56 protein-coding genes and 1 tRNA gene (2 of these 57 only partly in view) are annotated in these 55162 nt (G+C 65.4%); 22 read left to right on the forward strand and 35 right to left on the reverse strand.

Annotated features, from left to right (window positions below):
- The 3 genes from ASE00_RS23890 to ASE00_RS16420 all read left to right on the forward strand — a co-directional run.
- Nucleotides 1-576: the 3' portion of a hypothetical protein gene (locus tag ASE00_RS23890; RefSeq protein WP_056382258.1), read on the forward strand. It extends 318 nt beyond the left edge of the window; only the last 576 of its 894 coding nucleotides appear in the window; its start codon lies off the left edge, out of view; it ends in the stop codon at nt 574-576.
- Nucleotides 577-657: 81 nt separating this feature from the next.
- Nucleotides 658-870 (forward strand): hypothetical protein, encoded by a 213-nt coding sequence (locus ASE00_RS16415; RefSeq protein WP_056382259.1) that lies wholly within the window; start codon nt 658-660, stop codon nt 868-870.
- Nucleotides 871-943: 73 nt separating this feature from the next.
- Entirely contained in the window at nt 944-2059 is a 1116-nt protein-coding gene (locus ASE00_RS16420) for a mechanosensitive ion channel family protein (RefSeq protein ID WP_056382261.1), read from the forward strand.
- On the opposite strand, the gene ASE00_RS16425 is transcribed toward ASE00_RS16420, so the two are convergent.
- The 4 genes from ASE00_RS16425 to ASE00_RS16440 form a co-directional block, all read right to left on the reverse strand.
- Entirely contained in the window at nt 2019-3407 is a 1389-nt protein-coding gene (locus ASE00_RS16425) for an alpha,alpha-trehalose-phosphate synthase (UDP-forming) (RefSeq protein WP_235538719.1), read from the reverse strand. The genes ASE00_RS16420 and ASE00_RS16425 overlap by 41 nt on opposite strands.
- Nucleotides 3404-5200 carry a glycoside hydrolase family 15 protein gene (locus tag ASE00_RS16430; protein WP_056382264.1) on the reverse strand — a complete coding sequence of 599 codons (1797 nt, stop codon included), beginning with the start codon at nt 5198-5200 and terminating at the stop codon, nt 3404-3406. Before ASE00_RS16430 ends, ASE00_RS16425 begins: the two co-directional genes overlap by 4 nt.
- Complete coding sequence (otsB, locus tag ASE00_RS16435; RefSeq protein ID WP_056382266.1) at nt 5197-5955, reverse strand: trehalose-phosphatase; 759 nt, start codon at nt 5953-5955, stop codon at nt 5197-5199. The genes ASE00_RS16430 and otsB overlap by 4 nt, the downstream gene beginning before the upstream one ends.
- A 310-nt stretch (nt 5956-6265) precedes the next feature.
- On the reverse strand, nt 6266-6613 hold the full coding sequence (locus ASE00_RS16440) for a UrcA family protein (protein WP_056382270.1): 348 nt from the start codon (nt 6611-6613) through the stop codon (nt 6266-6268).
- A 314-nt stretch (nt 6614-6927) separates the two neighbouring features.
- Here ASE00_RS16440 and ASE00_RS16445 point away from each other — a divergent pair, with 314 nt between their 5' ends.
- The 5 genes from ASE00_RS16445 to ASE00_RS16465 all read left to right on the forward strand — a co-directional run bounded on the left by ASE00_RS16445 (nt 6928) and on the right by ASE00_RS16465 (nt 12340).
- The gene (locus ASE00_RS16445; protein WP_056382636.1) at nt 6928-8043 is read left to right on the forward strand and encodes a DUF47 family protein; all 1116 of its coding nucleotides are present in this window, start codon (nt 6928-6930) and stop codon (nt 8041-8043) included.
- An 11-nt stretch (nt 8044-8054) separates the two neighbouring features.
- The gene (locus tag ASE00_RS16450; RefSeq protein ID WP_056382272.1) at nt 8055-9059 is read left to right on the forward strand and encodes an inorganic phosphate transporter; all 1005 of its coding nucleotides are present in this window, start codon (nt 8055-8057) and stop codon (nt 9057-9059) included.
- A 164-nt stretch (nt 9060-9223) separates the two neighbouring features.
- A complete protein-coding gene (locus ASE00_RS16455; protein WP_056382274.1) occupies nt 9224-10351 on the forward strand; it encodes an acyl-CoA dehydrogenase family protein in 1128 nt (375 codons plus the stop codon).
- Between the two features lie 27 nt (nt 10352-10378).
- A complete protein-coding gene (locus tag ASE00_RS16460) occupies nt 10379-11563 on the forward strand; it encodes an acetyl-CoA C-acyltransferase (RefSeq protein WP_056382276.1) in 1185 nt (394 codons plus the stop codon).
- Between the two features lie 15 nt (nt 11564-11578).
- Nucleotides 11579-12340 carry an SDR family NAD(P)-dependent oxidoreductase gene (locus ASE00_RS16465; protein WP_056382278.1) on the forward strand — a complete coding sequence of 254 codons (762 nt, stop codon included), beginning with the start codon at nt 11579-11581 and terminating at the stop codon, nt 12338-12340.
- 135 nt (nt 12341-12475) lie between these two features.
- On the opposite strand, the gene ASE00_RS16470 is transcribed toward ASE00_RS16465, so the two are convergent.
- A complete protein-coding gene (locus tag ASE00_RS16470; protein ID WP_056382280.1) occupies nt 12476-13120 on the reverse strand; it encodes a TetR/AcrR family transcriptional regulator in 645 nt (214 codons plus the stop codon).
- A gap of 4 nt (nt 13121-13124) precedes the next feature.
- Nucleotides 13125-14318 (reverse strand): cytochrome P450, encoded by a 1194-nt coding sequence (locus ASE00_RS16475; RefSeq protein ID WP_056382282.1) that lies wholly within the window; start codon nt 14316-14318, stop codon nt 13125-13127.
- Nucleotides 14319-14485: 167 nt separating this feature from the next.
- Here ASE00_RS16475 and ASE00_RS16480 point away from each other — a divergent pair, with 167 nt between their 5' ends.
- Complete coding sequence (locus tag ASE00_RS16480) at nt 14486-15457, forward strand: alpha/beta fold hydrolase (protein WP_056382284.1); 972 nt, start codon at nt 14486-14488, stop codon at nt 15455-15457.
- Here ASE00_RS16480 and ASE00_RS16485 read toward each other — a convergent pair.
- The 5 genes from ASE00_RS16485 to ASE00_RS16505 form a co-directional block, all read right to left on the reverse strand.
- Nucleotides 15454-16638 carry a cytochrome P450 gene (locus tag ASE00_RS16485; protein ID WP_082594760.1) on the reverse strand — a complete coding sequence of 395 codons (1185 nt, stop codon included), beginning with the start codon at nt 16636-16638 and terminating at the stop codon, nt 15454-15456. The two genes, ASE00_RS16480 and ASE00_RS16485, sit on opposite strands and share 4 nt — an antisense overlap.
- Nucleotides 16639-16733: 95 nt before the next feature.
- A complete protein-coding gene (locus tag ASE00_RS16490) occupies nt 16734-17366 on the reverse strand; it encodes a TetR/AcrR family transcriptional regulator (RefSeq protein WP_056382288.1) in 633 nt (210 codons plus the stop codon).
- Between the two features lie 66 nt (nt 17367-17432).
- Nucleotides 17433-18881: an MFS transporter gene (locus ASE00_RS16495; RefSeq protein WP_082594762.1), complete on the reverse strand. Its 1449-nt coding sequence runs from the start codon at nt 18879-18881 to the stop codon at nt 17433-17435.
- 20 nt (nt 18882-18901) lie between these two features.
- Complete coding sequence (locus ASE00_RS16500; RefSeq protein ID WP_056382291.1) at nt 18902-21235, reverse strand: TonB-dependent receptor; 2334 nt, start codon at nt 21233-21235, stop codon at nt 18902-18904.
- Nucleotides 21236-21376: 141 nt separating this feature from the next.
- Nucleotides 21377-22528, reverse strand: coding sequence for an epoxide hydrolase family protein (locus ASE00_RS16505; protein WP_056382293.1), 1152 nt, complete (start codon nt 22526-22528; stop codon nt 21377-21379).
- 225 nt (nt 22529-22753) lie between these two features.
- On the opposite strand from ASE00_RS16505, the gene ASE00_RS16510 reads away from it, so the two are divergent.
- Both ASE00_RS16510 and ASE00_RS16515 read left to right on the forward strand, forming a co-directional pair.
- Nucleotides 22754-23755, forward strand: a complete 1002-nt coding sequence (locus ASE00_RS16510) for an MBL fold metallo-hydrolase (protein ID WP_056382295.1) — start codon at nt 22754-22756, stop codon at nt 23753-23755.
- A 70-nt stretch (nt 23756-23825) separates the two neighbouring features.
- Entirely contained in the window at nt 23826-25004 is a 1179-nt protein-coding gene (locus tag ASE00_RS16515; protein WP_082594764.1) for a cytochrome P450, read from the forward strand.
- Between the two features lie 105 nt (nt 25005-25109).
- Here ASE00_RS16515 and ASE00_RS16520 read toward each other — a convergent pair whose 3' ends face one another.
- Entirely contained in the window at nt 25110-26003 is an 894-nt protein-coding gene (locus ASE00_RS16520) for an alpha/beta fold hydrolase (RefSeq protein WP_056382299.1), read from the reverse strand.
- Nucleotides 26004-26119: 116 nt separating this feature from the next.
- Between ASE00_RS16520 and ASE00_RS16525 the strand changes: the two genes are divergently transcribed.
- On the forward strand, nt 26120-26539 hold the full coding sequence (locus tag ASE00_RS16525) for a winged helix-turn-helix transcriptional regulator (RefSeq protein ID WP_082594811.1): 420 nt from the start codon (nt 26120-26122) through the stop codon (nt 26537-26539).
- A gap of 156 nt (nt 26540-26695) precedes the next feature.
- Here ASE00_RS16525 and ASE00_RS16530 read toward each other — a convergent pair whose 3' ends face one another.
- Nucleotides 26696-27598 (reverse strand): SDR family oxidoreductase, encoded by a 903-nt coding sequence (locus ASE00_RS16530; RefSeq protein ID WP_056382300.1) that lies wholly within the window; start codon nt 27596-27598, stop codon nt 26696-26698.
- 92 nt (nt 27599-27690) lie between these two features.
- Between ASE00_RS16530 and ASE00_RS16535 the strand changes: the two genes are divergently transcribed.
- Together ASE00_RS16535 and ASE00_RS16540 are read left to right on the forward strand one after the other, a co-directional pair.
- Nucleotides 27691-28536 carry a helix-turn-helix transcriptional regulator gene (locus ASE00_RS16535; RefSeq protein WP_056382302.1) on the forward strand — a complete coding sequence of 282 codons (846 nt, stop codon included), beginning with the start codon at nt 27691-27693 and terminating at the stop codon, nt 28534-28536.
- A gap of 72 nt (nt 28537-28608) precedes the next feature.
- Complete coding sequence (locus ASE00_RS16540; RefSeq protein ID WP_162256477.1) at nt 28609-28959, forward strand: hypothetical protein; 351 nt, start codon at nt 28609-28611, stop codon at nt 28957-28959.
- A 185-nt stretch (nt 28960-29144) separates the two neighbouring features.
- On the opposite strand, the gene ASE00_RS16545 is transcribed toward ASE00_RS16540, so the two are convergent.
- The 7 genes from ASE00_RS16545 to ASE00_RS16575 form a co-directional block, all read right to left on the reverse strand.
- On the reverse strand, nt 29145-29603 hold the full coding sequence (locus tag ASE00_RS16545) for a MarR family winged helix-turn-helix transcriptional regulator (RefSeq protein WP_056382306.1): 459 nt from the start codon (nt 29601-29603) through the stop codon (nt 29145-29147).
- Between the two features lie 77 nt (nt 29604-29680).
- Nucleotides 29681-30430: a 2-keto-4-pentenoate hydratase gene (locus tag ASE00_RS16550; protein WP_414819863.1), complete on the reverse strand. Its 750-nt coding sequence runs from the start codon at nt 30428-30430 to the stop codon at nt 29681-29683.
- 55 nt (nt 30431-30485) lie between these two features.
- On the reverse strand, nt 30486-31292 hold the full coding sequence (locus ASE00_RS16555; protein WP_056382309.1) for a 2-keto-4-pentenoate hydratase: 807 nt from the start codon (nt 31290-31292) through the stop codon (nt 30486-30488).
- A complete protein-coding gene (locus tag ASE00_RS16560; protein ID WP_200957951.1) occupies nt 31280-31960 on the reverse strand; it encodes a class II aldolase/adducin family protein in 681 nt (226 codons plus the stop codon). Before ASE00_RS16560 ends, ASE00_RS16555 begins: the two co-directional genes overlap by 13 nt.
- Nucleotides 31950-32849, reverse strand: a complete 900-nt coding sequence (locus ASE00_RS16565) for a VOC family protein (RefSeq protein ID WP_056382313.1) — start codon at nt 32847-32849, stop codon at nt 31950-31952. The genes ASE00_RS16560 and ASE00_RS16565 overlap by 11 nt, the downstream gene beginning before the upstream one ends.
- Nucleotides 32850-32851: 2 nt before the next feature.
- Nucleotides 32852-33379 (reverse strand): VOC family protein, encoded by a 528-nt coding sequence (locus ASE00_RS16570; RefSeq protein WP_056382315.1) that lies wholly within the window; start codon nt 33377-33379, stop codon nt 32852-32854.
- Nucleotides 33380-33396: 17 nt separating this feature from the next.
- Complete coding sequence (locus tag ASE00_RS16575) at nt 33397-34905, reverse strand: 2-hydroxymuconic semialdehyde dehydrogenase (protein WP_056382317.1); 1509 nt, start codon at nt 34903-34905, stop codon at nt 33397-33399.
- Nucleotides 34906-35165: 260 nt separating this feature from the next.
- Here ASE00_RS16575 and ASE00_RS16580 point away from each other — a divergent pair, with 260 nt between their 5' ends.
- A complete protein-coding gene (locus ASE00_RS16580; RefSeq protein ID WP_056382318.1) occupies nt 35166-35696 on the forward strand; it encodes a VOC family protein in 531 nt (176 codons plus the stop codon).
- A 69-nt stretch (nt 35697-35765) separates the two neighbouring features.
- On the opposite strand, the gene ASE00_RS16585 is transcribed toward ASE00_RS16580, so the two are convergent.
- On the reverse strand, nt 35766-36500 hold the full coding sequence (locus ASE00_RS16585; protein ID WP_056382320.1) for an SDR family NAD(P)-dependent oxidoreductase: 735 nt from the start codon (nt 36498-36500) through the stop codon (nt 35766-35768).
- 123 nt (nt 36501-36623) lie between these two features.
- On the opposite strand from ASE00_RS16585, the gene ASE00_RS16590 reads away from it, so the two are divergent.
- The gene (locus tag ASE00_RS16590; RefSeq protein WP_056382322.1) at nt 36624-37982 is read left to right on the forward strand and encodes an acyl-CoA dehydrogenase family protein; all 1359 of its coding nucleotides are present in this window, start codon (nt 36624-36626) and stop codon (nt 37980-37982) included.
- 420 nt (nt 37983-38402) lie between these two features.
- Nucleotides 38403-40277, forward strand: a complete 1875-nt coding sequence (gene asnB, locus ASE00_RS16600; RefSeq protein WP_162256478.1) for an asparagine synthase (glutamine-hydrolyzing) — start codon at nt 38403-38405, stop codon at nt 40275-40277.
- Nucleotides 40278-40317: 40 nt separating this feature from the next.
- On the opposite strand, the gene ASE00_RS16605 is transcribed toward asnB, so the two are convergent.
- Nucleotides 40318-40394: transfer RNA gene (locus ASE00_RS16605), tRNA-Met, on the reverse strand.
- A 125-nt stretch (nt 40395-40519) separates the two neighbouring features.
- On the opposite strand from ASE00_RS16605, the gene ASE00_RS16610 reads away from it, so the two are divergent.
- Together ASE00_RS16610 and ASE00_RS16615 are read left to right on the forward strand one after the other, a co-directional pair.
- The gene (locus ASE00_RS16610) at nt 40520-41746 is read left to right on the forward strand and encodes an NAD(P)/FAD-dependent oxidoreductase (protein WP_056382327.1); all 1227 of its coding nucleotides are present in this window, start codon (nt 40520-40522) and stop codon (nt 41744-41746) included.
- A 71-nt stretch (nt 41747-41817) separates the two neighbouring features.
- Nucleotides 41818-42225 (forward strand): DUF3775 domain-containing protein, encoded by a 408-nt coding sequence (locus ASE00_RS16615; protein WP_056382329.1) that lies wholly within the window; start codon nt 41818-41820, stop codon nt 42223-42225.
- On the opposite strand, the gene ASE00_RS16620 is transcribed toward ASE00_RS16615, so the two are convergent.
- The 4 genes from ASE00_RS16620 to ASE00_RS16635 form a co-directional block, all read right to left on the reverse strand.
- Nucleotides 42194-42733 carry a 2'-5' RNA ligase family protein gene (locus tag ASE00_RS16620; protein ID WP_056382332.1) on the reverse strand — a complete coding sequence of 180 codons (540 nt, stop codon included), beginning with the start codon at nt 42731-42733 and terminating at the stop codon, nt 42194-42196. The genes ASE00_RS16615 and ASE00_RS16620 overlap by 32 nt on opposite strands.
- A gap of 8 nt (nt 42734-42741) precedes the next feature.
- Nucleotides 42742-42975: a hypothetical protein gene (locus tag ASE00_RS16625; RefSeq protein ID WP_056382643.1), complete on the reverse strand. Its 234-nt coding sequence runs from the start codon at nt 42973-42975 to the stop codon at nt 42742-42744.
- Between the two features lie 201 nt (nt 42976-43176).
- Nucleotides 43177-45126 (reverse strand): potassium transporter Kup, encoded by a 1950-nt coding sequence (locus ASE00_RS16630; protein WP_082594770.1) that lies wholly within the window; start codon nt 45124-45126, stop codon nt 43177-43179.
- A gap of 170 nt (nt 45127-45296) precedes the next feature.
- Nucleotides 45297-45728: a helix-turn-helix domain-containing protein gene (locus ASE00_RS16635; protein ID WP_156405473.1), complete on the reverse strand. Its 432-nt coding sequence runs from the start codon at nt 45726-45728 to the stop codon at nt 45297-45299.
- Between the two features lie 68 nt (nt 45729-45796).
- Here ASE00_RS16635 and ASE00_RS16640 point away from each other — a divergent pair, with 68 nt between their 5' ends.
- Nucleotides 45797-47200 (forward strand): MFS transporter, encoded by a 1404-nt coding sequence (locus ASE00_RS16640; RefSeq protein WP_056382334.1) that lies wholly within the window; start codon nt 45797-45799, stop codon nt 47198-47200.
- On the opposite strand, the gene ASE00_RS16645 is transcribed toward ASE00_RS16640, so the two are convergent.
- Nucleotides 47169-47609: an Lrp/AsnC family transcriptional regulator gene (locus ASE00_RS16645; protein ID WP_200957952.1), complete on the reverse strand. Its 441-nt coding sequence runs from the start codon at nt 47607-47609 to the stop codon at nt 47169-47171. The two genes, ASE00_RS16640 and ASE00_RS16645, sit on opposite strands and share 32 nt — an antisense overlap.
- A 136-nt stretch (nt 47610-47745) precedes the next feature.
- Here ASE00_RS16645 and ald point away from each other — a divergent pair, with 136 nt between their 5' ends.
- A complete protein-coding gene (ald, locus tag ASE00_RS16650; protein ID WP_056382650.1) occupies nt 47746-48843 on the forward strand; it encodes an alanine dehydrogenase in 1098 nt (365 codons plus the stop codon).
- Between the two features lie 154 nt (nt 48844-48997).
- Here the strand turns inward: ald and ASE00_RS16655 are convergent, their stop codons facing one another.
- Genes ASE00_RS16655 through ccmC form a run of 7 tightly spaced genes read right to left on the reverse strand, consistent with a single transcriptional unit; the run spans nt 48998 to nt 53797 of the window.
- Complete coding sequence (locus ASE00_RS16655; protein WP_235538720.1) at nt 48998-49627, reverse strand: tetratricopeptide repeat protein; 630 nt, start codon at nt 49625-49627, stop codon at nt 48998-49000.
- Nucleotides 49627-50037, reverse strand: a complete 411-nt coding sequence (locus tag ASE00_RS16660; RefSeq protein ID WP_056382336.1) for a cytochrome c-type biogenesis protein CcmH — start codon at nt 50035-50037, stop codon at nt 49627-49629. The genes ASE00_RS16655 and ASE00_RS16660 overlap by 1 nt, the downstream gene beginning before the upstream one ends.
- Nucleotides 50034-50561 carry a DsbE family thiol:disulfide interchange protein gene (locus ASE00_RS16665; RefSeq protein ID WP_056382338.1) on the reverse strand — a complete coding sequence of 176 codons (528 nt, stop codon included), beginning with the start codon at nt 50559-50561 and terminating at the stop codon, nt 50034-50036. Before ASE00_RS16665 ends, ASE00_RS16660 begins: the two co-directional genes overlap by 4 nt.
- Complete coding sequence (locus ASE00_RS16670; protein WP_056382340.1) at nt 50558-52480, reverse strand: heme lyase CcmF/NrfE family subunit; 1923 nt, start codon at nt 52478-52480, stop codon at nt 50558-50560. The genes ASE00_RS16665 and ASE00_RS16670 overlap by 4 nt, the downstream gene beginning before the upstream one ends.
- Nucleotides 52477-52938 carry a cytochrome c maturation protein CcmE gene (gene ccmE / locus ASE00_RS16675; RefSeq protein WP_056382342.1) on the reverse strand — a complete coding sequence of 154 codons (462 nt, stop codon included), beginning with the start codon at nt 52936-52938 and terminating at the stop codon, nt 52477-52479. The genes ASE00_RS16670 and ccmE overlap by 4 nt, the downstream gene beginning before the upstream one ends.
- A gap of 14 nt (nt 52939-52952) precedes the next feature.
- The gene (locus ASE00_RS23585) at nt 52953-53084 is read right to left on the reverse strand and encodes a heme exporter protein CcmD (protein WP_156405474.1); all 132 of its coding nucleotides are present in this window, start codon (nt 53082-53084) and stop codon (nt 52953-52955) included.
- Nucleotides 53081-53797, reverse strand: a complete 717-nt coding sequence (ccmC, locus tag ASE00_RS16680; protein WP_056382344.1) for a heme ABC transporter permease CcmC — start codon at nt 53795-53797, stop codon at nt 53081-53083. The genes ASE00_RS23585 and ccmC overlap by 4 nt, the downstream gene beginning before the upstream one ends.
- A gap of 123 nt (nt 53798-53920) precedes the next feature.
- Here ccmC and ASE00_RS16685 point away from each other — a divergent pair, with 123 nt between their 5' ends.
- The gene (locus ASE00_RS16685; RefSeq protein WP_056382346.1) at nt 53921-54841 is read left to right on the forward strand and encodes a DMT family transporter; all 921 of its coding nucleotides are present in this window, start codon (nt 53921-53923) and stop codon (nt 54839-54841) included.
- A 148-nt stretch (nt 54842-54989) separates the two neighbouring features.
- Here ASE00_RS16685 and ASE00_RS16690 read toward each other — a convergent pair whose 3' ends face one another.
- Nucleotides 54990-55162, reverse strand: partial view of a Glu/Leu/Phe/Val family dehydrogenase gene (locus tag ASE00_RS16690; protein WP_056382348.1) — the end only. The gene runs 877 nt beyond the window's last position; only the last 173 of its 1050 coding nucleotides appear in the window; its start codon lies beyond the right edge, outside the window — the gene reads right to left on this strand; it ends in the stop codon at nt 54990-54992.

The raw sequence follows: 55162 nt of genomic DNA on the forward strand, positions 1-55162 counted from the left end.
ATGCAGAGCCGGGTCGAAGAGCTCAGAACCAAAATCGCAACCGCGGACGCGGCCGAGAGCGGCATCCGGCAATCCACGCCGGGCAAGGATATCGGCCTGCTCGCATGGGTCGGGGCGGTGGAAAGACTGGCCCAGGATCGCGGCAAGATCGAAGGCGCCGCTGCCGAACTTCGCCTGATCGAACGCGATCTGCAATCCTATCACGCCGCGCGCGCCGAGGAACATGCCCGCGCCGTGCAGGTCCGCAGCGCGATCCTGATCGGCATCGTCGCCGCGCTCGCCTATCAGCAGGAGACGACGCACGATATAGGCGTGGGCGCCTTCTCGCCAAACGTTCATCTTTGCCCTGATGGAAGCTATGTGGGCGGATCGGGCTGCGTGATGACCCCCGAGGGAAATTATGTCGGCGGCACGCCGATGCTGACGCCCAATGGCGATTTCGTCGGAGGCACCCCGCAAATGGCCCCCAACGGCCGCTATATCGGCGGTTCGGGCAAACCGGTCAGGTGCCCCGATGGCTCTTATGTCGCAGGCGCCTGCCATATGACGCCGAAAGGCAATTACGTCGGCGAATAGGCACGCGCAGGCGCGCGCCCTCTCTGGTAGGGAACATCGCCGCTATCTCCGCGTCCTGATCATCACAGGACGGAGGTTGCGATGGCCGTCTATCGGCTAAGGGACAGATACAAGCTCAAGCCCGATAAGCTGTTCGAGGCTGGGAATGACGAAGAAGCGCTGCGGAAGGGCCGACTGCTTGCGCGCGGTTCGGACTATGCCTTGCGCTGTGCGGATCGTTGCGTGGCGTTGTTCCACCGAAACGGCGCAGCCTTGGTGGTTGCAGCACGGCTGAGCAGTCTCCGTCCCGCCTGAACGGCCTGTCCGCCGTCGTCCCCGGTCTGCCGCCATCCTGGAACTCCCTCAAGATTACTGACGTTGCTTGGCGATGCATGATTTCCTGATCGATGTGCTGCGCCTCCGGCCGTCGCTGGCTGCCGCGATAGAGGTATCCGCGACACTGGCCGCCGCCCTCGGCCTGGCGCTGCTCGCCCATCGGATCATCGTAGCCATGCTGCGCCGGCTGACCAGCCGAACGCCCGGACGAGGCGACGACATGGTGCTCGCCCGCATGGCCAATCCAATGCGGTGGGTTCTCGCCGCGCTGGCGCTCAGCGTCACCCAGCGCGGCCTGCCCCTTGAACCTTGGGCGCAGGCACTGTGGCAGCAGGCGGCAGGATTCGTTCTCCCGGGTCTGATCGGCTGGCTCGCCATCGCGCTGATCCGCGCGCTCGACGATGTAACCACGATCCGCCACGACATCAGCGTCGCCGACAATCTGCGCGCCCGGCGGCGGCGCACCCGAGTCGCGATCCTGACGCGGATCGCGATCTTCACCGTTGTCTTTCTTACCGCTTGCATGATGCTGCTCAGCATTCCTGCGGTGCGCAACGTCGGTGTCACGCTGATCGCCTCGGCGGGGCTCGCCGGGCTAGCAGTAGGCGCCGCAGCACAGCCCGCGCTCAAGAATCTCATTGCTGGCATCCAGCTGGCTTTCACAGAGCCGATCCGGATCGACGATGTCGTGATCATCGACGGCGAATGGGGACGAATCGAGGAGATAAGGCTGACCTATGTCGTGATCCGCATCTGGGACGATCGCCGGCTGGTCGTGCCCGTCGCCAAATTCCTGGAGCAGAGCTTCCAGAACTGGACGCGGACGACGTCGGACCTGATGGGATCGGTGTTCCTCTATGTCGATCCCGCAGCCGACATCCCCCGCATCCGCGAGAAGGCGGGAGAGGTGATCGCCGCCAATCCGCGATGGGACCGGCGCTTCTGGAACCTTCAGCTGACCGACGTGAAGGAGGAGACGATCGAACTGCGCGTGCTGGTCACCGCGCACGACGCCGCGCTCGCCTTCGATCTGCGTTGCGACGTGCGCGAGGCGCTGATCGCCTTTGTCGCGAACGACATGCCCGAGGCGTTGCCCCGCCGACGACAGATGCCGGTAAACGGCGGCGTCACGCCACCGACTGGATCGCCCCTTCCAGCGCATCGGTGAAGCGCTTGCGCCACCAGAGCACATCTTCACGCTCGACATTGTCCATGCAGGCGCGCCAGCGCGCCTGGCGCTCTTCCAGCGGCATTTCGAGCGCCTGCTTGATCGCCTCGGCGATCTCCTCGGGGCTGTAGGGGTTGATCAGCAGCGCCTCGGTCAATTGCTCGGCCGCGCCGGCGAAGCGCGACAGGATCAGGACGCCGGGATCTTCCGGGTCCTGCGCCGCGACATATTCCTTGGCGACCAGGTTCATGCCGTCGCGCAGCGGCGTCACCAGCCCGATCTTGGCGGCGCGGTAGATCCCAGCCAGCCGATCGCGCGGGTAGCCGCGATTGACGTAGCGGATCGGCACCCACTCGACATCGGCATAGGCGCCGTTAATCCGCCCCGAAAGCGAATCCAGCGAGGCGCGAATCTCGCGATAGCTCTGGACGTCGCCGCGCGATGGCGGCGCGATCTGTAGCAAAAAGACCTCGCCATGCAGTGCCTCGTCGGTCTGCAACAGCCGTTCATAGCCGAGGAAGCGTTCCTCGAGCCCCTTCGAATAGTCGAGCCGGTCGACGCCGATGATCATGTCGCGGCCGGTGCTGCTCTGACGCGCTCGGTAGCAAGCATAGCGCGCGGCGGGGGACTCGGCCGCCTGCAGGAAGTTGGCGGTGTCGATTCCGATCGGGCAAGCCATCGCGATCACCGAGCGGTCGCCTACCGTCACCCGGCCGTCCTCATCGATGGTGCCGCCCATTTCCTGAAGCACATAGTCGTGAAAGCTGCCGAGCGAATCCTGGGTTTGGAAGCCGACGACATCATAGGCGAACAGCGTCTCGACCAGCTGGCGGTGGTTGGGCAGCGACAGCAGCAGCCGATAGGGCGGCCAGGGAATGTGCAGGAAGAAGCCCATCCGGTTCGCGATGCCGCGGTCGCGCAGATACTGGCCGAGCGGAAACATATGATAGTCGTGGACCCAAACGAGGTCATCGCCCTCGATCAGCGGCTCCAGCGTCTCGGCGAAGCGCTGGTTGACCCGCTCGTAGCCCTCGGCGAAGCCGCTCTCGAACTCGGCCAGATCCATCCGGTAATGGAAGAGCGGCCACAGCGTGCGGTTGGCGTAACCATTATAATATTCGTCGACGTCCTGCTCCTCCAGGTCGATCGTCGCGGTGGTGACGCCGTAATTGCGCTGCAGGTTGATATGGCCGGTGAACTGATCGGTGACTTCGCCCGACCAGCCGAACCAGATGCCGCTCGATTCGCGCAGCGCCGCCGACAGCGCGACCGCGAGGCCACCCTGGTTGCCGCCGCCCTCGCCGGTCGGCGGCTGGACGCGGTTCGAGACGATGACCAGCCGGCTCACCGCACCGAACTCCACGGCTTGCTGAGCAGCGACGCGCAGTTGATCATGCCGACCAGCGAATAGGTCTGCGGATAATTACCCCACAGCTCGCCGGTCGCGGGGTCGATGTCCTCGGACAGCAGCCCCGCGCGGGTGCGCCGCGACAGCATTTCCTCGAACAAGTCTCGCGCATCCTCTGTTCTACCCGTCAGCCACAACGCCTCGATCAGCCAGAAGGTGCAGACGTTGAAAGCGGTATGCGGCAGCCCGAAGTCATCCTCGGTCGCATAGCGCAGCATGTGCGATCCGCGCCGCAGCCCCTCCTCCACCGCGCGGAGCGTGCCCTGGAAGCGCTCGTCGCCGGGCTTCACGAAGCGCAGGTCGAGCAACTGGATCAGGCTGGCGTCGAGATCGTCGCCGCCGAAAGTCGCCGAAATGCGCTGCGTGTCCTCGCGCCAGGCGGCCTGCTCGATCCGCGCCCTTATCCGGTCGGCGCGGTCGCGCCAGAACAGTTCGCGCTCGGGCATTTCCAGCGCCGCCGCGGCATTGGCCAGCCGGTCGCACGCCGCCCAGCACATCGCTACCGAATAGGTGTGGACATGGCTCTTGGTGCGCAGCTCCCAAAGCCCGGCATCGGGCTTGTCGTGCACCGCCCAGGCATGCTCGCCCACCTTTTCGAGTGCGCGGAAATCCTCCGTCCCCGCCATGCGGTACAGCCGCCGGTCGAAAAAGGCCTGGGCGTTGGAAAGGATGATCTGACCATAAGCGTCGTGCTGAATCTGTTCATAGGCCTGGTTGCCGACACGCACCGGCCCCATGCCGCGATAGCCGTTGAGGCCGGGCGCGATCCGCTCCTCCAGCGTCTCCTCGCCGCCGACGCCGTAGAGCGGCTGGATGTGCCCGCCCTTGGCGTTGTCGACGATGTTGCGCAGATATTCGAGATAGCTTTCGAGCACGTCGAGCGCCCCGAGCCGGTTGAGCGCCTGCACCGTATAATAGGCATCGCGAATCCAGCAGTAGCGATAGTCCCAATTGCGTTCGGACCCGGCATGTTCGGGGATCGACGTGGTCAGCGCCGCGACGATCGCGCCGCTCTCCTCATGCTGGCATAGCTTCAGGCTGATCGCGGAACGGATCACCGCCTCCTGCCATTCGACCGGGGTCGCCAGCGCCCGTACCCATTTGCGCCATTCCTGCGCCGTATGCTCCAGCATCGTGTCGAGCGTATCGCCGATATCGCCGACGAAGCTCTCGTCAGGTCCGAGGAAGAAGTGCAGCGGCTTTTCGACCCGGAACAGCCGCTCGCTCTCGATCCAGCCGATCGGCGCGGAGGTGCTGAGCCGTAAAGTCGTATCGCTCAGCACATAGCGGATATGGTTGGAGCCATGCGTACGTACCGGATCGGCCGCGCCCCAGTCGAGCGCCGGACGCAGACGGACACGGATGCGCGGGCTTCCCGCCACCGGACGGACGATGCGGACAAAGGCGACCGGACGGTACATGCGGCTATGGCGGAAGTGGCGCGGGCAAAAGTCGGTCACTTCGATCGCATTGCCCGCGCTGTCGGTATGGCGGGTGACGAGGATCGGGGTGTTGCGCAGATAATGCTGCTCGGTCTCGGCGCGGTCCTCGATATCGATTTCCCAGAAGCCCCGCGCGCCTTCGGTCGAAGGCGGGTTGTCGTCGAGCAGCGAACAAAAGGCCGGATCGCCATCGACGCGCGGCACGCATGCCCAGACAAAGCGTCCGGCCCGGTCGACCAGCGCGGAGACCTGGCAATTGCCGATCGGCCAAAGGTCGAGCGTAGCGGTCATCCCGCCACATCCCATAGCCAGCGGCGCACCGCCCCGACGTCGGCGAGCGCGTGGAGCGCGGCGGTCTCGCGCCCGCCGCCGCCGACGATGACGCCGAAGCCGCCCATCTCCACCGCCAGCAGCAGCGCCGGTTCGTCGGTGAGGTCGTCACCGATCACCACCGGCAGGCTGCCCGCCATCGGCGCGTCGGCCATCAGCGCGGCGACCGCCTCGCCCTTGTCCCAGCCGGGCCCGCGTATCTCGACCATCATCTTGCCGGGCTGGACCTGCAATCCGTGACGCTCGGCGATCGCATGGGCGCGGCGCTTGACCGGTTCCTCCAGAATTGGCGCAACGCGATAATGCATCGCCACGCCGTGGCTTTTTTCCTCGATGATCATTTCGGGATGCCCTGCGCCATAGCTGCGCACCTCGGCGATCGCCGCGTCGAGCCCTGCCGGGCGCGGCGGCTCAATCAGATGGCCGTCACGGCGCACTTCGGCGCCATGGCTTCCCGCCATCGCAATATCGCGCGTGACCGGCCCGATCATATGGTCGAGCTGGTCGATCGAACGGCCGCTGACCAGCGCGAGCCGCCCTGGAAAACGCGCGCCGAGCGCGGTGAGCAGTTCGATCAGCTCGGCGTCGGCGCGCACCAGATCGGGATGATCGACGAGCGGCACCAAAGTCCCGTCGAAATCGATGAACAGGCTGTGCCGCGCCGGATCGATCGCGGGCGGTGGAGAAAGGACCGGTTGGTTGGGCCGGGACAGCATGTCATTCCTTCGCTGCAATAATGCCAAGCAGATCAAGCACTTCATGGCTCGACCGGGTTGTTGCCGGGGTGAACCGAAGGAAGGACGCCTGGGAGGCTCCCCGGTTCCGTTGCAGATGCGAAGGGATTTTCCGCAGTTTCGTCAGGATCGAAACGGCGCTGATCAAAAACGAAAGCACCCTCGGGCAAGGGAACCCGAGGATGCGTCCCACGCGGTGGAAATTGCCAGTCCGGCCGCGTGTATCTCGTCTGTGATATGGGTGCCTCCCGGGGCGGGTAAGGCTTGGGGGACCCCGGGAGGCTAGGCGGGCTTACTTCGCCGCGACCGAAACCCGGCTGTTCTCGGCAAGCTGGGTGCCGGCATTGGCCAGCGCCAGCTCGACCTGCGGCATCGCCCGGGCAACCGCGACCTTGGCGCAGGCTTTCGACTGCGTCGCCCCTGCGAGCGAGCGGTCCCCGGTTGCGTCGCAGACGCGCTTGGCGGCGCGCTCGACCCGGACGGTCAGCGCCTTGGCGCCATCGGCGCTGGCGAGGTTGAGGTCGTCATAATGGACTTGCGCCGTCTTGGTCGCTTCGGCGGCATAGGCCGGGAAGGAGACGGTGGCGGCGGTCGCGGCGGCTGCGGCGAGGGCGGCGAAGAGCTTGGTCGAGCGGGTCATGTCAAAATCTCCTGTTGTCGTCCGGGCTGGGGTGGCGACCTTCGCCCGGTAAAACTGTCTGGCGGCTGCCGGGCCGTTCGCTGCCGGGCCGCCGTTGAAAAACCTCTAGGGGAAGCGTCATTTTTCCGCATTCGAGGTTCGACCGACCGCGCCATTGCCTCCACAAAGGAGCAGGATGGCCGACGAACGCATTTCGGGAGTCGACGAACGACATTAGAGAGGGGGAACGACCCGCCGCCCGCGAATCAGCGACAGTTCGATTGCAACCAAACTGTCACATTTGTAGGGGGAGCCACGAACCGGGGATTCGCAACATTCGCCAGATAGCCGTCCTGCCCTACCGCACGACCGATGCGGGCCATGTCGAGGTCATGCTGATCACTTCGCGGGACACACGGCGCTGGGTGCTGCCGAAGGGCAACCGCATCAAGGGCCTGAAAAGCCATGAGGCGGCGAGCCACGAAGCCTATGAGGAAGCAGGCCTGGTCGGTATCGCCTGTCCCTATGCGATCGGCACCTATCAATATCGCAAGAACCGCAAGGACGGCACGTCCCGCCCCGCGATCGTCGACATCTTTCCCTTTTCAGTGACCAGCCAGCTCGACAGCTGGCCCGAGCAGGGCGAGCGCGAATTGCGCTGGTTCACGACCAACGAAGCCGCCGCCGCTGTCGACGAAGCTGAACTCAAGGACATCCTCTCCACCTTCCAGCCTCCGGTCTGGACTCCGGGCCTGGCCGAACGCCTCGTCACGGCCACCCGCCGCCACACAGCAGAAAGGTTCACCATCGTGCGCTGGTTCCAGGCATTGCTGCCCAAACAGGGCAGTTTCTTCGAGCAGTTCGAGGCGCATGCTGCGCTGAACGTGGCCGCCGCCGACGCGCTGGGCAAGCTGCTCCAAGGCGGGGCGGACATGCCCGTGCATTCGCAGGAGATCTTCGACCGCGAAAACGACGCCGACGACATCATCCGCGACGTCCTGACCGACGTCCGCAAGACGCTGATCACCCCGTTCGATCGCACCGCGATCACCAGCCTGATCGGATCGATGGACGACGCGATCGACCAGATGAACCAGACAGCGAAGGCGGTCATGCTCTACGAACTCAAGGAGTTCGAGCCGCAGATGCGCGATATGGCGGGAATCATCGTCGAAGCCGCGCGGATCACCGCCGACGCGATGCCGCTGCTGCGCGACCTCGGCCGCAATGCGGCGCGGCTGCACAGCCTGACCGAGAGAATCGTCAAGCTCGAAGGCCATGCTGACGAAATCCATGACGCAGGCCTGAAGGCGCTGTTCAAGGCAAAGGGCGACAAGGCGCCGATGGCGTTCATCATCGGCCGTGAGATCTACAGCCACCTCGAAAAGATCACCGACCGGTTCGAGGATGTCGCCAACGAGATCCAAGGTCTCGTCCTCGATCACGCCTGACGATCGCGACGATGGAACCCACCCTCGCCTTTCCGCTGCTCGTCGGCCTGATCGGGATCGCGCTCGCGTTCGATTTCCTGAACGGTCTCCACGACGCCGCCAACTCGATCGCCACCGTTGTGTCGACGCGCGTGCTCAAGCCGCACCATGCCGTGGCCATGGCAGCCTTTTTCAACTTCATCGCCTTCCTGTTCTTTGGGCTCCATGTCGCGGAAACGGTCGGCAAGGGGATCGTCCATGCCGACATCGTCAACGCGCAAGTGATCTTCGGCGCGTTGATGGGGGCGATTAGCTGGAACGTCATCACCTGGATGCTCGGCATCCCCTCCTCGTCCAGCCATGCGCTGATCGGTGGCCTGCTCGGAGCGGGCACCGCCAAGGCGGGGATGTCGGCTGTGGTCTGGTCCGGTGTGCTCAAGACCAGCTTCGCGATCGTCCTGTCACCGACCGTCGGCCTCCTTCTCGCGCTGCTGCTAGTACTGATCACCAGTTGGGCCTTCGTGCGCACCTCGCCCAATGTCGCCGACCGGCGCTTCCGCCGGATGCAGCTCATTTCCGCATCGCTCTACTCGCTTGGCCATGGCGGCAACGACGCCCAGAAGACGATGGGGATCATCGCGGTGCTGCTCTATTCGCAGGGGTTGCTCGGCGGCAGCTTCCACGTCCCCTTCTGGGTGGTGATTACCTGCCAGAGCGCCATGGGTCTCGGCACGCTGCTCGGCGGCTGGAAGATCGTCCACACCATGGGATCGAAGATTACCCGGTTGACTCCGGCGCAGGGCTTCTGCGCGGAGACCGGCGGCGCGATCACATTGTTCGCCGCGACCTGGCTGGGCGTTCCCGTATCGACCACCCACACCATCACCGGCGCGATCGTCGGCGTCGGCGCGTCGCGGCGGCTGTCGGCGGTCCGCTGGAACGTCGCGGGCAGCATCGTTATCGCCTGGGTGATCACCCTGCCCGCCGCAGCGGCGATCGGCGCGGGCTTCTATTTCCTGGCGGGGTTGTTCGGCTGAACCGCCCGCGCGGCAGCCCTTAGCGACATCACCGATAAAGAGGCGTAGGACCGGCGGGGCAATGTCCCGTCGCAGGAAGGCGCGCGCTCATATATCGGGCTCGGGCGATTGACATTGACCGGTAAGAATATCATATACTCATGAGTAAGCTAAACGAGGCTCCCATGATTCTTACGGATACCCAGGCCGCCATTCAGGAAGCGGTGCGCGCTTTCGCGCAGGAACAGATCCTGCCGCGCAGCCAGGCGTTCGAAGCCGCCAAAGCCTATCCCGACGGCCTGTTCGAGGAGCTGGCGGGGCTAGGGCTTATGGGCATGGTCGCTCCCGAAACGGCGGGCGGCGCGGGCGCCGACTATGTTTCCTATGCGCTGTCGCTGATCGAGATAGCGGCGGCCGACGGCGCGCTGTCGACGATCATCTCGATCCAGAACAGCCTGCTCGTCGGCGGGCTGCTCAAGGAAGGCAGCGAGGCCCAGAAGGTGCGCTTCCTGCCCGATCTGATCAGCGGCCGGATGATCGGCGCCTTCGCGCTGACCGAGACCGATGCCGGGTCGGACGCCGCCGCGCTGCGCACCCGCGCGACGCGCGTCGATGGCGGCTGGAAGCTCAACGGTGCCAAGCAGTTCATCACTTCGGGCAAGATCGCGGGTCTGGCGATGGTCTTCGCGGTGACCGATCCCGATGCCGGCAAGAAGGGCATTTCCGCCTTCCTCGTGCCGACCGACCGGCCCGGCTATTCGGTCGACAAGGTCGAGCACAAGATGGGCCAGGCCGCGTCGGACACCTGCGCGATCCGCTTCGACGACCTGTTCGTCGAGGACGACCTGCTGTTCGGCGAGGAAGGGCGCGGGCTCAACATCGCGCTCGCCAATCTGGCGCAGGGCCGCATCGGCATAGCCGCGCAGTGCGTCGGCATGGCGCAGGCCGCGCTGGAGATCGCGACCGCCTATGCCCGCGACCGCAAGAGCTTCGGCAAGCCGATCATCGAGCATCAGGCGGTGGGCTTCCGTCTTGCCGATCTCGCCACCCGGCTGGAGGCGGCGCGCCATCTCGTCCTCCACGCGGCGAGTTGCAAGGATGCCGGTCTGCCCTGTCTCAAGGAGGCATCGATGGCCAAGCTGTTCGCATCCGAGGCCGCCGAGGCGATCGTCTCCGGTGCCATCCAGACGCTCGGCGGTTACGGCTATCTCGAGGAATTCGGCCTCGCCAAGATCTATCGCGATGTCCGCGTCTGCCAGATTTACGAGGGCACCTCCGACATCCAGCGGATGGTGATCGCCCGCGCCCTCTGAACCCCTTTTCTGTCGAGGATTAAGACCATGAGCAACGACCCCGTCGTCATCGCCTCCTATGCCCGCACCCCGATGGGCGGTTTTCAGGGCGCACTGTCCGGCGCATCGGCCACCGCGCTCGGCGCGGCCGCGGTGAAGGCCGCCGTCGAGCGTGCGAAGGTCGACCCCGGCAAGGTGGAAAAGATCTTCATGGGTTGCGTGCTGCCCGGCGGTCTCGGCCAGGCTCCGGCACGCCAGGCAGCGCTCGGCGCAGGGCTGCCCAAGTCGGTCGAGGCAACCACCGTCAACAAGATGTGCGGATCGGGTATGCAGGCCGCGATCATGGCGCATGACGCGCTCGCCGCCGGTAGCGCCGACATCATCGTCGCGGGCGGCATGGAGAGCATGACCAACGCTCCCTATCTGCTCGCCAAGCATCGCGGCGGCGCGCGCATCGGCCATGACGTCATCAAGGACTCGATGTATCTCGACGGGCTGGAGGACGCCTATGATCCCGGCAAGCTGATGGGCGCCTTCGCCGAGGATTCGGCGCGTGACTATCAGTTCACCCGCGAGGCGCAGGACGATTATGCGATCCGCTCGCTCAGCCGCGCCAACGCAGCGATCGAGAGCGGCGCGTTCGAACGCGAAGTCGTCCCCGTCTCGCTGGAAACGCGCGGGGGCACCATCGTCGTCGACAAGGACGAGCAGCCCGGCAAGGCGCGCCCGGACAAGATTCCGACGCTCAAGCCCGCCTTCGCCAAGGACGGCACGATCACCGCCGCCAACGCCTCGTCGATCTCCGATGGCGCCGCCGCGCTGGTGATGACCCGCGAGAGCGTGGCAAAGGAGCTCGGCCTGCCGATCGTGGCCAAGGTGATTTCGCACGCCGCCCACGCCCATGAGCCCGGCCTGTTCACCACCGCGCCCGTCCCGGCGATGCAGAAGGCACTCGCCAAGGCAGGCTGGACGGTAGACGACGTCGACCTGTTCGAGGTCAACGAGGCCTTCGCGGTGGTCGCGATGATCGCGGCGAAGGAACTCAACATCCCCGCCGACAAGCTCAACGTCAACGGCGGGGCGACCGCGCTCGGCCATCCGATCGGTGCGAGCGGCGCGCGGGTGATCGCCACCCTGCTGGGCGCGCTGGAGAATCGCGGACTGAAGCGCGGCGTGGCGAGCCTGTGCATCGGGGGCGGCGAAGCGACCGCCTTCGCAGTCGAACTGGTCTGAGAAAGGGAAGTAGAGATGGATGTAAACGGCGTAGCAGCGGTCGTCACCGGTGGCGCATCGGGCCTGGGCGGCGAGACCGCACGCATGCTCGCGAGCAAGGGCGCGAAGGTCACGATCTTCGATCTCAATGCCGATGAAGGCGCGAAGACCGCCGCCGAGATCGGCGGCCATTTCGTCTCGGTCAACGTCGCCGACGACGCCAGCGTCGCGGCGGGCCTCGAAGAAGCCGAGGCGAAGCACGGCGTCGCCCGCATCCTGGTCAACTGCGCCGGCATTGCCCCGCCCGCGCGCGTCGTCGGCAAGGACGGCAGCCCGCACGGGCTCGACCTCTATCGCAAGGTAATCGAGATCAACCTGATCGGCACCTTCAACACCCTGTCGAAGTTTGCCGCCCGCCTGATCACCGCCGATCCAGTCGGCGAGGAGCGCGGCGTGATCGTCAACACCGCCTCGGTCGCCGCCTATGACGGCCAGGTCGGCCAGGCCGCCTATGCGTCGTCCAAGGCAGGCGTCGTCGGCCTGACGCTGTGCGCGGCGCGGGATCTCGCCCAGCACAAGATCCGGGTGATGACGATCGCCCCCGGCATCTTCATGACCCCGATGATGAAGGGCCTGCCCCAGGCCGCGCAGGATTCGCTGGGCCAGCAGGTCCCCCACCCCAGCCGCCTCGGCGATCCTGGCGAATATGCGATGCTGGTCGACAGCATCGTCCGCAACCCGATGCTGAACGGCGAGGTCATCCGCCTGGACGGCGCGATCCGGATGGCGCCGCGCTGAGATTTAGCCATACATCAATCCGCTCATCCTGAGTAGGGGCTGAGCTTGGCGAAGACCCGTATCGAAGAAAGTCCTTCGATACGAAATTTCGACAAGCTCAATGGCTACTCAGGATGAGCGGGCGGGTTAGAATATTCACAGCCCGAGAACCATGCGCACAGCCGCATCGATCTGCGCCGCGAACGCCGCATCATTCTCCGCCTCGTTCTTGCGCCCGGCCTTCTCCAGCAGAAAGCGCTGGTGACGGTCCCCCATCACCATATGCATGAACGCCTCGGCGCGCAGCCGGGCGTCGGTCGCACTCATGACGCCGGACAATATATTCTCGATCACCGCGATCGATCGCGCCGGGCCCACATCGTAGAAGTCGGCACCGAGCTGCGGGAAACGCTGCATCTCGCCCAGCAGCATGCGATAGAGATCGAGCACATGCTGCTCGCACACAGCGCGGACGAATACCCAGCCAAAGTCGGTCAGCGCGGCGCGCGCCTCCTCGACGTTCGCGGCGGGGGGATGATCATCGACCGCGTAGATCTGGGCGCAATGCTGGTTGATCGCCGCCAGGAACAGCGCCTCCTTGTCCGCGAATTTGCGGTAGATCGTCATCTTGGAGATGCCCGCGCAAGCGGCGATCCGGTCCATCGACGCCGCGGCGAAGCCTTCCGCCTGGAAAACCTTGAGCGCAGCATCGAGAATCTTGGCGCGCGTCGCAATCCCCCGGTCGCGCCGGGCGTCCCCGGTGCCCCCGGGTACGGTCATCTCCTCCTGACGATAGGCCATAGGCTCAGTCTAGCTTGGGGCGCGGGGTGAAGGCCACTTGCACTTCGGGGATGTAGCAATAATCGCCGCCGCCGAACTGATAGACCGGTTCGCCCGATATGACATGCATGTCGGGCATCGCGTCGAGCAGTTCCTCCAGCAGCACCTTCATCTCCATGCGGGCAAGCGGCGCGCCGGGGCAGACATGGATTCCGAAGCCGAAGCTGAGATGGCGGCTGTTCTCGCGATCCATGTCGAACTGATCGGGATGATCGAAGACTTCGGGGTCGCGATTGGCGGCGGCCCAGCCCATATAGAGGTCCTCGCCGGTCGCGATTTCGGTGACGCCCACTTCGACCGGCTTGGTGGCCCGGCGGAAGAAACCGTAGAAGGGCGGACGCAGCCGCAACACTTCCTCGATCGCGCGCGGGATCTGCGTCTTGTCCGCACGCAGCCGGTCGCGCAGCGCCGGGTTCGAGAAGACCTCGTAGATCATGCTTGCCATCGCCGAAGTGGTGCTGTGATGCCCCGCGCCCAGGAATGCCGCGAACAGCACGACATAATCATCGTCGTCGAGCGCGCGGCCCTCGACCTCCATATGGGCGAGTTCGGTCATATAGTCGTCGCGCGGCGCGCGCTTGCGATCGTGGATCTCGGTCACGGTGACCTCGCCGAATTCGGCCTGGCGCTGGCCGAACAGCTCGGGCTCGCCCTGCGCCGCGAACATCGCGATCGCCCGCTTGCGAATTTCGGGGACATTCGCCTCGTCGACGCCGACCATGTGGCAGATCGCCTCGGCCGGCACCGGCTCGGCGATCTCGCGGACGATGTCGCAGGTACCACGCTCGATGAAGCTGTTGATGTGCTTCCTGATGTCGGCGCGCAGGAAGGGCTCCATCGATTCCGGCGTCTTGCTGGTGATCGCATTGTTGAAAATCGCGCGCCAATGGGCGTGCTGTGGCGGGTCCATCTCCAGCGCGGGCACCGGCTTGCGTGGCAGCATCGGGCGCAGCACCTGCGGCGTGGACGAGAAGGTGCGATAATCGGACATCGCCTTCCGGACGTCCTTGTAGTTGAGCAGCATGTGGAAGCCGTCATGCTCGTCGCTCCATGGCAGGGTCGCATTGCCGCGCACCGCCTCGAACAGCTCCAGGCTCTCGGCCGGTGGCGTGGTATAGCTCGTCCACCCGCTGGTGGCGGTCTTGTCCTTGAGGCTCATGCCGCATCCTCCCAGAAAGACTCTAAAAGTGAGTCCAATATCGTCTTTGCCGCGCGGAGAGCTTGAGCTTTTCGAATCGCGACGGTAACTCTGTATACACTTAAAAAGATATGTGACTATAGAGTATCAATTGTTTCGCGCATTTTTTCCGCGTGAAAGGGTATGTGATGAGCGAAGCGAAAGAAGCGCCGACCGATCTTGACCAGTTCGGAATTTTGACCGGGTTCGGCTCGGTCAGCAATGCGCCGGGGCTGCCCGCCGGGTTCGGCGATGTCTTCCAGAGCTACGCCGTTCCCACCAACGGGATAAAGCTGCACGCGGTGATCGGTGGGTCGGGACCACCGTTGCTGCTGCTCGCCGGATGGCCGCAAAACTGGTTCGCCTGGCGCTATCTGATGCCGGTGCTGGCGGAGGACTTTACCGTCATCGCCGTCGATCCGCGGGGCGCTGGTCTCTCCGACAAGCCCGATGGCGGCTATGACAGCGACGGCCAGGCCGCCGACATGCTCGCGCTGATGGACAGCCTGGGCCATCAGCGCTTTGCCATGGTCGGCCACGATATCGGCATGTGGACCGGATACTCGATGGCTGCCGACCGGCCCGACCGTGTCGCCCGCATCGCGATGGGCGAGGCGCTGATCCCCGGTCTCTCGCCCTCGCCCCCGCTGATCCCCGATGGCCGCTGGCTCAGCGACTTGCTCTGGCATCACAATTTCAACCGCGCGATCGGCATCAACGAGGCGATGGTGCGCGGGCGCGAGCGGCTCTATTTCGGCCATCAGTTCGCGACCAAGGCTGGCAAGACCGATGGCGTCGCACCCTATGCGCAGGACCTTTACATCCGCCAGCTCGAAGACCCCCGCGCGCTGTGGGCCAGCTTCGAATATTATCGCGCGCTCGACGACTCGATCGCGCAGCACCGCCGCCGCAAGGACGCGGGCAAGCTCGTGCTTCCCGTCCTCACCTATGCCGGGGCGCTGTGCTGCGGCGAGATGATCGAGGGCGAGATAGGCCCCATCGCCGGCGATGAATACCGCGCTATCGTCATCCCCGACTGCGGCCATTACCCCGCCGAGGAAAAGCCCGACGACCTCCTCGCCGCGCTCCAGCCCTTCCTAGCGCCTTATGCCAAGGGCTAAGCCCTCGGCACAAACCGCAGTGGCATCTGATCGACCATCAGGCGCGGCCAGCCGGTCCGCCTGATCGGCCCCGCCACCGAGAAATTCTCGGTCCGCGCCAGCAACTCCTCGGTTACCACGCGCATATCCATGCGGGCGAGCGACGCGCCGACGCACTGGTGGATGCCGCGCCCGAAGGCGAAGTGGCTCTTGCTCGTCCGATCGATGTCGAACTTGCCCGGATCGGTCCAGCGCGCCGGATCGACATTGGCGGCACCCCAGTGGAGCAGCAGATAGTCGCCGCGCTTGATCGCCTGCCCTTCGACCTCGCTGTCCTCGACACAGCGGCGCGCCATCGCCTGCTGCGGGGTGTGGAGGCGCAGGCTTTCCTCGATCGCGTCGGGGATGCGCGACGGATCGGCGCGCAGCAGCGCCTGGAGCGGCTGGTCCTTGGCAAGCTGCAGGATGAAGCTGCTCAACGCGCCCGAAGTGGTGTGATGGCCGCCGAGCATCAGCGACATGAACAGGCCGATCACCGTGGCATCGTCGAGCGGCTTACCGTCGATCTCCGCCGTCGCGATCCCGCTCACCACATCGTCGCCCGGATTGGCGCGGCGATCAGCGACGAGCTTACCCATATAGGGCAGGAACGCGCCCAGCATCGCCATCGGGATCGGCTCTTCGTTCGATTTGAGCAGGCCGCTGGCATTCTGGCGGTCCATGTCGGTCGCCCATTCCCAGTGGAAATGCCAATCCTCGTCGGGCACCGCCATCAGCTTGCACAGCAGCCGGATCGGGAAGGGGAAGGCAATCGCGGCCGAGAAATCGGCATCGCCCTTGGCTATCATCGCATCGATCATCTCGATCGCGATCGGGCGGACACCTGCCTCCAGCTCACGAATGCGCGACGGCGCGAAATAGGGATTGAGCAGCCGGCGGATCGCGCCATGCTCGGGTGGATCGGCCTGCAGAGGCAGGACCCGCGCACCCGATATCGCGGTGTGGCTGCTGAACACGCTGGCATTGGTCGCCACCGCCTGGACGCCTTCATGGCTGAACACGCCCCAGAAACCGTCGCCCGAATCCTTCTCGATCCGCGCGACCGGCGAGCGGGTAAGAACCTCTTCATAGGCGGACAGCGTGGTGTCGGTGCGATCGGCCTCCAGATCCTTCCAGACCGTCCGATAATCCCATTCCATCATACACTCTCCACCAAAGCGGGCCGCGCGACTGCAGCCTGCGATATCAGTGAAAACTGTATCCAGAACATTATTCAAGTCAAGAAGTTATAAGACTATCACTTATGGGGTGCGAGGCCGTGAATGATCAGTTCGAACATCGCGTCGAAATGCTCGACGGGGTGATAGCCGGGCTCGAAATGATGGCGGTGGAGCAGGCCCGGGATCAGCCCCATGAACATCATCGTGGCGATGTCGACATCGACATCGGCACGGATCTCCCCCGCCTCGGCCGCCTCCACCACCAGCTCGTGGACGACCCGCCGTACCCCATGGAAGCGGGAGGCCAGCATCTCGGCGAACTGGCCATCGCTCTGCGGCCCTTCGCGATAGAACAGCAGGGCGGTCATCGCCGGAATCTCTTCGACCAGTTCGAGGTTGGCGCGCAGGGTGCGCTGCAACCGCTCCAGCGCGGTGCCCGGTTCCTTGCTTGCGGCGGCCAGCGCGGGAAAAACCCGCTCGCCGACCTCGTTCATCGCGGCGATCCAGATATCGGCCTTGGTCGGGAAATGCTTGAACAGAGCGGCCTGGCTCAGGCCCACACGCTTGGCGATCGAGACCGTCGTCACCCCCTCGACGCCCAGTTCGTGCAGCAGTTCGAGCAGCGCGGCCACCACCTGGGCGCGCCGTACCCCGCCCGCCTGGCGCGGACGACGCGTAGCCTTTTTGATCGGCGCGGTTTCGGCTGTCATCGTCCCCCAGCAGGTTGTCGCGGGCCCGGCCGCGCAGATGATCGATAGAGGCTTTCGATCATCGGCTCAATCGGTGCGGCGCAGAAGCGCCGCGCCCGCGTCGCGCGGCAGTCGCCACAGGTCGATCAGACCCAGCATCCCGACCAGCGCGGTCGCGACGAAGGCGAAGCGGAAATCCCCGATCATCGGCGGCTCACCGGCCCGCCCGCCCAGCCACACGCTCAGATTCAGCAGGCTCGCACCAAGCAGGACGCCGAGCCCCAGGCCCAGCTGGATCATCATGCTCGACAGGCTGTTCGCGTCGGCCTGCTGTTCGGGCGGCACATCGGCGAACTGGATCGCGGTCAGGCTGGTAAATTGCATCGAACGGAACGCACCCCCGGCGAACAGCACGACCGCGATCAGCCAATGAGGCGCCGCCGGGCTCAGCGTAGCGCAGGCGGCAATCGCCAGCGCGGCGAGCACACCGTTCAGCGTCATCACTCGCCAGAAGCCGAAGCGCTTGAGGACCGGCGTCGTAACCGTCTTCATCGCCAGGTTGCCCGCAAACATGAACAGCACCAACCCGCCCGCGGTGACCGGATCGGCATAGAAACCCACCTGGAACAGCAATGGCAGCAGCAGCGGCATCGCGCCGATCGCCATGCGCTGCAGCGTGCCGCCATAGACGATCACCGCGAAGGTCCGTACCTTGAGCGGACGCAGATCGATCAGCGGGTGGGGATGCCGCATGAAATGACGGATGCTGAGTGCGCCCAGCGCCAGCCCGCCTAGGGTTACGGCCAGCGCGATTCCGCCGTCCTGATGACCATTGCCTAGCGCATCGATGCCGAAGACGATCAGCATCAGCGCCGCGGTGCTAAGCAGGAAGCCCAGCATGTCGAGCGGCCTATGGCGCGGCTCGCCCAGCTTCGCGGGGACGATCGCCAGCGCCAGCGCGACCGCCGCGATGCCCAGCGGGATGTTGATGATGAAGATCCAGTGCCAGGACAGATATTCGACGATCAGGCCGCCCAGCGGCGGGCCCAATACCGGCGCGATCAGGCCGGGCCAGACGATCGTCCCCATCGCCCGGATCAGATCGCCCTTGCCCGCCATGCGCAGCACGATCAGCCGGCCGACCGGCACCATCGCCGCTCCCGCCATGCCCTGCAGCAGTCGCGATGCGGTGAACGCCCAGAGGCTCGTGCTCGACGCGCAGAGCAGCGAAGCGAAGGTGAACAGTCCGATCGCGCTGGCGAACACCGTCCGCGCGCCGAAGCGGTTGGCGAGCCAGCCGCCGATCGGGATGAAGGCGGCGAGCGCCAGCAGATAGGCAGTCATGCCCAGGTTGAGCGCGACCGGCCCGACCCCGAAGCTGTGCGCCATCTGTGGCAGCGCGGTGGCGATGATCGTGCCGTCGAGCATCTCCATGAAGAAGGTGCCGGCAACAAGAAAGGTGGCGGCCCGCGCGGTAGACCGCGCCGGAGCCGCCACAGTGGAGGAAGCATTGTCGGGTCCGGCGGCGTCAGGCATGCGCCGCCGGATATTGGCCGTTACCGAAGATCAAAGCCGAACCGGAGGCCGATCTGCCGCCCACGCGACCGGAAGCCGCTGAGCGCCGCGCCGAGCCCCGGGGCGGGCGTGCCATAGTCGAGCAGCTTCTTGTCGGTGAGGTTGCGGGCGAACAGCGCCGCGTTCCATCGGCCGTCCTCCGCCTTGACGCCAAAATGCGCGTCGAGCTGCGCATAGCCCTTCTGCTCCTGCAAGGGTTCGTTATTGGTCGACGCGTTGTAGTGCGACCGCGCGAACAATGCGAAGCCGCTGGTGACGATCAGATCGTCGGTGACCGGCCGCTCATAGTCGACGGTAACCGTCCCGGTCCACTTCGACGAAAATTGCGTCGGGGCGCCCGAAAGATCCTGCGAACAGCCCGCCTCGCCGCCATTGGCGATCTTCTGCGCGACGGTGCAGGGCTGGCCCGGATAATCGAGGTAGCGCGCCTTGAGATAGGCCGCCGACACGCCGATGCGCAGGCCTTCGACCGGCGCATAGTTCACCTCCGCCTCGACCCCCTTGGTGCGCGCCTTGCCGACATTGGTGACGACGAAGCTGGCGACCTGGAAGGACGACGCCTGGAGGTCGGTGAAGGTCGTGTAGAAGGCCGACACCGCATAATCGAAGCGGTTGTCCTCGGTCACGCCCTTGAAACCGATCTCGAAGGACTCGGCCTCTTCCGGCTTGAAGCGGGCGCCTGCCGGGGTCGGCCCCGGCGGGGTGCCGGTGTAGAAATAGTCGATGCCGCCGGCCTTCTCGCCCTTCACATATTTGGCATAGACCTGGTTGCGCGGGGCGAGCTTGTACTGCAGCACGACCTGCGGCTGGAAGGCGCTGTCGCGCGCCTTGATCCCGGTATAGCTGTGCGGGGGCACGCCGTTGCCGAAGATGAACAGCCCGTCGAAGGCGGGATTGGGCGACAGCGCACCGACCCCCGTCTTGAAGGTCTTGCCGGGCACGACATTGCCCGCGACCAGCGACTGATCGGCATTCTTGCGGACCGATGTATAGCGTCCGCCCATCTCAATGCTCAGTTCGTCGGTCAGGTGATAGGTGACGTCGCCGAACAGCGAGTAGCTGTTGGCCGTCTGGTCGAACAGCCCGTTGAGCGCGAAAGGCGGCAGCACGAGGCCCGGCGGCAGGGTCGGCGTCAGGTTGAAGTCGATCGCACTGGCGACCTTGAAGGTGTCGTGCTGATAATAGCCGCCCAGCGTCAGGTCGACCTTGCCGAAGCTGCCCGAATAGCGAAGCTCCTCGCTCAACTGCTTGTAGCGATAATGGAGATAGGCGTTGAGCACCGGCACCGGTGCCGGGGACGGCGTCGAATTGGCGAACTCCAGATCCCGATAGGCGGTGGTCGAACTCAGCGTACCGCCCGCCACGTCATAGGCGATGTCGCCCTGCCAGGTCATGCTGTTCACGGCGTTGAACGCCTTGGCGAAGAAGGGCGCACGGTTGTTGTCGGCGGTGATGCGTCCGTCGAGCTTTGTGTCGGGCAACGGCAGGAAGCTGAAGATCGACGGGCTCATCACCTCGCCGCCATTCCCATGGTCGCGCAGGTGATGATATTCGGCCTTCAACGTCACGCGAAGATCGTCGGCGGGCTTGAACAATACCGTCGCGCGGCCCGCGTAATTCTCGGTGGTGGGACCATATTTGCCGGTCAGCATGTTATACACCTCGCCCCGGCTGAGATCCTGATAGAGGCCCGCGAGGCGGACACTGACCTTGTCGTTGACCGGTGCCGTCACCCCGCCCTGCACGACCAGCTCGTTGTTGGCGAAGTCATAGGCGGCCGATCCGTTGGCCGTAAAGCTGTTGCCGGGCTTGCGGCTGGTGATGTTCAGCGCGCCCGCGGTCGAGCTGTTGCCGTAGAGCAGCACCTGCGGTCCTTTCAGCACCTCGACCCGCTCGACGTCGAACAGCGGCAGGCGGACGTCCTGGTCGCGGCCGTAGGAGACATTGTCGATGAACTTGCCGACCGCCTGGTCGAACGAGATGCTGTTGCCGGTGCCGAAGCCGCGGATCAGCGCGAAGGGCAGGTTTGCGCCGCTCGATACGGTCAGGTTCGGCACGCGGACGGCGAGATCGACGACCTGGGTGATCTTCGCCTCGGTCAGCTTCGCGCCGCCGATCGCGCTGATCGATACCGGCACGTCACGCAGATTCTCAGTGCGCTTGCGGGCGGTGACGACGATTTCCTCGAGGCCCGAAGACGCGCCCTCGTCGGCGGCAGCCGCCACATTGTCCTGCGCCTGCGCGATGCCGGGCGCGGTCAAGGCGATGAACGCGATACCGGCCACCAGTCCGGCTCGATGAATGGATTTGCGCATAGATGTCCTCCCCGTGGCTGTCTCGCCGGTTGGGCGACCGCGCCCGAGCGCGGCCGACACTCGATCTTGGTGATCGTAGTATCACTTATGTGTATACAGATTAAGTGATAGGTCAAGCACCAAGACGTGCGGACGCGACGTTCAGCGCAAAATTCGGAAAGTCTTCCGAACCTCGTCGATGAAGAACTCCGGCTGTTCGAGCGCGGCGAAATGGCCGCCGAGCGGCGGGCGCCCATAATGGATCAGGCGGCTGAACCGGCGCTCCATCCAACGCCGCGAATTGCGGATAATCTCGCCGGGAAAGCAGCTATAGCCGGTCGGTAGCGCGATCGGCGGCAGGTTGGCGGACGGCATGCCCATCTGCTGCAATTCCCAATAAATCCGCGCCGACGAGGCCGCCGCATTGGGCAGCCAGTAGAACATGATATCGTCGAGCAGCTCGTCGCGGCTGATCACCGCGAACAGGTCGCCGTCATGATCGACGGCCTCCTGGACCTGTGAATAGATCCACGCCGCCTGTCCCGCGGGCGAATCGGCCAGCGCATAGCCGATCATCTGCGGGCGCGTACCCTGCACCGCCGCATATGCGGACATGTCGCGGAAATAATGGGCAGTCCGCTCCAGGAAGCCGCGCTCCTCCTCGTCCGCCTCGGCTACTTCCTCGGGGGTCGGCTGAAAGAAGGACAGGTTGAGGTGGATACCGATGCAACCCGGCAATTCCATGCGGGCGATCGTCTCGACCACCGCGCTGCCCAGGTCGCCGCCCTGCGCGAACCAGCGATCATAGCCCAGCCGCGTCATCAGCGTCACCCAGGCGGCGGCGATGCGCGGGAAGCTCCATCCGGTCGCGGACGGCTTGTCCGAAAAGCCGAAGCCCGGCATCGACGGTATCACCAGATCGAACGCATCCTCGGCCTTGCCGCCATGCGCGACGGGGTCAGTCAGCGGCCCGATCAGCTTGCGAAATTCGAGGATCGATCCGGGCCAGCCATGGCAGAGCAGCAGCGGCATCGCATTGGGCTCGGCCGAGCGGATGTGCAGGAAATGGATGCCCAGCCCGTCGATCTCGGTCCGATACTGGCCAAGCCCGTTGAGCCAGCTCTCGCAGCGCCGCCAGTCATATCCGTTGCGCCAATAATCGCACAGCGCCACGAGCGCCTCGGGCGGCGGCCCCTGTCGCCAGCCATCGACCGTCGGCGCTTCGGGCATCCGCGTCGCGGCCAGCCGCTGCCGGAGATCCTCCAACTCCGCTTCGGGCACAGCGAGGCGAAAAGGCGTGATGGCGTCGGTCATGATCTCTCCCGGAGCGGCATCCCGCCGCATTGGCGATGGAGCTATTACTTATTGCGAGAAGGTGCACCCACTTTTTACCATTCACCGTCACTCGACCTGTTGGGCGAGGCGCGCACTCGGTCATCCTTCGGCCGTCGCCGAGGGGCTGGCGCCCCGCAAGTTATAGCCTTATTACTTTTCCCGACAAGTGCACGCACTTTGACGACATGAGAAGAGAGGATTTCGATGCGCAACATGATCTGGGCGGCATTGCTGATGCTGCTGGGCCTGACGCCCGCCATTGCCGCCGAGCCATCGGCTGCCCGCACCGAAGTCGTCCTGCTCGGCACGGCCGGCGGCCCGCTGGTGAACATCCATCGCGCTCAGCCGTCGAGCATGCTGATCGTCAACGGGACCGCCTATCTGATCGACGCGGGCGATGGCGTGACGCGACAGCTCGCGCTCGCCGGGCGATCGTCGGCCGATGTGAAGGCGGTGTTCCTCACCCATCTCCACGCCGATCACAGCGCGGGGGTCGCCAGCTTGATCGGCTTCCGCTGGTCCTTCGCGGCGAACGGTGCGAAGCTGCCGCCGCTCGCCATCTATGGCCCTCCGGGAACCCGCGAACTGCGCGACGGCGCGCTCGCCTTCCTCGAACCCTCGACCCGCATCTTCCGCGCACAGGCGCCGGTCGCTCCGCCTATGGCCGATATCGTCACCGCGCAGGACGTCGCGCCCGGCATCATCTACAAGGACGAGAACATCATCGTCACGGCGGTGGAGAACTCGCATTACGCCACGATGCATCTGCCTGCCGCCGGGCACGGCGCGGACCGTTCCTATTCACTCCGCTTCGAAACCCCTGACGGATCGGTGGTGTTCACCGGCGACACTGGGCCCGGCGAATCGCTCACCCGCCTGTCACGCGGCGCAGACCTGCTAGTCAGCGAGATCATCGACATCGACGGCATGCTGCGCTTCATCGAGCGCAGCACGAAGCTGCCCGAGCAGGCGCGCGCGCCGCTGATCGCGCATATGACCGAGGAGCATATGGCCGCCGACGCGCTCGCCCGGCTCGCCAGCGATGCGGGCGTGAAGCGCGTCCTGCTGACCCATTTCGCCGCTCCCGCCGCTTTCGCTCCGCCCCCCGGTGCGCTCTCCGCCGCCGTTCGTCGTGGCTATCGGGGGCCGGTCATCGAGGGCGCGGACCTGCTTCGCATCGCGCTCGATCCCAAGGCGACATTTTAGTGATAGCTTTATCACTTTCTCGCTGCTAAACAGTGTGTACAGTTATTCGCGTGATAATGGAGCGAGGGGTATGACTTTATTGTGGGAGCCCGAAAAGGCTCTGGCCGATGTGGCGACGGGCCAGGCCCCCGATCACAGCGCCGCCTATGCGGCGCTGCTGGCGAAGGGATCGGTCGCCCGATACAGCAAGGGAGAGGGCCAGGGCACCTGGGGCATCTTCAGCCATGCCGAGATCGAGAAGGCGGCGCTCGACACCAAAAGCCTGAGCAATGTGACGGTGCCGCCGGGCACGCCCCGCATCCTGCCGCTGATGGCCGATCCGCCCGAACATGGCGCCTACCGCCGGCTGGTGAATCCCTTCTTCGCACCCAGCAAGATCAGCGCCGCCGAAGAGGTCATGCGCCCGATCGCCGCGGAGATGATCGATGCGCTGATCGGTCAGGGCGATGCCGATTTCGCCAGCTACGCCTATCATTTCTCGACCCAGACGCTGTGCCGCTTCCTGCGGGTGACCGCCGACTGGCGCATCTACAACGACTGGTCGTCGGAGATGGAGCGGCTCACCGGATCAGGTACGGCCACCCCGGGTTCGTCGCTGCCGATGGATCATTTCCTGAAGGTCGTCCCCTATATCCAGGATCTGATCGACGATCGTCGCGCCAATCCGGGCGACGACGTCGTCAGCGGCTTCATCGCCGGCGAGATCGACGGGCAGAAGCTCGATGATCAGGCGGTCACCGGGCTGATCATCGCGCTGATCCTCGCGGGGCGCTCGACCACCGCGAGCGGCATCGGCAATTTCGTCCGCCGCCTCGCCACCGATCGCAAGCTGCAGGATTTTCTGCGCGCCAACCCCGATCGCATCAAGGACGCGGTCGAGGAAAGCCTGCGCATCGAATCGCCGCAGCAGGAGATGCCGCGCATGGCGGTGCAGGACATCGAGGTCGGCGGCGAGACGATCAAGGCGGGCGACAGCGTCTTCCTCAACTATGGATCGGCCAACCTCGATCCCACCCGCTGGGAAAATCCGGACGTCTTCGACATCGACCGCAAGTCGAAGCTGCACTTCGCCTTCGGACGCGGCATCCACCAGTGCTTCGGCGCGCCGCTCGGCCGCATGCAGATGCGGGTGACCGCAGAGGAACTGCTCCGCCGGACGACGGCGTTCGAACTCGCCGGTGATGTCGAGCGCCATGTCTGGCCGCGCCTGTCGGTCGAGAAAATGCCGCTGCGCTTCACCGCGGCGTAAACCGTACACGTCACCCCGGGCTCGACCCGGGGTCCCGCTTCTTCCTTTCCCGCGCTGGGAGAAGAAAAGCGGGATCCCGGGTCGAGCCCGGGATGACGGAGTAGGTCAGGCGAAGAAGCGCCCCATCCGCTCCGCCACCCAATCCGGATTATCCAGCGCGAAGGTGTGCCCGCTCCCCGGCACGATGTCGGTCGCGATATCGCCCGCCACCTGCTCGACACAGGCCAGCGTCTGCGCCTGTGGAATGCCGCGCTCGCCACTCAGCACCATCACCGGCATCGGCAGCTTCGCAGTGAAAGCCTCGCGGTTCGCCTTCCCGTCGGCGACCATCGTCCCATAATGCTGGAAGCCGCCGCGCATCCCGCCGGGCGCGGTATAATAGGGCAGGAAGTCGCGCTGCGCGGTCTCGCCCGCATCGGGCGAGGCCGACATCATCGACATGGTCGGCAGCAGATAGGCGGCCTCCTTGCCCTCGGTCAGGAAGGCGGCGAGATCGACCTGCGCCTGGAAGCCGAAGTGCCAATAGCCGCCAGTCGCCGGGTTCATCAGCTCCTCCAGCCCGAAGCCCGGGATCAGCGACTCCGCCAGGATCAGCCGCTCGACCTCATCGGGATGGCGCGACGCATAGGCATAGGCGACCATCGTCCCGATATCGGTGCCGACCAGCCGGATGCGATCGAACCCCTCGGCCTGGACGATATGGCGGATATCCTCGGCGACATCGGTCTTGGCATAGCCCCCATCGGCCCGGTCCGAATCCCCGCAGCCGCGCAGGTCGGGCGCGATTACGCTGTACCCCTGCGCTGCGAGCAGCGGCATCAGCCTGCGCCACAGCGCCCATGTATAGGGCCAGCCATGGACCAGCACGATCGCGGGCCCCTGCCCGCCCGCGACATAATGGATCCGCACGCCGTCACGCTCGGCAAAGCGATGGGTGAAGTCGTCGAGACCCTCGACCGGGCTCCCGGCTGCGGGGGCGGCGGGCTGCGCTGCGCTCATGACGAAAATTCCTTTAGGTACATTTTGTTCGTGACGATATGATAGGAAGTGAAAACCCGGGCAAGAACGCACAAAAATGTGCCGAAGGAACGCCCATGATCGTGAAGGAAAAAGCGATGGGTAAGATCGACCATCCCGCCATCCCGCCGGTCAGCGCCGCCGAAGCCGCAGCGCGCGAGGGATCGGGCGAATGCCGCTCGCTCGCCCAGATCATCGACCGGATCGGCGACAAATGGACGGTGATGGTGGTCGGCCACCTCTCGCGCGGCTCGCTGCGCTTCAACGAGTTGATGCGCGCCATCCCCGGCGTGTCGCACCGCATGCTGACCCTCACCCTGCGCGGCCTCCAGCGCGACGGCCTCGTCAGCCGCACCGCCTTCGCGACGGTGCCGCCGAGGGTCGATTACGCGCTCACCGAACTGGGCCTGTCGCTAACCGGCCCGCTAACGATGCTGGCGGGCTGGGCCAGCGACAACAAGCTGGCGGTGGAAGCGGCACGGGTGGCTTATGACGTTGCGCTGGCGGAGGATATTTAAAGAGGCCGAAATGCTCATATCCGCTCATCCTGAGTAGCCATTGAGCTTGCCGAAATGGCGTATCGAAGGACGTCCTTCGATACGGGGCTTCGACAAGCTCAACCCCTACTCAGGATGAGCGGAGAAAGAATCGCGAACTAAAGCGCTCCAGCCCGATCAGTGCCCGGTGATAGCCGAATAATCCATCGCAGCCAGGTCAGTCAGCAGATCAGGCCCCGTCGGATCCCACCCCAGCCGCGCGCGCGTCCAGCTATTCGACGCGGCCATATCGAGCCCCGCGAAGGGGGCCATCCAGCCGAAATAGCGCTCGACCTCGTCGGCCCCGACGGAGCGGACCGGCAATCCGGCGCCCTGTCCGATCGCTTCCGCAATGGCCCGCGCGGCGATCCCCTCCTCGGCCGATGCGTGGTAACGCGCCCCCGGCTCGCCCCGCTCCAGCGCCAGGACGTAGAGCTTCGCCACGTCGCTGATATGCGCCGCCGCCCAGCGCGCCTGCCCGTCGCCCACATAGGCCGCCGCCCCGGCCCGGCGCGCCTCCGCGATCAGCGGCGTGATCAGGCCCGCCCTTGTCGTGTCGTGTACCTGCGGCAAGCGGATGGTGCGCACGTCGATGCAGCGCGCGATCAGCGCCGCACCCGCGAGTTCGGTCGCGATCCGGGGATTGGCATGGCGCGGATTCAGCACGTCCTCCATGGCCGGGCCGCCGTTCAACGGCGTGCCGATGCCGATGCCCGAGGTGATCAGGATCAGTTTCTGCGTCCCCGCCAGCGCTTCGCCCATCGCGGCGATGTTGCGCTCATCCTTCTTCGTATTCTCGAAGAAGGTCGCGAAATCATGGTCGAACGCGCAGTGGATCACCGCATCGGCGGCCGCCGCACCGCTGGCCAGCGTCTCGGGCTGCTCCAGATCGCCGCGATGCGCCTTGACGCCGATCGCCTCCAGCTGCCGCGCGCCATCGTCGGAGCGGGTAAGCCCGAGCACCTGATGGCCCCGTTTGAGCAGTTCGGGAATGATGTGCGAGCCGATGAAGCCGGTCGCGCCGGTGAGGAATATGCGCATGGGAACTCTCCTTGTCGCGCACCATATCGCCGCACGCACTAACATGTTAAAGTAGTGATCCTATCATGGTATAATGGGTAACAGGATCGATCATGACCGGCGACGCCTCCAATCCCCTGGGCAGCTATCTGCGCGATCGCCGAACCCGGCTCGACCCGGCGGCGTTCGGGCTGGCCGGCGGCCGCCGGCGCACCCCGGGCCTGCGCCGCGAGGAGGTGGCGAGCCGGGCGAATATCAGCCCGACATGGTATACTTGGCTGGAGCAGGGCCGTGGCGGCGCGCCATCCGCCGACGTGCTCGATCGCATCGCCAAGGGGCTGATGCTGACCGATCCGGAGCGCGAGCATCTCTATATGTTGGGCCTCGGTCGCCCGTCCGAGGCGCGCTACCAGCAAGTGGACGGCATCACCCCCCGACTTCAGCATGTCCTCGACGGGATGCCGCTGAGCCCGGCGATCATCAAGACCGCGATGTGGGACGTCGTCGGCTGGAATCGCGCGGCCGCCGCCCTACTGACCGACTATGCGCTGCTGCCGCGCGAACAGCGCAACATCCTGCGGCTCATGTTCACCGGCGGGAAAGGCCGCAATCACAACGAGGATTGGGACAGCGTCGCGCGCTTCGTCGTCGGCGCCTTCCGCGCCGACATGGCCCGGGTCGGCGCACACGCCAGCACGGAAGCCGCCAGGCTGGTCGACGAGCTGAGCCGCCTGAGCCCCGAGTTCGAAACGCTGTGGAAGGCCAACGACGTCAGCGCCCATAGCGACGGCGTGAAGCGGATCCGCCACCCGAAGGCCGGGTTCGTGCAGCTCGAATTCTCCTCCTTCGCCGTGGATGGCAGGCCCGAACTGGGGATGATCGTCTACAACCCGGTTTCCCCGGCCGATGCGGACAAGGTGCGCGCCCTCGTGGAAGCGCAGGAGGCCGTCTGCCAGTAACGACCCAAATGCCGCCATTCGTAATTGCTTGCCCAATTGCTGCCGATGCGGCGACAGGCTATGATCGCGATCATGGCATATTGGCTGGATTGGCTGCGGTATCGCTTTTGGGCCAGCGGCCTTTCCGTCATCGTCGTGCTGCTGTTTATCGTGGCTTTGATAATGGTGTTTTTCTTCCAAAGAGACATCGAACGGAAAAGTCAGGAAGGCATACTGGTTTCCGCGACCATCACGAAAATAGGGTTCGGTGTATCTAAATATCGTCCCGGTGTGATGGCTGGCGTGACCGCCGAAGATGACACGGGGTTGGTCGCAAGCGAGTCCGTGGAGGCGGCGTTTGTGGCTGGCTGTAAGGTCGGCGACAAGATCAAAGCTAAGCGCGCTGGGAGCGAACTTATTTTAGAACCAATGCCCTGCCGATAGCGAGCGAGAGTTGTCTGTTCCAGATAACAGATGTCCGCTTTCCACCCATATCCGTCATGCCAGCGAAGGCTGGCATCCATGTCTATGGTCTCCTCAGATGCCATCTGTTTGGTGAGAGCCATGGACCCCAGCCTTCGCTGGGGTGACGATTATTGGGCTGATGACGCTTACCGCGCTTACGCCGATTAAAGCGCGTCCAGCCCGATCAACTGCCGCAGGCACCGCATGAAGACGACACGGTCTTCTTTCGACAGCGGTTCCAATATCTCGCGCTGGGCGGCCTTCAGCTTCTCGATCCGCTCGACGAGCAGCTCCGCGCCCGCCTGGGTGATGTCCATCGTCCAGGCGCGGCTGTCGCGCTTGTCGCGTTCGCGCAGCACCCAGCCGCGCGCGATCATCCGGCTCAGCATTTCCTTGAGCGTGCTCTTGTCGATGCCGGTCGCCTCGACCAGCTCGCGCTGCGACGCGCCGGGGCATTGCGACAGCGCCAGCAGCAACGCGATCTGCTGACGGGTCACGTCGTCGCCGACATGGCGGGTGAAGATATCGAACGAACGCTGATGGTTGCGCCGCAGCAGATGGCCGGGCGCGGCAAGCAGATCGAACTGCCCCAGTTTCTTCAGCGTCTCCGAATCCGCCACCACGCCATCAACTCCCGCCCCTGGCTCCGGCACCGGCTATGCCGCGTCCTGCGTCCCCATTTCAACCGGTCCCGCCATTTTCACTTCACGTTGAACTCGACCCGGCCCAGATTCTGGACCACCAGCCGGACATGCTGGCCGGGCGCGAGCGCCTCGGCGGCGGTAGCACCGCCTGCCATCACCACGCTGCCCGCCTGCAACGGCTCGCCCGCTTCCTCGGCCAGCCGCGCCGCCGCGACCAGCGAGCGGAGCGGATGCCCCAGGATCGCCGCGCTCGACCCGATCTGCCGCGCGACCCCGTCGATCTCCAGGATCATGCCGAGGTTGGAAATGTCCTGCGCCGGATCGTTCCACGCGCCGACGACAAAGCTCGACGAGGAGCTGTTGTCGGCAACCACGTCGGTCAGCGAGAATTTGAAATCCTTGTAGCGCGAGTCGATGATCTCCAGCGCGGGCGCGACCCCGCCGACCGCCGCCAGCGCCGCCGCGGGCGTGACGCTGCCGGTCAGCGGCGCCTTCAGGATGAAGGCGATCTCGGGCTCGACGCGCGGGTGAACATAGGTCTCGAAGGCGATGTCGCCGCCATCCTCGACCAGCATGCGATCGGTCAGCCGGCCCCAGATCATGCCCTCGACGCCCATCTGGACCATCTTCGCGCGGCTGGTGAAGCCCATCTTCAGCCCGATCCGCTTCTCGCCGCGCTGATAGCGGCGGCCGAGCACCGCCGCCTGGACCTGATAGGCCTCGTCGAGCGTGATCGGCACTTCGAGCTGCGGGGTCGCGGTCGCGGTGGTCACCGCGGTATCGAGCCGTTCAGCAATTCCCAAGATATCGGCCACCGGCCTTCTCCCTCTTCAATCTCATCGTCGGGCGCGAAGCGCCCGCTTATTTACCGAAGCCGACCCGCACGGTGCCGACCCCTTCGATGCGAACCTCGATCGCGTCACCGGGCGCGACCGCAACCATCGGGCCGAGCGCGCCTGAGAGGATGATGTCACCCTGCTTCAGCGGACGGCCGACCTCGGCCATCTTCGCGGCGAGCCAGCCGAGCGCGTGGAGCGGATTGCCGAGGCACGCCGCGCCCGCACCGAACGAGGTCGGATCGCCATTCTTCTCCAGCACCATCCCGCACAGCCGCAGGTCGATCGCGTCGAGCTTGACCGGGCGGGTGCCCAGCACGAACAGCCCGGAGGAGGCATTGTCGGCGACGGTGTCGACGATGCGGATGTTCCAGTCGGCCACGCGGCTGTCGACGATCTCGATCGCGGGCAGCGCATAGTCGATGCAGTTGATCAGCTCGGCGGTGGTCAGCGCCTTGGGGTCGGGGGTGCGCGCCAGAATGAAGGCGATCTCGGCCTCCACCTTGGGCTGGAGCAGCCGGCCCAGCGGCACGATGTCGCCGTCGTTGACCGCCATGTCAGCGAACAGCGTGCCGAAGTCGGGCTGGTCGACACCGAGCTGCTTCTGCACCGCCTTCGCGGTCAGGCCGATCTTCGCGCCGACGATCGTGCGGCCCGCGTCGAGCCAGTGGCGGGTGTTGGCCTCCTGGATCGCATAGGCGTCCTCGATCGTCGCCGTGGGCAGCGCCTCGCGGACCGGCGTGATCGGCGTCCCGCTATCATAGGAATCGCGGATCAGCTTGGCCTGGCGCGCGACATCGTCAGCGCCCAGCGAGGGGTTCACACTTGCCATTCGGGATCTCCGAAACAAAGATATTGCCACATGCGCTCATAAAGGCCTCCGGCCTTCACCGCGCGTTTTTCGACTTCCTCGGGCGTATATTCCCGCGCGGCGATACCGGCTGCGCGCGCCGGCAGCAACGCCAGTTCGATCCGCGCCGCGTCCTCCAGGAAGAAGGCCAGCCCGGCCGCTTCCTCCAACGTGTCGCCGGCGGTCACCACGCCATTGCCCGACAGCACGATCGCGCGCGCGTCCCCCATCATCTCGGCGACGCGCACCGCCTGCTCGTCGTCGCGGACCAGAGCGACGCCGGGCCACAGCGGCGGCTTCGGCGCGAAATAGGTGCCGAGACCGTGGAGCGCGCGCGGCGTCTCGCCCAGCGCCGACAGCGCCATGGCCGCGGGCGGCTGGACGCGGCATACCCCGCCGACGCCGGGCCGGGCGCGGTAGATTTCGCGGTGGATGCGGACCTCGGGCAGCGCGCCCGGAGGCAGGTCGCCGTCGAGCGGAACGATCACGCCCGGCTCGCTGGTAGATACCAGGCCAAGCGGCGACGCCGGGGTGACGAGGAAATGCGCCGCGTCGAGCCGGATGCTGACATGACCATAGGCATGGGCGAGGCCATGACGCGCCATCGCGCGCGCCGCGAGCCGCAATATCCGCGCTGGATCAGGCCGCACGGCGGATCGGTGCGCCTGAGGGCGGGGTCCGGAACTCGGGAATGTCAGGGACCGATCCCCACATGCAGAAGCTGCTTTCCGCCATCGGGAACTGGCGGGGGATATATGTCTTCTCGTCCTCGGCGGTGATCATCCGCACCCCCGACGAATATTCGTAGATGATCTCGTCCGGGCCCTGGAAATAGAGGAAGCGCGCGCCCGAGGTCGGGTGTCGCCCCGGCCCGAACACGATCCGGACATTATGCTTCTTCAGGTGATAATAGGACCGCATGATGTCGTCGATCGATTCCACCTGGAAGTTGACGTGCTGCACCCCAGGAAAGGCCGACGGGAATAGCGCGATCTTGTGATGCACCTCGTCGATGCGCAGAAGGGGCGCATCGCCGATCCAGTCGCTCACCTTCGCGCCGAGCATCGACGTCCAGAATAGCTCGTCCGCGCTCGCGTTCGACGTGCGCAGGCCCACATGGCTGAACGACGTGATCCCCGCGTCGCGCGTGCCGAAATAACGCTTGCCGCTATGATCGGGCCGCGCCACCAGGTCGATGACGTTGCCGGTGGGATCGCGCAATGTGATCAGCCCGCGCACACGGCGCTGCTCGCGCTCGTCGCTGGTGCCGTGGCGGACCGCGACCCCGGCCTTCTCGAACATCGCCGCGGCGGCGTCGAGCGACGCCATGTCGGGCATCTCGAAGCCCAGCACCTGCCCGGTCGAACGGCCCTTGGTGTAGCAGATATTGTGATCGCGATCGTCGCCCCGCAGATAGGCGGCGCCGGCGTCGCGATGCACGACTTCCAGCCCCAATATATCGGTGGCGAAGCGGACGCTCTCATCGAGATCATCCGATCCGATCCGCACATAACGAATGTCGTGAAGATGCGCGCCCATGCTCATTTGCCCTTGGTCAGGGTCGATTCCGGGCGCTGGAACTTTGTGCTGAGATGGCCCGCCCCCTTCTGGTCGCCCAGTTCGAAGCCCCAGGCATAGCCGCGCGGCGGATTTGCCAGTATCTCCCAGGCATTGTCGTCCTGGTCCCAGAAATAGAAGCAATAGGTGCCGTGCTGAACGACCGGCTTGCTGATCTTGTGCAGGCCCCACTTCTCCGCGTCGCGCTTGACAATCTCATAGGCCGCGTCGACATCGGCCTCGGTGCCGACGTCCAGGCCGTTATGGTTGAGGAAGGGCATTGTCTCGACATTCTTGCTCGGACTCTTCACCACGACGATGATCTGGTCGCCGCCCAGCCGCGCCCAGAAGGCGACCGGGGCCATCTGCACCGTCTCGAAGCCCAGGAATTCCTCAAAGAACTGCCGCGTCTTGGCGACATCTTTACATTCGAGGGTAGCGTGCGAGTAGAATTTGGTCTTGAGGGCCGGCTCGACCTTGGTTTTGCCAGCGCTGTCCGCAGTGGTCGCCATGTGGATCTCTCCCGTCCTTATAATTTGATGCAGATGTTGCTGGGTTCCGAATAGAAGTTGATCGAGTGCTCGCCGCCCTCGCGGCCGACGCCCGACATCTTCGCCCCGCCGAACGGCGTGCGCAGATCACGCAGGAACCAGCAGTTCACCCAGGAAATGCCCACCTCCATCGCCCGGCCAACGCGGTGCGCACGCGACAGGTTGGTGGTCCAGATCGATGAGGCCAGGCCATATTCGGTGTCGTTGGCCATGCGGATCGCCTCCTCTTCGCTGTCGAAGGGGATGATCGCGCAGGCCGGGCCGAAAATCTCCTCGCGGCAGACGCGGGCATCGTGGGGCAGCCCGGTCCAGATCGTCGGTTCGACGAAATAGCCGTTGGCGGCGTCGCCCTCCAGCTTGGGCACCCCGCCGCCGGTGACGACGGTCGCACCCTCCTCGACGGCAAGCTGGTAGTAGCCGAGCACCTTTCGGCGATGCTCGTCGGAAATCACCGGCCCCAGCGTGGTGCCATGGTCGTTGGGAAGCCCGGGCTTCAGCGCCTCGGCCTTCACCTTCATCCCCGCGACGAAACGGTCGAATACAGGCCGCTCAACATAGATGCGCTCGGGGGCGAGGCAGACCTGGCCGGTGTTGAGGAAGGCGGCGCGGGCAAGCCCGGTCACCGCCGCGTCGAGATCGGCGTCAGCGAAGACGATCGCCGGATTCTTGCCGCCCAGTTCGAAGGACAGCGCCTTTACCGTCGGCGCGGCGGCCTTCATGATCGCGGAACCGGTGCGCGTCTCGCCGGTGAAGGTGATCGCGCGGACGCCCGGGTGCTGGACGAGAAACTCGCCCGCCGAATCCGGGCCGAAGCCATGGATGACATTGAACGCGCCGTCGGGGATGCCGACCTCCTTCATCACCTCGCCCAGCAGGGTCGTGGTCGACGGGGTCTCCTCGGACGGCTTGACGATGACGGCGTTGCCGCACGCCATCGCGGGCGCGACCTTCCAGGTCATCAGCAGCAGCGGCAAGTTCCACGGGCTGATCACCCCAACCACGCCGAGCGGCTTGCGCACCGCATAGTTGAGCGCCTTGCCGCCATCGGGCGTGTCCATCTCGAACGTCTCGGTCGAGAGGTTGGCGATCGCATCGGCGAAGACGCGGAAGTTGGCCGCGCCACGCGGAATGTCGAGATGATGGGCCAGTTCGTGCGGCTTGCCGGTGTCGGCGATCTCGGCTTCCAAGAATTCGTCGAACCGCTCCTCGATCCGGTCGGCGACGCGGACCAGCAAAGCGCGGCGCTTGGCCAGCGTCATCTTGCCCCAATCGCCCTCGACTGCGGCGCGCGCCGCCTGGACGGCCTGGTCGACGATCACTTGGTCGGCCTCATAGGCGGTCGCGTGCACCTGCCCCGTCGCGGGATCATAGATGTCGAACGGCTTGCCGCCGTCGATGAAACGGCCGCCGATGAAGTTGCGAAGCGTGCGCCGCACCTGCTGAGGAGCGCGGTCGGCAACCGCCGTCGCACCAGCCTGCCCTGTCATGAATTCCGTCTCCAGTACTGAGTCTCTTATGATGTATACGTCCTAATAATGGTGGATGCAACCTTATGATATCACCTCGGCCGGTCCGCGCGTGGGACTGAACCTGAAACATTGCTGCTCCGACTCATCCTTCTGATCAGCATCGGCCTTTTTCTGACCCAGAGCAGCGCTGCGCCATGGTTGACACCACGCTACCACCCCCTAAACTGGATGCACTATTGCAAAATGGCAAGCAGAATGGATTGCGAGGGAGCAAGGACGTGAACGCAGCGACCGCACGGGGAATCGATCATATCGGTCTGACCGTCCTCGATATCGAAGCGGCCGAACGCTTCCTGATCGATGGCCTCGGGGCCGAGTTCATCTATGAGACGCTCAACCCCGGCCTCCCCCCGTTCGAAGGGCCCGAGGTCGCGAAGATGGTCGGCTCGCCGCCGGGAATCGTGATCGACGTCATTCGGATGTACAAGATGGGCACCGGCCCGGGGATCGAGCTGTTCCACTATAAGGTGGACGGCCAGCGCCCTGCTCCCCGCCTGTGCGACCTCGGCTGGCAGCATGTCGCGCTCTATGTCGACGATATGGAAGCCGCGCTCGAGCGCGCGGTGGCGGCGGGCGCCGAGAAGATGAACGACCCCTGGGATCTGATCCGCGCCGAAAGCGGCCCCGGCAACCGCTTCTGCTTCATCCGCACGCCTTTTGGTCCGGTGATCGAACTGATCAGCTTCCCTTCGCCGCAACCCTATGAGGAAGGCACCGAGCTGCGCCGCTGGAAACCGCCGGTCGCGTGAGGGTCGACCACCCCCTTCCGCCGACACCCCGGGCCTGTGTGGACGATATGATGCTGGCAGCCGAACTCGCTAGCTGATCTTATATGCTCCACCATCAACCACCACCGCCTGTCCGGTAATGAACGCCGCATCGTCGCTGGTCAGGAAAGCCACCGGCCCCGCTATGTCGTCGGCCTGCGCGACCCGCTTGATCGCCTGCGTCTGCGCCAGCATGTCGAACGACGCCGACATCGTGCTGGTCCCCGGCGTCACCGTCGGCGCGGGCAGCACGGCGTTCACGGTGATGCCGTCCTGACCGAGATCATTGGCCAATCCGCGCACGAAGCCGATCACCGCCATCTTGCTCGCCATATAATGGCTCATGCCGGGGATCGCATAGCCGATCGAGTTCGAGCTGATATTGACGAAACGGCCCCAGCGGTTGCGCCTCATCAGCGGCACGAAATGCTTGGCAGCATAGAAATGCGCGTCGATGTTCACCGCGAAGGTCTTGCGCCACAGTTCGTTGTCGAGCTCGTCGAACGGCCGCATAGGATAGATACCGGCATTGTTGACGACGATGTCGGCGCGGCCATGGCGTTCATCGACCAGCGCCGCGATCCGTGCCCACCCGGCGTCGTCGGAGATGTCGGCCTGGATGCACAGCGGATCGCCCCCGATCGCATCGCGCACCGCATCGGCGGGCCCCAGATCGACCAGCACCAGCTCCGCACCACGCGCCGCCAGCAACTCGGCGATCGCGCGGCCAATGCCCTGCGCCGCCCCCGTCACGACCGCGACCCGGCCCGCATGGCTTCCCGACATCCACCCTCTCCTTGGAAATAAATCTATCACTTAATCGCGAAACTGCCGGTAAAATCCGGCTTTTTCTCGACCTACATGGACCATTGACTTTTGTAAACCACTGTTTACATTTTCTATTGCGGCATGACCGCTGCCGGCGGCTGGCCCGGCAATATCTACAATGTGGGCGAGCGGCATGAGCGCCCCCGGGAGACGGACATGACAGACAAGATCGGGCAGCCGCCCGCGGCGCAGGCGCACATCCCGACCGATGCAGAACTGGTGCGGCGCGCCCGCGACATCGGGCCGACGCTGCTCGCCCGGCAGGCGGAGACCGAGGCGCTCACCCATTATCCCGAGGACGTCCATGAGGCGTTCCGCGCGGCGGGCTTCTACAAGATGCTGATGCCGAAGAAATATGGCGGCTACGAATGCGACGCCCAGACCTATTTCCAGGTGGTGCGCGAGATCGCTCGCAACTGTCCGTCGTCGGGCTGGATGCTCAGCCAGTCGATCAACCATACGCTGACCGTCGCGTCCTTCTTCAGCGAAGCGGCGCAGGACGAGATATTCGCTTCAGGCGAGTTCCGCGCACCGCTCACCGCCAAGCCCGAAGGCACGGCGGAGCTTCAGCCCGACGGCGGCTGGAAGATCAGCGGCACCTTCCACTATAATTCGGGCGCGCCCTATTCGACCCATATGATGTCGCACGCGATCCCCGATCGCATGCCCGACGGATCGAAGCCGACGCCGATGCTGTTCGTCGCGCCGCGCGACTCCTACACCGTACTCGACGACTGGGGCGACGTGCTCGGCCTCAAGGGATCGGGCTCCAACTCGATCCGCTTCGACGATGCCTATATCCCGCCGCATTACGCGCTGCCCGGCCACACCTTCCTGTCGCTCGATCCCAAGGTCGCGATCGGACGACGGATTCATGGCAACGCCATGTATGCCGGCAGCACATTGAGTTTCTACCTGCTCGGCGGGGCGAACGTCTCGACCGGCACAGCGCGCGGCGCGGTCGATGGTTATGAGGAACTGCTGCTTACCAAGCAGCTTCCCAACCCGCCCTTCTCGCGCCGGTCCGAGGATGTCGATTATCAGCGCTGGTTCGGCACCGCGTCAGGACAGATATCGACCGCGGAAGCCGCTTGCGATGCTTATGCGCGCCAGTGGATGGACCTGTCCGAGCGCGTCGCGTGGAGGCGCGAAGAGGATCTTCGCCTGTCCGGAATCGCGCGGGAGATTGTCAACAGCCTGTGTTGGCCGGCGGTGCAGACCGTGATCCGCACCTGTGGATCGAGCACGATCCGCAACGGCCAGCGGATGGAGCGGGTGTGGCGCGATTTCACGCAGCTCTACAGCCATGGCTGGCAACTTCTCTTCGACGTCGCCGCGCGTGACCTGGCGCGCGAGCGGACGGGCGCGGCGCTTACGGACGCCGATTGGTCGCCGACCTTCGTCGAGGGGACGTCGGGCGTGGCCCAGCACGCCGCCTGAGCCGAGGGCGGCCTGCCGTGATATAATCGGCAGACACAGCCTTCCCCATCGACACTCCGGGCTCGACCCGGCACCCGTAGTTATCCAGCGGCTTCAGCCAATGGAGTTGCTCGCGGACGCTGGCGTCGAGCGTGACGAGAAGCTTTCTTCCGGTTGCGATGACGGCGACCCTGGGAGGTTTTCCTGCTTGTGCATGCGAGCTGGTCACGCCGCCTAGATCGACTTCGCCCCTGCTAAAGATGCTGCTCCCCAAGCTGCAGAACCAACAACACTCTTGCTCGCAGAATAAGTTAGGCTACCGTTCGAGGGCATCATGGATCAATGGCGGATATCGATGTGAAGGGATAGGGCGCTACCGGTAACGACGAACTGTTCTGCGAACTCAATCAGCCTATTTGGGGGTAGGCCACAATGTGTGGATTGGTTGCTGTCGTGGCCAGGCAGGGTCACGCGCGCCTTGTTGATCAGGCGTTGGAAGCCATCCGTCATCGGGGCCCCGATGCGCATGGAACATTCGAGGCGGAGCGGAAGGATTGTGTCCTCGGGCACAACCGGCTGGCCATCATAGATACGTCGGATTCCGGCGTGCAGCCGATGCACGACCAGAGCGGCCGCTACGTCATCGTCTATAATGGCGAGATCTACAATTATGCCGAGCTCAGAAACGAACTTGACCGGTCGTCCGGCGGCATCGCCTGGTCCTCCCACTCCGACACCGAAGTCCTGATCGAAGGCTATGCCCGCGAAGGTGAGGCGTTTTTCGACAAGCTGAACGGGATGTTCGCCTTCATCCTGTACGACAAGAAGACGGGGGAGACGCTCGTCCTGCGAGATCCTCTGGGGATCAAGCCGCTGCTGATTCATCAAGAGCAGGGCAGGACCATCTTCGCCTCGGAAATCAGCGCTGTTCGCGCGCTCGCGCTGGGCGGGCTACAGGTCCGGGAGGAGTCGCTCGCCGATCAGCTCTCCCTGTCCTACGTGCCTGAGCCGTACACCATGTACCGGGACGTTTATAAATTTCCGCCGGGCGAGTTGAAGAAATATCGCGACGGCGTCGAGATATCGTCGCGCCGCTTGTTCCGTCATCTGGAAGGCGCGCCTTTTGCCGGCGATCTGAACGCTGCGGTCGAAGAGTTCGGCGCTGCCTTCCGCCAGGCGATCAAGCGGCAGATGCGCTCGGACGTGCCTGTCGCTCTGCTGCTCAGCGGAGGGCTGGATTCGACCGCGATCGCGCTGGAGGCGGCGAATCAGCAGGCCGATCTCAAGCGAGCCTTCACCATGTCCTTCCCTGCGGACGACCTGGCCCATCACGGACAGAGTGACGATCTTTCCGCGGCTACCACGATCGCGTCGGGCCTAGGCTTGCCGCTCGAGCATGTTGCGGTCAGCGGTGGCCTGATGGAAAAGCTGAGCGCCTTCAACACGCTGTTCGACGAGGGCGTTTCCGATCCGGCCGCCATCGCCACCTTCCTGATGTGCCGGGCCGCGCGCGACGCGAATATCAAGGTCGTGCTGACGGGGCATGGCGCCGACGAGTTCTGGGGAGGGTATCGGCGATACCAGGCGCATAGCTTGCTTTCCCATTTTCCCACCATGGCGCCCAAGCTTCTCGGGGCGGTAGAGCGCCTGTCCCCGCGGCTGCGCCCCGGCCCGCTCAACGCCGGTCTGCGGCGCTTGCGGCGGCTCGCGCAGATCGCTGCCCCCGGTGCGGGGCGGACGCTGGAGAAATATTACACCTGGGTTCCGGACGATCTCATCACCTCGGTTTTCCGGCATCCTCTGGACAGCGTGCCAAGCCAGCGGCTGGCCGCCGAGTTCAATGCGATGCAGGCAGATCATCCCATCAATGCCATGATGAAGATCGACCAGCGCTTCGATCTCATGTCGCTCAACCTGAATTATGGCGACCGGATGAGCATGGCGAGCAGCGTGGAGATGCGCGTACCATTTCTCGACTTCGATCTGGTCCGCCTGGCGAACTCGCTCCCGCCTCAATATAAGGTGACGAGCTTCAACTCGAAGATTATCATCCGCAAGTTCCTCAAGGGGAGGATGCCGTCCAGCATTGTACATCGCTCGAAGGCGGGATTAAACATGCCGGTAAATGCATGGATGAGCGAAAAAGTCGGCTTCTTCGATTCCGTAGTCAATGAAAGGACCGTGAATCGCTACGGGATACTGAAATGGCCCGAAGTCCAGAGCGTCATATCACGTGGGCGCAGCGGTCAGAATGACTACCAGTATCTGATGTTTTCGATCATGCTGATGCATAGCTGGCTTGAAAACCGCGTTTAGGCGTCGTCAAGACCACCGATATCGAAATCCAGACATTCCATGGTAGCGGAGGAGGGACTTGAACCCCCGACACGCGGATTATGATTCCGCTGCTCTAACCAGCTGAGCTACTCCGCCCCGAGGCGTCCGCAGATGCGGTGGAGCGGGCCTATAGGCGGGGGTTCGGCCGCGGTCAACTGGACATCTGCGCGCGGCGCGCTAGAGACCCTGCGGAAAGTGCATCCCAGGGGAAGGATTCGGAATTGGCGCAATATGACGTGCTTATCGTCGGGGCCGGTCATGGCGGCGCGCAGGCAGCCGTCGCGCTCCGCCAGAACAAGTTCGAAGGCACGATCGCCATCGTCGGCGACGAGCCAGAACTGCCCTATGAGCGTCCGCCGCTGTCCAAGGAATATTTCTCGGGCGAGAAGACGTTCGACCGCATTCTCATCCGCCCCGCCGCCTTCTGGGCCGAACGCAACATCGACATGCTGCTCGAACGCCGCGTCGTCGCGGTCGATGCCGACAAGCATGAAGTGACGCTGAGCGACGGCTCGGCGATCGGTTACGGCAAGCTGATCTGGGCGACCGGCGGCGCGCCGCGACGGCTCACCTGCGGCGGCAATGACCTGGCCGGTGTCCATGGCGTGCGCACCCGCGCCGATGCGGACCGCATGCTCGCCGAACTTGATGGCGTCACCAATGTCGTCGTGATCGGCGGCGGCTATATCGGCCTGGAGGCCGCCGCCGTCCTGTCGAAGTTCGGCAAGAAGGTCACTGTCCTCGAAGCGCTCGACCGCGTTCTCGCCCGCGTCGCCGGCGAACAGCTGTCTCGCTTCTACGAGGCCGAGCACCGCGCCCATGGCGTCGATGTCCAGCTGGGCGCGAAGGTCGATTGCATCGTCGGCGAAGGCAAGGTCAGCGGCGTGCGGATGGACGACGGATCAGTGATCCGGGCGGAGATGGTGATCGTCGGCATCGGCATCGTCCCGGCGGTCGAGCCGCTTATCGCGGCAGGCGCGGCCGGGGGCAACGGCGTCGATGTCGATGAATATTGCCGCACCAGCCTGCCCGACGTCTATGCGATCGGCGACTGCGCGATGCACAGCAACGGCTTCGCCGATGGCGCGCGCATCCGCCTCGAATCGGTCCAGAACGCCAATGACCAGGCGACCACAGCCGCCAAGCACATCGTCGGCGCTGGCGAACCCTATCGCGCGGTGCCATGGTTCTGGTCGAACCAATATGATCTGCGCCTGCAGACGGTCGGCTTCAACCTCGGCTATGACGATGTCGTCGTCCGCGGCGATCCCGCCACCCGCGCCTTCTCGGTCGTCTATCTGAAGAACGGTAAGGTGCTCGCGCTCGACTGCGTCAACGCGGTGAAGGACTATGTCCAGGGCAAGGCGCTGGTCGTCGGCGGGCTGTCGCCCGACAAGGCCAGCCTTGCCGACCCGGAGATCCCGCTGAAGACGCTTGCCGCCGCCTGACAGCTCGGGAACCCTGGCAGGCTGTTCACGTTGGGAGGCGGGGACAAGCTGTTGGGGACGAGGATCGAGAGATGGAACTGACGGTTTCGCTGGAGACGGTTTGCCGGTTGATCGTGCGCGCGCGCGAACTCGAGGCGCAGGTGCCCGCGATCGAGACGGATGACGAGGACGATCCGACCGACAGCGACGATCCCATGGCGGTGCTGGAGGACGAAGCTAACGAAGTCATCGAGGATGAGGTCCGCACCCTGCTGGAGGACCTGCCCGAGGATGAGGCCGCCGAAATATTGGCGCTCGCGCTGGTCGGGCGCGGCACCTTCGACGCCAGCGAGTGGGACGAGGCGCTGGAGACCGCGAATGAGGACGACAATGACGCGGTGATCGACCAGATCCTCGATATGCCGATGCTCGCGGGCTATCTCGATGCCGGGCTCACCGCCTTCGATCTCAGCTGCGACGCGATCGGCCAGATCGACTGAATTTCCACTCCGCGATCGGCTCCCACGGCCCGCCGCGATACCACCAGGCCGCAAATCCGGTCAGCGCTATCGGGCGCGGCTGGAAGTCAGCCCGCAGTTCCTGCAGCAGCGCCCGGGCCGCGCTCGGCGCGACCTTGTTCTGGATGGTGATGTGCGGCCGCCATCCGGCGCGGTCCTGCGGGGTCAGCATGTCCTGGAACGCCTCGGCCAGCTGTGCGCGGATCGCGCCTAAACCCGGGCTCTCGACGCCCAGCGCCACCCCCTGCCCCAGCGGCAGCAGCCTCGTGATCCGCGCGGCCGGCGGCATCGCGGTCCGCGCCTCGGCCCCCAGTATCCGCTTGAGCATATCGAGCGCCGAGGGCGGCAGGTGGTGGAATAACGTCAGATGCGCGGGCACCTGATTGCGCTCCGCGGGGAAATGCGCGCGGCGCAGGCCGTCGGCCCAGGCGAAATCCTCGGGCCCGATCAGGGCGGTGACAATGATGGGTGCGTTGGCGGAACCGGACATTGCCCCTGTTAGCTGGAACGGCGGATGAAGCACATGCCTTCGCGCCCGTCCCAGCTAGCGGGCAGGCATTCCACCCGCGCGTCGGGATGATGCTCGCTAACATGAATGCGCGCTTCGTCGCGCCAGACCCGGCGGCTGTAACCCGGAAATTCGGCCATCTTGGTCCAGGCGTGGCCCGCATCGGCGGCCAGATCGCTGGCAAGCTGGTCGAGCGGAAGCTGATCCTTGATCTTCGTCGTCATGCTGATCGGATAGGGCATATTTGAAGACCGCGCTGTTGCGCAGGTCACATGACGCGACGCTCTACATAACACCTACCGTCGCCCCGGACTTGATCCGGGGTCCAGCTTCTTCCTATGACGCGGCCAGAAAGCGGGATCCCGGATCACGTCCGGGATGACGAAACCAATATGACGAAGCTCGGGTTCGAGTGACGACCCGCCCTAAATCTCGACCTGACTGCCCAATTCCACCACGCGGTTCGTCGGCAGCTTGAAGAACTCCATTGCGCTTTCGGCGTTGCGCAGCATCCAGGCGAACAGCTTCTCGCGCCAGATCGCCATGCCGGGCTTTTCCGACGCGAGCAGCGTCTGCCGCGCCAGGAAGAAGCTGGTGTCCATCATCCGGAAATCCGCGCCGCAGGTCTTCGTCCGGCCAAGTTCGGCGGGCACGTCGGGATCTTCCATGAAGCCATAGTTGATCACCATGCGGTAGAAGCCCTGGCCGAGATCGGTATATTCGGTGCGCTGGCCGGTGACGACATAAGGCACGTCGGCGATGCGCACGGTCAGCAGGATCACCCGCTCGTGCAGCACCTTGTTGTGCTTGAGGTTGTGGAGCAGCGCGTGCGGCACCCCCTGCGCCTGCGAGGTCATGAATACCGCCGTGCCGGGTACCCGCACCGCGGAACTGACCGCCGACTGGACGAACACCTTCACCGGCATCGCCGCCTCGCGCAGCCGGTCGATCATCAGCGCACGGCCACGCGCCCAGGTCGTCAGCATGGTGAAGGCGATGAAGCCGATCAGCAGCGGGAACCAGCCGCCATCGGGAACCTTGGTCAGGTTCGCGCCGAAATAGGCGAGGTCGACCAGCGCGAAGCCCGCGATCAGCGGCGCTGCCACCCACTTCTTCCAGCCCCACAGATAGATCAGAACCACCGCGATCAGGCAGGTGTCGATCGCCATCGCGCCGGTCACCGCGATGCCATAGGCGGCGGCCAGATTGGACGAGGTGCGGAAGGACATGACCAGCAGGATCACCATCACCATCAGCCCCCAGTTCATCGCCGGGATATAAATCTGGCCGATCGAACCGGCGCTGGTGTGGGTGATGCGCAGGCGCGGGATGAAGCCCAGCTGGATCGCCTGCTGGGTGACCGAGAAGGCCCCGGTGATCACCGCCTGGCTGGCGATCACCGTCGCCATCGTGGCGAGGATGACGAGCGGCAGGCGCAGCATCTCGGGGGCGAGCAGGAAGAAGGGACTGTGGATCGTCTGCAGCGCGGTCGCCATGTCCTGCGACAGGATCATCGCCCCCTGCCCCAGATAGTTGAGCATCAGCGCGGGCAGCACGAAAACCAGCCACGACACCCCGATCGGCTTGCGACCGAAATGGCCCATATCGGCATAGAGCGCCTCCGCGCCGGTCACCGCCAGCACCACCGACCCCATGGCCAGGAAGGCGAAATAACCCTCTTCCAGGAAGAAGCGGATCGCATACCAGGGGTTGAGCGCGATCAGGACATGCGGGTTGCTGATGACGTGCCACATGCCCAGCACGGCCAGCACGGTGAAATAGACCAGCATGATCGGCCCGAACAGCCGCCCAACCTTGGCGGTGCCGCGCGACTGGATCATGAACAGGCCGATCAGGATGCCCACCGCGATCGGCAGCACCCAGCGGCCGAAGCCCGCCTCCACCGTGGTCAGGCCCTCGACCGCCGACAGCACCGATATCGCCGGGGTGATCATGCTGTCGCCATAGAACAACGCGGTCGCGAACACGCCGAGCAGGACGATGCCCTTGCTCCACTTGCGCCCCTCGGACTGGCGGTTGATCAGCGCCAGCAGCGCCAGGCTGCCGCCCTCGCCCTTGTTGTCGGCGCGCATGATGATCGCGACATATTTGAACGTCACCACCAGCATCATCGACCAGAAGATCAGGCTGAGGACGCCGAGGATGTGAAGCTCGTCCGGAGGCAGCGGATGATGCCCGGCGAAGGTCTCGCGGAATGCGTAGAGCGGACTGGTGCCGATATCGCCGAACACGACGCCGATCGCGCCGACGACCAGCGCGGCCATGCCGCCATGGCCGCCGCTATGCCCTGCAGATGAGCCATGCGCGTCCACTGCCGGAGCCGCGCCGTCCGCACCGGCTGGTCCGCTCGTCATGCGATGATGGATTTCATAGAAGCATAACGCCCATATTTTGCGCCTCTGGTCCCCCCGTCAGGCGCATAGCGGCGGGCCACTAGCATTTGTTCCCCCGGGGAGCAACAAGGGCCGGAAACCGGTGACACGATGATAAGGGGCGAAGCGGCGCAGCGGACTTCGCCTTCCGGTCAACGCCGCGGCGCCCTCCGGCGTGATCGCGCCCTGGTCATCCTGGCGCCGGCTATATTCGTCAGGCGCTGAAAGGACGGACATTCGAGATGATCCCGGGCCGGACAGACCGCCGCATGTTCGAGACCCCGCTTCAGCGCCTCGAGCTGCTGGATCTTGCGGCCCACCTCCTCCGCCCTGACCATCAATAGGCTACGATCGATCTCGGGCCGCGCGCCGCCGCCGAATATCCCCGCGATATCGTCGAGCGAGAAGCCCGCCATCCGTCCCAGCGCGATCAGCGCCAGCCGCTCGATCACCCCGGGGTCGAAGGTCCTCCGCAGGCCGCGCCGCCCCAGCGACTCGATCAGCCCCTTCTCCTCGTAGAACCGCAGCGTCGCGGCGGGCAGGCCCGACCGTTTCGACACCTCGGCGATATCGAGAAGAATCACGCTTGACCTCAAGTTGACTTGAGGTGGCAGCATGCCCGGCATCCTGAATTACGACAAGGGGAATCGGCATGGCATGCACAATCGAACCAGCGAGCGCACAGGGTATGGATCGCGGGCGATCGACTCGCGCCGCGATCGCCGGGCTGTGCCTCACCATGGCGATGCCGTCGCTCGCCACCAGTATCGCCAATGCCGCGCTGCCGACACTGAGCCGGGCCTTCGCCGTGCCCTTTCACGCGGCGCAGTGGATCGTCCTCAGCTATCTGCTCGCGGTCACGACGCTGAGCGTCGCGGCGGGCAGGCTCGGCGATAGCGTCGGTCGGCGGCCCTTGCTGCTTGCCGGGATCGTCCTGTTCACCGCCGCCTCGCTGCTGAGCACCATCGCCCCTTCCTATGGCTGGCTGATCGTGCTGCGCGCGGCGCAAGGCGTGGGGGCCGCGACCATGATGGCGCTGACCGTCGCCGCGGTCGGCGACATCCTCCCCAAGGAGAAGATGGGCCAGGCGATGGGGATGCTCGGCGCGATGTCGGCGACGGGCACGGCGCTCGGTCCCGCGCTCGGCGGGGTCTTGGTCATGCTGTTCGGCTGGCCCGCGATCTTCCTCGTCAACGTCCCGCTCGGCATCGCTGCCTTCCTATGCATCCGCCGCGGCCTGCCTGCCGGTCCGCGCGTAGCGCAACCCGCCCGCAACGCCCTCGACGGCGCGGGCCTGTTCCTGCTGTTCCTGGCCCTCGCGGCCTATGCGCTGGCGATGACCGTCGGTCCGGTCGCCTCGCTGCTGCCGGTCGCCGTGGTCGCGGGCCTGCTGTTCCTGCTCGTCGAGGCGAAAGCCGCGTCGCCGCTGGTCCCGCTGGCGCTGTTCGGCAACCGCGCGCTGCGCGGCGGCCTTATCGCCTCGGCGCTGGTCTCGACGATCATGATGACCAGCCTCGTCGTCGGCCCTTTCTATCTCACGCAAGGGCTGGGGCTCGATCCGCTCACGGTCGGCATCGCGCTGTCGGCGGGACCAGTCGTCGCCGCGATCTGCGGCGCTCCGGCGGGCCGCCTAGCCGACAGGGTCGGCAGCGCGAGAACCGTCCGGACGGGGTTGACCGGCATGGCGGCGGCATCGCTGCTGCTGAGCCTCCTGCCCCTCCGCCTAGGCGTCGCGGGCTATATCCTGCCGGTCGTCCTGCTGACCTCCAGCTATGCGCTGTTCCAGGCGGCCTGCAACGGTGCCATTATGGCGGAAGCGGCCGACGCGCAACGCGGCCTCGTCTCGGGCCTGCTTAACCTGTCGCGCAACCTCGGCCTGATCAGCGGCGCGTCGGTGATGGGCGCGGTCTTCGCATGGGCCGCGGGCGCCGCGGACGTCATGGCCGCGCCCGCCGGACAGATCGCCTTCGGCATGCGGACCGGCTTCGCCGTCGGGTGCGCACTGGCGATGGTTGCGCTCGCGCTCAGTCCTCGGTCGCCAGCGTCCGGATCGTGAACTGGGTGACGAGGCGGTGGACGCCGGGAAGCGCCGACAATATCTCGCGATGGACCCGCTCATAGCTGTCGTCGGCGCGGACCAGCACCTTGATCAGATAGTCGGACTCACCACTCATCAGATAGGCCTCGCTGACCTGCGCGGTGCGCTCCAGCGCCTTTTCGAACGCCATCATCGTCGCCTGGCGCTGATCGACCAGCGTCACCTGCACGAACACCGTCGACGGGTTGCCACGCGCAGCGCGCGACAGGCGCGCACGATAGCCGCGGATCAGCCCCGACGCCTCCAGCGCCTTTACCCGGCGGTGCGCGGCGGACGGGGAAAGCCCGACCCGCTGCCCCAGTTCCTCACTAGTCAATCCCGAGTCGGTCGCAAGTTGCGCGAGAATTTTGTCATCGATGCGATCCATGCGAGAAATTATCGCACAATATCCCATATTTTTGCAAGCTTCATGCGTCCGGCACGCCCTCCCGCCGCACTTCACAAACTTTTCCCGAAGCATCGGCGTTATGATCGGCAATCGGCTCTTCAGGGGAGATTTTGAGATGCGGATCGGTGTTCCCAAGGAAATCAAGAATCACGAATATCGTGTCGGCCTCACCCCGGCGTCGGTCGCCGAGCTGGTCGCGGCGGGCCATCAGGTCATCGTCCAGACCGGTGCGGGCCTCGGCATCGATTTCGAGGACCAGGATTATAAGGACGTCGGTGCGTTGATCGTCGCCGACGCCCCTGCGGTGTTCGCGGGTGCGGACATGATCGTGAAGGTCAAGGAGCCGCAGCCGTCCGAAATCGCGCTGCTCGAGGCGCGCCACACCCTCTTCACCTATCTCCACCTCGCCGCCGACAAGCCGCAGGCCGAGGGACTGATGAAGTCGGGCGCGACCTGCATCGCCTATGAAACGGTCACCTCGCGCTCGGGGGCGCTGCCGCTGCTCAAGCCGATGTCCGAAGTCGCGGGCCGCATGTCGATCCAGGTCGGCGCGCATTACCTGGAGAAGGAACAGGGCGGTCGCGGCGTGCTGCTCGGCGGCGTCCCCGGCGTCGCCCCCGCGAAGGTCGCGATCCTCGGCGGCGGCGTGGCCGGCGTCAACGCGGCGCAGATGGCGGTCGGCATGCGCGCCGACGTCACCATCTACGACATCAGCAATGATCGCCTCGCCGAACTCGACATGTTTTTCGGCAGCCAGATCAAGACCGTCTACGCATCCAAGACGGCGATCGCCTCCGCGGTCGCCGGCGCGCATCTGGTGATCGGCGCGGTGCTGGTGCCCGGCGCCGCCGCGCCCAAGCTCGTCACCCGCGACATGCTCAAGACCATGAAGCGCGGATCGGTGCTGGTCGACATTGCGATCGATCAGGGCGGCTGCTTCGAGACCAGCCACGCCACCACCCACAGCGATCCCGTCTTTGAAGTCGACGGCGTGATCCATTATTGCGTGGCCAACATGCCCGGCGCGGTCGCGCGCACCTCGGCCTTCGCGCTGAACAACGCGACCCTGCCCTTCGTCCTCAAGCTCGCCAATCTCGGCGCGGAGGCAGCGATGGCGGCGGACCCGCATCTCGCGGCGGGGCTCAATGTTTCTGGCGGACAAATCCGTCATCAAGCTGTGGCGGAGGCGCTCGAACTGCCCTTCGTCGCCTGATCTCCCCTCCCCCCGGGGTGGAGATAGGAGAGGGCCGGCAGCCCCAATAGCCGGTCGCGCGGACCCCTCCTGCGCGAAGCCCTCTCCCGAAAATGAAGGAGCGGCAGGCCCGGGCGACCGGGCCTGCCGCTCTGGATTCAGCCAAAGCGCACCTTCAGCGCGCCATCTGCTGCTTCATCGCCTCGATCTCGACCAGCCGCTGCTCCAGCTCCGGCCGCCACGACGCATTGGCCGGGCTGCGGTCGAGCAGCGCGCGCCACACGCTTTCAGCTCGGTCAAGCTGCCCCGCCTGGGCATAGGCCAGCCCCATGAAGAAGGGCGGGCCCGGATGGTCGGGCGCGATCGCCTCGGCGCGCTGGAAGGCGAGCTGTGCGGCGGGAGACATCAGCCCGCCGCCGTGAATCACCAGCTCATTGCCGAGACCGACCCACAGGTCGGCGCTGTTCGGCCGCTTCTCCAGCCCCATCTTGATCACCGCGATGGCATATTGGGTCAGGCCCTGGCTCTGCAGACCGTCGGCTGAGCGCAGCACGTCGGCGTCACTGCCGATCTTGCTGAACATCTTCTGCCGCTCGACCGCCGACTCGCTGTCGGGCTGCTTCGCCGTCTCGGGCGCGGGGGTCGGCTTGCCGGGCAGGCCGGGACTGCCCTGCCATGCATAGCCTGCGATGGCGAGGAACAGCGTCGCGCCAACCAGTTCGATCCCGCCCTTGGGCAGCCGCCCGAAGCGCCACAGCACGCCTGCGACGATCGCCGCCAGCCCTAGGAAAATCAGCCAGCCCATCAGCCCTTCCTCCGGCGCTTCAGACGCCCGCTCACGATCCACAGGCCAAAGGCCAGGAACACCGCCGGCAGCGCGTAGAGCGGCCAGGTCAATCCATCGAGCGGCGGCTTGTAGCTCACCCAGTCGCCATAGCGTTCGATCAGCCAGCGGCGGATATCCTCGGGCTTCTCGCCCGCCTCGATCCGGGTGCGCACCAGCGCGCGCATGTCGCCCGCCATCTCGGCATCCGAGTCGGCGATCGACTGGCCCTGGCAGACCAGACAGCGCAACGTCTCCATCAACGCCTTGGCCTTCGCCTCCTGCGCCCGGTCGGGCAGCTGCTCATTGGCATATTTCGCCGCCGGCATCAGCGAGTCGGCCAACACGGGGGTCGCCACCAGCAGCGCGACCGCGACGAGAGCACCCCTCATTTCGCCTCTCCCAGCGCCGACATGATGCCGGGCACATCCTCGGGATTGATCGCGCCGATATGCTGCTTGCGAATGATGCCCTTGCCGTCGACGATGAAGGTCTCGGGCACGCCGGCCGATCCCAGCGCGATCTGGACATGGCTGTTCGGGTCGCTGCCGATCGCGGCATAGGGGTCGCCCCGCTGCTGCAGGAAGCGCATCAGATCCTCGGGCCGGTCGCGGATCGCGATGCCGATGATCGGCACCCCCGCATCCTTGAGCTGGCCGAGCTGCGGCGCCTCGGTAATGCAGGGGATGCACCAGCTGGCGAAGACGTTGACGAGATGCGGCTGGCCGTTGGCGAGCCCCGCGCTGCTCGCGCCGGGCTTGCCGGGCACCGCCGGGGCCAGCGCGAAGGCGGGCATCGGCTTGCCGACCAGCTTCGACGGGATCGTCTTGCTCTCGGGGCTGATCAGCCCGCCCGCGAAGACGGCGAGAAAGAGGAGGAACAGCCCGAGCGGCGCCCAGATCAGCGGCTTCCTCATGCGTCATGTCCCGGTGCATGGCGCATGTCGCGGCGCACCCGGCCGACCAGCGACAGCAACCCGCCCAGCGCGACCAGGATGCCGCCCGCCCAGATCAGCGTGACGAACGGCTTCCACCACAGCCGCAGCTGCCAGCGCCCCTCGTCGTCGGACTTGCCCACCACGACATAAAGCTGACCGTCGAGCACGGTGGTGATAGCTGCCTCGTTGGTCTCGGTCTGCGGCGAGGGGAAGGTCCGCGTCTCCGGGTGCAGCGTAAACGCGGCATTGTCGCCGCGCTGCGCGACGATGGTGCCCTGGATGGCCGTATAGTTGGGGCCCGCCACCGGTTCGACCCCGGTCAGCCGGATCGCATAGGGGCCGACATGATAGGTCTCGCCGATCCGGGCGGCGACCAGCGTCTCCTTGTTAAAGGCGCGCTCGGACGCCATCCCGCCCAGGCTGACCGCGATGCCGAGATGCGCGATCACCATGCCATAGATATAGAGCGGGGTGCGGCGGAGGTTGCGCTTCCACAAGGGCGCGAGGCTGGCGAGGCCGACGCCGCTGGCTGCAACAAGGCCGAGCAGCGGCAATATGCCGATGCCCGGTGCCAGCAGGATCACGAGCAGCAGCGCCACCGCCGCGACCAGCACCGGGATGGCGAGCCGGGTCAGCGTGGCCTTGAGGTCATCGCGCCGCCAGCGCATCAGCGGCCCCGCCGCCATAACCGCGACGAGCACGAGCGCGAGCGGCCCGGCCGCGCTGTTAAAATAGGGCGGGCCGACCGACAGCTTCTCGCCGGTCACCGCCTCGGCCATCAGCGGATAGAGCGTGCCGACCAGGACGATGCCGAGGATCGCCGACAGGAGCAGGTTGTTGATGACCAGCGATCCCTCGCGGCTGACCGCGTCGAAGCGCGATCCCTCGCGCACCGTGCCGACGCGTAGCCCGAACAGCGCAAGCGCGCCGCCGATATAGAGCGCGAGCAGCACGAGGATGAACGAACCACGTTTGGGATCGACCGCGAAGGCGTGGACGCTAGTGAGGATGCCCGATCGAACCAGGAAGGTGCCGACCATCGACATCGAGAAGGCGACCACCGCGAGCATCACCGTCCAGGCGCGCAGGCCTTCGCGGGTCGCCAGCACCGTCACCGAATGAAGCAGCGCGGTCGCGGCGAGCCACGGCATCAGCGAAGCGTTCTCGACTGGGTCCCAGAACCACCAGCCGCCCCAGCCCAGCTCATAATAGGCCCAGTAGCTGCCCGCGGTGATACCGATCGTCAGCAATATCCACGCGCCCAGCACCCAAGGCCGCATCGCCCGGGCAAAAGCCGCGCCGACGTCGCGGGTAATCAGCGCGCCGACCGCGAAGGAGAAGGCGACCGACAGGCCGACATAACCGAGGTAGAGCGTCGGCGGGTGGAAGGCGAGGCCCGGATCCTGCAGCAGCGGGTTGAGCCCCTGCCCCTCGACCGGCGCGGGGTTGAGCCGCGCGAAGGGGTTGGAGGCGAACAGCAGGAAGGCATAGAAGCCTAGCCCGATCGCCGCCTGCGCCGCCAGCGTCGCGATCAGCGTCCGCTCGTTCAGCCGGCGCTCGAACAGCGCCACCGCGCCGCCCGCCACCGCGAGGATCGTCACCCACATCAGCATCGAGCCTTCGTGGTTCCCCCAGGTGCCGGCGAACTTATACAGCAGCGGCTTGGTCGATGCGTTGTTGGCGGCGACCAGCTTCACCGACAGGTCGACCGTCACGAACAGATAGATCAGCGCCAGGAAGGCGAGCCCGGTCAGCACCGCCTGCACCACCGCCACCGGCCGCACCGCGCCCAGCAGGTCGGTCCGGTGGCTCGCCACCCCCATCGCGCCCAGCGCCAGCTGCAACGCTGCCAGCGCCGCCGCCAGCCAGAGCAGCGCCAATCCTGCTTCAGCGATCATTTCGGTCCCTTTTGCTGGCCGCCATCGGCCTCCAGGCTTTCGGTCTTGTGCATCTCGCCCGCGATCTGCGGCGGCATGTAACGCTCGTCATGCTTGGCGAGGATGTTGGTGGCCAGGAAGCTGCCATCGGTCTGGAAGCTGCCTTCCGCGACGACGCCCGAATCCTCCTTGAACAGGTCGGGCACGATCCCGGTGAAGCGCACCGGCACGGTCTCGATCCCGTCGGTGACGACGAAGTCGATCGTCACGCCGTCGGCCTGCCGCTTGATCGATCCCTTCTGCACCATGCCGCCCAGCCGCACCGCGCGGCCGACCTCGACATGGTCCCTCTTCGCGTCGGCGGGCGTGTAGAAATAGGCCGCCTCGTCCTTCAGCGCGGACATGGCGAGCAGCGCCGCGCCGATGATCGCGACGACCGCGAGCAAGGCCAGGATCAATCGCTGGTTCTTCGCTTTCATGCTTTCGGGTCCCCTCAGTCCCGGCGGGTGAGCGCGTCGGCCTGCTTCTCGGCGCGGCGCATCGCGGCGAAGCTGACCGCGACGACGCCGATCGTGCCGATCATGCTGATCGCATAGGCCGCAATGATGAAGGGCCAGTGGTTCATTCCGTCGCTATCCTCTTCAGCCGCGCTTCGACCTTGGCCTGGGCGAGCAGCGCGCGCATCCGCATCAGCACGATCGCGCCGAACAGCAGCGAGAAGCCCAGCGTCGACAGTAGCAGCGGCCAGAGCAGCGATGGGTCGATCTTCGATCCGCCCAGCCCGATGCTCTGCCCCTGATGGAGCGTGCGCCACCATTCGACCGAATAATGGATGACCGGGATGTTGACCGCGCCGACCACGCCGAAGATCGCCGAGATGCGGTCGTTGCTGCCGCGCTCCGCGCCCGCCGAGGATAGCGCGATATAAGCGAGGTAAAGGAAGAACAGCACCAGCATCGAGGTCAGCCGCCCGTCCCATTCCCAATAGGTGCCCCAGGTCGGGCGGCCCCACAGCGAACCGGTGATCAGGCAGATCGCCGCGAACAGTGCGCCCGGCACCGCGATCGCGCGTGCCGCGACCGACGCCAGCGGGTGCCGCCAGATCAGCTGCATAAGGCTGGAAACTGCGATCCCCGACCAACCCGCCATGCCCAGCCAGGCGGCGGGGACGTGGACGTACATGATCCGGACGCTCTCCCCCTGCAGATAGTCGGGCGGGGTCAGGAACAGGCCGGCGACCAGCGAGACCGCGATCATCGCAGCACCGGCCCAGCCGAGCCACGGCGTCAGCGGGCGGGCGATCGACAGGAAGCGGGCGGGATTTGCGAATATGTGCACGGGCGGACGCCATAGAACAGCTTGGGGCGGGTGGAAAGTGCGCGGCGCAATAGGGGCCTGTCATCTCATAGATTGATGCCCAAGGGTTGCCCGGACACCGGTTACGGCCCATGGGGCGGCGCGATGTCACCGTCAAAGCCCCATGACCAGCATCATCACCACCTGCGCGGAATCATTTTGCGCTCACTGGCGGTGCTGGGCTTCGCCGCGATGATAGCCTCGCTCAAGAAGGCGAGCGAGGGTGGTGCGGGCGTCATCGAGATGGTCTTCTATCGCTCGCTGTTCGGCATGCCCGTCGTGCTGGTCTGGCTGATGATCGGCCCGGGCCTCGGCATGATCCGCACCCAAAGGCCCCGCGCGCACCTCATCCGCTCGGCGATCGGCATTACGGGCGTTTTGCTCAATTTCGGCGCGTTGAGCCGGTTGTCGCTTCCCGATGCCGTGACGATCGGCTTTTCCGCACCCATCTTCGCGACGATATTGTCGGCGCTACTGCTCAACGACAAGGTCGGCCGCCACCGCTGGACCGCCGTCGCGATCGGCTTTCTAGGGGTCGCGATGATCGTGCGGCCCGGAGGCCAGCCGATCGATCATCTCGGCGTCATCATCGCGATAGGCGGCGCGATCGGCACCGCGGGCGTCACCGTCACGGTTCGCCAGTTGGGCGGCACCGAACATGTCGGCGCGATCGTCTTCTGGTTCTTTGTCTGCTCGATGACCGTAAGCGGAGTGGGGATGATCTTTCTGGGTCACACCCACCCGCCCGAAACATGGCTGATGCTCATCCTTGGCGGAATGTTCGGCGCGGTGGCACAGGTGCTGATGACGATGTCGCTGCAGGCGGCGCCGGTGTCGGTGGTCGCGCCCTTCGACTATGCGCAGATCGTTTGGGCCAGCATCCTGGGATGGCTGGTCTGGTCGGTCGTCCCAGGCCTTAACATGCTGGCGGGCGCCACGCTGATCGTCGGCAGCGGGCTCTACACCGCATGGCGCGAGCACCGGCTCAATCGCAACCTGATGCCCGCCACCCCGCCGATCGAATAAAGCTGGCGCAGTAGTTTCATACGTCACCCCGGACAGATCCCGCTTCCGCATGATCTGTCCACGGTTGCTTGATCCGGGGTCCCGCTTCCGTCGCGTGCAGGCGGTAGAAGAGCGGAATCCCGGATCAAGCCTGGGACGACGAAATCGATTAACCCCTGCCGATCAGCTTCATCGCCATGCGATCGGCGACAACGGCCGACGGAACCCCGCTAGCCGCACTCTCCGTCCAGATCTGATCCAGCCGCTCGGGGATCTTCGCGACCCGCGCCTCGACCTCAGCGCGATCGCCCTGGCCCAGATATTCGAGCGCGACGTTGATGA

Origin of the sequence: Sphingomonas sp. Root710 (assembly GCF_001429065.1) — a bacterium.
Lineage (GTDB): Bacteria > Pseudomonadota > Alphaproteobacteria > Sphingomonadales > Sphingomonadaceae > Rhizorhabdus.

Excerpts from the sequence above, each read along its gene's own strand:
- ASE00_RS16415 (WP_056382259.1), top strand. The coding sequence starts at position 658 with ATGGCCGTCTATCGGCTAAGGGACAGATACAAGCTCAAGCCCGATAAG.
- ASE00_RS16420 (WP_056382261.1), top strand. The coding sequence starts at position 944 with ATGCATGATTTCCTGATCGATGTGCTGCGCCTCCGGCCGTCGCTGGCT.
- ASE00_RS16430 (WP_056382264.1), bottom strand. The coding sequence starts at position 5,200 with ATGACCGCTACGCTCGACCTTTGGCCGATCGGCAATTGCCAGGTCTCC.
- otsB (WP_056382266.1), bottom strand. The coding sequence starts at position 5,955 with ATGCTGTCCCGGCCCAACCAACCGGTCCTTTCTCCACCGCCCGCGATC.
- ASE00_RS16440 (WP_056382270.1), bottom strand. The coding sequence starts at position 6,613 with ATGACCCGCTCGACCAAGCTCTTCGCCGCCCTCGCCGCAGCCGCCGCG.
- ASE00_RS16450 (WP_056382272.1), top strand. The coding sequence starts at position 8,055 with ATGGAACCCACCCTCGCCTTTCCGCTGCTCGTCGGCCTGATCGGGATC.
- ASE00_RS16455 (WP_056382274.1), top strand. The coding sequence starts at position 9,224 with ATGATTCTTACGGATACCCAGGCCGCCATTCAGGAAGCGGTGCGCGCT.
- ASE00_RS16460 (WP_056382276.1), top strand. The coding sequence starts at position 10,379 with ATGAGCAACGACCCCGTCGTCATCGCCTCCTATGCCCGCACCCCGATG.
- ASE00_RS16465 (WP_056382278.1), top strand. The coding sequence starts at position 11,579 with ATGGATGTAAACGGCGTAGCAGCGGTCGTCACCGGTGGCGCATCGGGC.
- ASE00_RS16470 (WP_056382280.1), bottom strand. The coding sequence starts at position 13,120 with ATGGCCTATCGTCAGGAGGAGATGACCGTACCCGGGGGCACCGGGGAC.
- ASE00_RS16475 (WP_056382282.1), bottom strand. The coding sequence starts at position 14,318 with ATGAGCCTCAAGGACAAGACCGCCACCAGCGGGTGGACGAGCTATACC.
- ASE00_RS16480 (WP_056382284.1), top strand. The coding sequence starts at position 14,486 with ATGAGCGAAGCGAAAGAAGCGCCGACCGATCTTGACCAGTTCGGAATT.
- ASE00_RS16485 (WP_082594760.1), bottom strand. The coding sequence starts at position 16,638 with ATGATGGAATGGGATTATCGGACGGTCTGGAAGGATCTGGAGGCCGAT.
- ASE00_RS16490 (WP_056382288.1), bottom strand. The coding sequence starts at position 17,366 with ATGACAGCCGAAACCGCGCCGATCAAAAAGGCTACGCGTCGTCCGCGC.
- ASE00_RS16495 (WP_082594762.1), bottom strand. The coding sequence starts at position 18,881 with ATGCCTGACGCCGCCGGACCCGACAATGCTTCCTCCACTGTGGCGGCT.
- ASE00_RS16500 (WP_056382291.1), bottom strand. The coding sequence starts at position 21,235 with ATGCGCAAATCCATTCATCGAGCCGGACTGGTGGCCGGTATCGCGTTC.
- ASE00_RS16505 (WP_056382293.1), bottom strand. The coding sequence starts at position 22,528 with ATGACCGACGCCATCACGCCTTTTCGCCTCGCTGTGCCCGAAGCGGAG.
- ASE00_RS16510 (WP_056382295.1), top strand. The coding sequence starts at position 22,754 with ATGCGCAACATGATCTGGGCGGCATTGCTGATGCTGCTGGGCCTGACG.
- ASE00_RS16515 (WP_082594764.1), top strand. The coding sequence starts at position 23,826 with ATGACTTTATTGTGGGAGCCCGAAAAGGCTCTGGCCGATGTGGCGACG.
- ASE00_RS16520 (WP_056382299.1), bottom strand. The coding sequence starts at position 26,003 with ATGAGCGCAGCGCAGCCCGCCGCCCCCGCAGCCGGGAGCCCGGTCGAG.
- ASE00_RS16525 (WP_082594811.1), top strand. The coding sequence starts at position 26,120 with ATGGGTAAGATCGACCATCCCGCCATCCCGCCGGTCAGCGCCGCCGAA.
- ASE00_RS16530 (WP_056382300.1), bottom strand. The coding sequence starts at position 27,598 with ATGCGCATATTCCTCACCGGCGCGACCGGCTTCATCGGCTCGCACATC.
- ASE00_RS16535 (WP_056382302.1), top strand. The coding sequence starts at position 27,691 with ATGACCGGCGACGCCTCCAATCCCCTGGGCAGCTATCTGCGCGATCGC.
- ASE00_RS16540 (WP_162256477.1), top strand. The coding sequence starts at position 28,609 with ATGGCATATTGGCTGGATTGGCTGCGGTATCGCTTTTGGGCCAGCGGC.
- ASE00_RS16555 (WP_056382309.1), bottom strand. The coding sequence starts at position 31,292 with ATGGCAAGTGTGAACCCCTCGCTGGGCGCTGACGATGTCGCGCGCCAG.
- ASE00_RS16565 (WP_056382313.1), bottom strand. The coding sequence starts at position 32,849 with ATGGGCGCGCATCTTCACGACATTCGTTATGTGCGGATCGGATCGGAT.
- ASE00_RS16570 (WP_056382315.1), bottom strand. The coding sequence starts at position 33,379 with ATGGCGACCACTGCGGACAGCGCTGGCAAAACCAAGGTCGAGCCGGCC.
- ASE00_RS16575 (WP_056382317.1), bottom strand. The coding sequence starts at position 34,905 with ATGACAGGGCAGGCTGGTGCGACGGCGGTTGCCGACCGCGCTCCTCAG.
- ASE00_RS16585 (WP_056382320.1), bottom strand. The coding sequence starts at position 36,500 with ATGTCGGGAAGCCATGCGGGCCGGGTCGCGGTCGTGACGGGGGCGGCG.
- ASE00_RS16590 (WP_056382322.1), top strand. The coding sequence starts at position 36,624 with ATGACCGCTGCCGGCGGCTGGCCCGGCAATATCTACAATGTGGGCGAG.
- ASE00_RS16615 (WP_056382329.1), top strand. The coding sequence starts at position 41,818 with ATGGAACTGACGGTTTCGCTGGAGACGGTTTGCCGGTTGATCGTGCGC.
- ASE00_RS16620 (WP_056382332.1), bottom strand. The coding sequence starts at position 42,733 with ATGTCCGGTTCCGCCAACGCACCCATCATTGTCACCGCCCTGATCGGG.
- ASE00_RS16625 (WP_056382643.1), bottom strand. The coding sequence starts at position 42,975 with ATGACGACGAAGATCAAGGATCAGCTTCCGCTCGACCAGCTTGCCAGC.
- ASE00_RS16630 (WP_082594770.1), bottom strand. The coding sequence starts at position 45,126 with ATGACGAGCGGACCAGCCGGTGCGGACGGCGCGGCTCCGGCAGTGGAC.
- ASE00_RS16640 (WP_056382334.1), top strand. The coding sequence starts at position 45,797 with ATGGCATGCACAATCGAACCAGCGAGCGCACAGGGTATGGATCGCGGG.
- ASE00_RS16645 (WP_200957952.1), bottom strand. The coding sequence starts at position 47,609 with ATGGATCGCATCGATGACAAAATTCTCGCGCAACTTGCGACCGACTCG.
- ald (WP_056382650.1), top strand. The coding sequence starts at position 47,746 with ATGCGGATCGGTGTTCCCAAGGAAATCAAGAATCACGAATATCGTGTC.
- ASE00_RS16655 (WP_235538720.1), bottom strand. The coding sequence starts at position 49,627 with ATGGGCTGGCTGATTTTCCTAGGGCTGGCGGCGATCGTCGCAGGCGTG.
- ASE00_RS16660 (WP_056382336.1), bottom strand. The coding sequence starts at position 50,037 with ATGAGGGGTGCTCTCGTCGCGGTCGCGCTGCTGGTGGCGACCCCCGTG.
- ASE00_RS16665 (WP_056382338.1), bottom strand. The coding sequence starts at position 50,561 with ATGAGGAAGCCGCTGATCTGGGCGCCGCTCGGGCTGTTCCTCCTCTTT.
- ASE00_RS16670 (WP_056382340.1), bottom strand. The coding sequence starts at position 52,480 with ATGATCGCTGAAGCAGGATTGGCGCTGCTCTGGCTGGCGGCGGCGCTG.
- ccmE (WP_056382342.1), bottom strand. The coding sequence starts at position 52,938 with ATGAAAGCGAAGAACCAGCGATTGATCCTGGCCTTGCTCGCGGTCGTC.
- ASE00_RS23585 (WP_156405474.1), bottom strand. The coding sequence starts at position 53,084 with ATGAACCACTGGCCCTTCATCATTGCGGCCTATGCGATCAGCATGATC.
- ASE00_RS16685 (WP_056382346.1), top strand. The coding sequence starts at position 53,921 with ATGTCACCGTCAAAGCCCCATGACCAGCATCATCACCACCTGCGCGGA.